41 protein-coding genes are annotated in these 47153 nt (G+C 66.0%); 18 read left to right on the forward strand and 23 right to left on the reverse strand.

Going from position 1 to position 47153, the window contains the following annotated elements:
• On the reverse strand, window positions 1-240 hold a 240-nt coding region (locus HPY83_13535; GenBank protein NPV08970.1), incomplete at its 3' end, for a hypothetical protein.
• Between the two features lie 643 nt (window positions 241-883).
• On the opposite strand from HPY83_13535, the gene HPY83_13540 reads away from it, so the two are divergent.
• The 10 genes from HPY83_13540 (at window position 884) to HPY83_13585 (ending at window position 8689) form a co-directional block, all read left to right on the forward strand.
• Window positions 884-1957 (forward strand): hypothetical protein, encoded by a 1074-nt coding sequence (locus HPY83_13540; GenBank protein ID NPV08971.1) that lies wholly within the window; start codon window positions 884-886, stop codon window positions 1955-1957.
• A gap of 356 nt (window positions 1958-2313) precedes the next feature.
• Window positions 2314-3600 (forward strand): hypothetical protein, encoded by a 1287-nt coding sequence (locus tag HPY83_13545; GenBank protein NPV08972.1) that lies wholly within the window; start codon window positions 2314-2316, stop codon window positions 3598-3600.
• 203 nt (window positions 3601-3803) lie between these two features.
• Window positions 3804-3962 carry a 50S ribosomal protein L34 gene (gene rpmH, locus HPY83_13550; protein NPV08973.1) on the forward strand — a complete coding sequence of 53 codons (159 nt, stop codon included), beginning with the start codon at window positions 3804-3806 and terminating at the stop codon, window positions 3960-3962.
• 32 nt (window positions 3963-3994) lie between these two features.
• Window positions 3995-4309, forward strand: a complete 315-nt coding sequence (rnpA, locus tag HPY83_13555) for a ribonuclease P protein component (protein NPV08974.1) — start codon at window positions 3995-3997, stop codon at window positions 4307-4309.
• A complete protein-coding gene (gene yidD / locus HPY83_13560) occupies window positions 4245-4517 on the forward strand; it encodes a membrane protein insertion efficiency factor YidD (protein NPV08975.1) in 273 nt (90 codons plus the stop codon). Before rnpA ends, yidD begins: the two co-directional genes overlap by 65 nt.
• 42 nt (window positions 4518-4559) lie before the next feature.
• Window positions 4560-5429: a YidC/Oxa1 family membrane protein insertase gene (locus HPY83_13565; protein NPV08976.1), complete on the forward strand. Its 870-nt coding sequence runs from the start codon at window positions 4560-4562 to the stop codon at window positions 5427-5429.
• On the forward strand, window positions 5404-6162 hold the full coding sequence (locus HPY83_13570) for a protein jag (protein ID NPV08977.1): 759 nt from the start codon (window positions 5404-5406) through the stop codon (window positions 6160-6162). Before HPY83_13565 ends, HPY83_13570 begins: the two co-directional genes overlap by 26 nt.
• Before the next feature lie 5 nt (window positions 6163-6167).
• The gene (locus HPY83_13575; protein ID NPV08978.1) at window positions 6168-7028 is read left to right on the forward strand and encodes a ribokinase; all 861 of its coding nucleotides are present in this window, start codon (window positions 6168-6170) and stop codon (window positions 7026-7028) included.
• A complete protein-coding gene (locus tag HPY83_13580) occupies window positions 7015-7818 on the forward strand; it encodes a ParA family protein (protein NPV08979.1) in 804 nt (267 codons plus the stop codon). Before HPY83_13575 ends, HPY83_13580 begins: the two co-directional genes overlap by 14 nt.
• Window positions 7811-8689: a ParB/RepB/Spo0J family partition protein gene (locus tag HPY83_13585; GenBank protein ID NPV08980.1), complete on the forward strand. Its 879-nt coding sequence runs from the start codon at window positions 7811-7813 to the stop codon at window positions 8687-8689. The genes HPY83_13580 and HPY83_13585 overlap by 8 nt, the downstream gene beginning before the upstream one ends.
• A gap of 186 nt (window positions 8690-8875) precedes the next feature.
• On the opposite strand, the gene selB is transcribed toward HPY83_13585, so the two are convergent.
• The 5 genes from selB to HPY83_13610 form a co-directional block, all read right to left on the reverse strand.
• On the reverse strand, window positions 8876-10801 hold the full coding sequence (gene selB / locus HPY83_13590) for a selenocysteine-specific translation elongation factor (GenBank protein ID NPV08981.1): 1926 nt from the start codon (window positions 10799-10801) through the stop codon (window positions 8876-8878).
• Window positions 10802-10808: 7 nt separating this feature from the next.
• Complete coding sequence (locus HPY83_13595; protein NPV08982.1) at window positions 10809-12008, reverse strand: hypothetical protein; 1200 nt, start codon at window positions 12006-12008, stop codon at window positions 10809-10811.
• Window positions 12005-12661 carry a phosphate signaling complex protein PhoU gene (gene phoU / locus HPY83_13600; protein ID NPV08983.1) on the reverse strand — a complete coding sequence of 219 codons (657 nt, stop codon included), beginning with the start codon at window positions 12659-12661 and terminating at the stop codon, window positions 12005-12007. Before phoU ends, HPY83_13595 begins: the two co-directional genes overlap by 4 nt.
• Window positions 12662-12843: 182 nt before the next feature.
• A complete protein-coding gene (locus HPY83_13605) occupies window positions 12844-15096 on the reverse strand; it encodes a sodium-translocating pyrophosphatase (protein ID NPV08984.1) in 2253 nt (750 codons plus the stop codon).
• Between the two features lie 489 nt (window positions 15097-15585).
• Entirely contained in the window at window positions 15586-16323 is a 738-nt protein-coding gene (locus tag HPY83_13610; protein NPV08985.1) for an isoprenylcysteine carboxylmethyltransferase family protein, read from the reverse strand.
• A 231-nt stretch (window positions 16324-16554) separates the two neighbouring features.
• Here HPY83_13610 and HPY83_13615 point away from each other — a divergent pair, with 231 nt between their 5' ends.
• The 4 genes from HPY83_13615 to srlD all read left to right on the forward strand — a co-directional run bounded on the left by HPY83_13615 (window position 16555) and on the right by srlD (window position 22487).
• Window positions 16555-17322 (forward strand): class II aldolase, encoded by a 768-nt coding sequence (locus tag HPY83_13615; protein NPV08986.1) that lies wholly within the window; start codon window positions 16555-16557, stop codon window positions 17320-17322.
• A 32-nt stretch (window positions 17323-17354) separates the two neighbouring features.
• Entirely contained in the window at window positions 17355-18344 is a 990-nt protein-coding gene (locus tag HPY83_13620) for a sugar phosphate isomerase/epimerase (GenBank protein NPV08987.1), read from the forward strand.
• Between the two features lie 21 nt (window positions 18345-18365).
• The gene (locus HPY83_13625) at window positions 18366-19868 is read left to right on the forward strand and encodes a hypothetical protein (GenBank protein NPV08988.1); all 1503 of its coding nucleotides are present in this window, start codon (window positions 18366-18368) and stop codon (window positions 19866-19868) included.
• A 75-nt stretch (window positions 19869-19943) separates the two neighbouring features.
• The gene (gene srlD / locus HPY83_13630) at window positions 19944-22487 is read left to right on the forward strand and encodes a sorbitol-6-phosphate dehydrogenase (GenBank protein ID NPV08989.1); all 2544 of its coding nucleotides are present in this window, start codon (window positions 19944-19946) and stop codon (window positions 22485-22487) included.
• A 30-nt stretch (window positions 22488-22517) separates the two neighbouring features.
• Here srlD and HPY83_13635 read toward each other — a convergent pair whose 3' ends face one another.
• From HPY83_13635 to lpdA, 12 genes are all read right to left on the reverse strand, one after another.
• Window positions 22518-23393 carry a CehA/McbA family metallohydrolase gene (locus HPY83_13635; GenBank protein NPV08990.1) on the reverse strand — a complete coding sequence of 292 codons (876 nt, stop codon included), beginning with the start codon at window positions 23391-23393 and terminating at the stop codon, window positions 22518-22520.
• A 36-nt stretch (window positions 23394-23429) separates the two neighbouring features.
• On the reverse strand, window positions 23430-24137 hold the full coding sequence (locus tag HPY83_13640; GenBank protein ID NPV08991.1) for an NERD domain-containing protein: 708 nt from the start codon (window positions 24135-24137) through the stop codon (window positions 23430-23432).
• Window positions 24134-25159, reverse strand: coding sequence for a phosphate acyltransferase PlsX (plsX, locus tag HPY83_13645; GenBank protein NPV08992.1), 1026 nt, complete (start codon window positions 25157-25159; stop codon window positions 24134-24136). The genes HPY83_13640 and plsX overlap by 4 nt, the downstream gene beginning before the upstream one ends.
• 21 nt (window positions 25160-25180) lie before the next feature.
• Window positions 25181-25963: a flavodoxin family protein gene (locus tag HPY83_13650; GenBank protein ID NPV08993.1), complete on the reverse strand. Its 783-nt coding sequence runs from the start codon at window positions 25961-25963 to the stop codon at window positions 25181-25183.
• Window positions 25964-26091: 128 nt separating this feature from the next.
• Window positions 26092-27321 carry an amidohydrolase gene (locus tag HPY83_13655; protein ID NPV08994.1) on the reverse strand — a complete coding sequence of 410 codons (1230 nt, stop codon included), beginning with the start codon at window positions 27319-27321 and terminating at the stop codon, window positions 26092-26094.
• Window positions 27318-28736: an aspartate kinase gene (locus tag HPY83_13660; protein ID NPV08995.1), complete on the reverse strand. Its 1419-nt coding sequence runs from the start codon at window positions 28734-28736 to the stop codon at window positions 27318-27320. The genes HPY83_13655 and HPY83_13660 overlap by 4 nt, the downstream gene beginning before the upstream one ends.
• Before the next feature lie 27 nt (window positions 28737-28763).
• Window positions 28764-29471, reverse strand: coding sequence for a hypothetical protein (locus HPY83_13665; GenBank protein NPV08996.1), 708 nt, complete (start codon window positions 29469-29471; stop codon window positions 28764-28766).
• A 75-nt stretch (window positions 29472-29546) separates the two neighbouring features.
• On the reverse strand, window positions 29547-29768 hold the full coding sequence (locus HPY83_13670; GenBank protein ID NPV08997.1) for a hypothetical protein: 222 nt from the start codon (window positions 29766-29768) through the stop codon (window positions 29547-29549).
• Window positions 29769-29779: 11 nt separating this feature from the next.
• Entirely contained in the window at window positions 29780-30808 is a 1029-nt protein-coding gene (locus HPY83_13675; GenBank protein ID NPV08998.1) for a hypothetical protein, read from the reverse strand.
• Window positions 30786-31601 carry a lipoate--protein ligase family protein gene (locus HPY83_13680; GenBank protein ID NPV08999.1) on the reverse strand — a complete coding sequence of 272 codons (816 nt, stop codon included), beginning with the start codon at window positions 31599-31601 and terminating at the stop codon, window positions 30786-30788. Before HPY83_13680 ends, HPY83_13675 begins: the two co-directional genes overlap by 23 nt.
• Complete coding sequence (locus HPY83_13685) at window positions 31594-32556, reverse strand: radical SAM protein (protein ID NPV09000.1); 963 nt, start codon at window positions 32554-32556, stop codon at window positions 31594-31596. Before HPY83_13685 ends, HPY83_13680 begins: the two co-directional genes overlap by 8 nt.
• Before the next feature lie 13 nt (window positions 32557-32569).
• A complete protein-coding gene (gene lpdA, locus HPY83_13690) occupies window positions 32570-33970 on the reverse strand; it encodes a dihydrolipoyl dehydrogenase (GenBank protein NPV09001.1) in 1401 nt (466 codons plus the stop codon).
• Between the two features lie 562 nt (window positions 33971-34532).
• Here lpdA and HPY83_13695 point away from each other — a divergent pair.
• The 3 genes from HPY83_13695 to HPY83_13705 all read left to right on the forward strand — a co-directional run bounded on the left by HPY83_13695 (window position 34533) and on the right by HPY83_13705 (window position 38653).
• On the forward strand, window positions 34533-35891 hold the full coding sequence (locus HPY83_13695; GenBank protein ID NPV09002.1) for a TrpB-like pyridoxal phosphate-dependent enzyme: 1359 nt from the start codon (window positions 34533-34535) through the stop codon (window positions 35889-35891).
• Between the two features lie 63 nt (window positions 35892-35954).
• The gene (locus HPY83_13700) at window positions 35955-37061 is read left to right on the forward strand and encodes an alanine--glyoxylate aminotransferase family protein (GenBank protein ID NPV09003.1); all 1107 of its coding nucleotides are present in this window, start codon (window positions 35955-35957) and stop codon (window positions 37059-37061) included.
• Entirely contained in the window at window positions 37061-38653 is a 1593-nt protein-coding gene (locus tag HPY83_13705) for a phosphoglycerate dehydrogenase (protein NPV09004.1), read from the forward strand. The genes HPY83_13700 and HPY83_13705 overlap by 1 nt, the downstream gene beginning before the upstream one ends.
• Window positions 38654-38660: 7 nt before the next feature.
• Here the strand turns inward: HPY83_13705 and HPY83_13710 are convergent, their stop codons facing one another.
• Together HPY83_13710 and HPY83_13715 are read right to left on the reverse strand one after the other, a co-directional pair.
• On the reverse strand, window positions 38661-39155 hold the full coding sequence (locus HPY83_13710) for a YbaK/EbsC family protein (protein ID NPV09005.1): 495 nt from the start codon (window positions 39153-39155) through the stop codon (window positions 38661-38663).
• Complete coding sequence (locus HPY83_13715) at window positions 39156-42629, reverse strand: DNA polymerase III subunit alpha (GenBank protein ID NPV09006.1); 3474 nt, start codon at window positions 42627-42629, stop codon at window positions 39156-39158.
• A 121-nt stretch (window positions 42630-42750) separates the two neighbouring features.
• Between HPY83_13715 and mutM the strand changes: the two genes are divergently transcribed.
• Window positions 42751-43578 carry a bifunctional DNA-formamidopyrimidine glycosylase/DNA-(apurinic or apyrimidinic site) lyase gene (gene mutM / locus HPY83_13720; protein NPV09007.1) on the forward strand — a complete coding sequence of 276 codons (828 nt, stop codon included), beginning with the start codon at window positions 42751-42753 and terminating at the stop codon, window positions 43576-43578.
• 7 nt (window positions 43579-43585) lie between these two features.
• Here the strand turns inward: mutM and HPY83_13725 are convergent, their stop codons facing one another.
• From HPY83_13725 to HPY83_13735, 3 genes are all read right to left on the reverse strand, one after another.
• Window positions 43586-44878: a hypothetical protein gene (locus HPY83_13725; GenBank protein ID NPV09008.1), complete on the reverse strand. Its 1293-nt coding sequence runs from the start codon at window positions 44876-44878 to the stop codon at window positions 43586-43588.
• 199 nt (window positions 44879-45077) lie between these two features.
• Window positions 45078-45623 carry a D-lyxose/D-mannose family sugar isomerase gene (locus HPY83_13730; GenBank protein ID NPV09009.1) on the reverse strand — a complete coding sequence of 182 codons (546 nt, stop codon included), beginning with the start codon at window positions 45621-45623 and terminating at the stop codon, window positions 45078-45080.
• Window positions 45624-45671: 48 nt separating this feature from the next.
• On the reverse strand, window positions 45672-47153 hold a 1482-nt coding region (locus HPY83_13735; GenBank protein NPV09010.1), incomplete at its 5' end, for a hybrid sensor histidine kinase/response regulator.

The following is a 47153-nucleotide window of genomic DNA, read 5'->3' on the forward strand; positions in this document are numbered from 1 at the left end:
CTCCACTGCGCTGCGGTGGTCGTCGCGGTCGTAGATAACGTGAATGGCATAGGAATCGGCCATCTCGGGGTAGATGCCATAGGCGGCGAAGCCTCCTCCCAGCCCATTGCTTCGGTCGTGCATGGCCGCCATCAGGTCGCCGATCACCTGGCCCGGCACCATCCCCCCTGATTCGTCCAGCACGCCGCCAGTGGCACAACCAGCCGGCACGTATGGGTACTGGCTCTTGCTCGCAGACACTGAAGCTCCCCTTGCAGACCGCCCCGCCCCGGAAAAGGCGGGCGACCCTGGAGGACTTCGGCGGCACACGATGCCGCGTCGCGCCTCTACAGGGTCGCTTGGAGGTGAAAAGAAGGCTATCAGCGCCCACCACGATTGTCAACCTGGGCGCGTGACGGCTCCAGATCGGGGGGGCGGATTCCGACTACCACTGCCGCCAAGGGCCTTCGCTGCGCTGACACCCTGAGAGCAAGCCTCGACTGCATGCCAGAACCACTGCTATCGAGGAGTACGGGTCTCCACGCGCGCCCTGCCTGCAAGCCACCGCCGCGTCTGGGGGTGTTGACCCCTCAGAAGGGACTTGGACGCCACCACCATGTCCTCGCAGCCAGCCAAAGAGCCTGCCCTGAGAGCCGTTGGCCAACCCTCCTGCACGGTAATACCCCCCGTAAGCTCTCATGCTCTGCATGGGTTCTGGCTCCGGCGCCCGTCCGCGGCCTCCGCCGCACGCCGCCTGCGGCGGCGCTGCGGCGCTGCCCGGGAGCCACACCACCCCGCCTGCATCCGGGTCGCCACAGCAGCCCGCTCGCGCTATGATGCAGGGAGCACCGTGGTAGCGTAACCGGTGCCATGACCGGGTCAGTAGCGACGTCGGAGGTGAGGTATGAGCACCAGGCCGCGCCAGCGGGGCACGGACATCTTCCTGCCTGTCTTCCTCATACTGATCGGAGTGGCCGCTCTCCTCGTGAACGCCAGCGGCGAGGAATGGGACCTGTGGCGAATCATCCTTCTCGCCCTACCGATCCTGGTGTTGTCCATCGGCATCAACCTGGCGGCGGAGAACCGCAGGATGGCCACTGCCGTGGTGGTCACCGTGGTCGGGGCAGCGCTGCTGGCCCGACAGACTGGGCTGGTCGCCTGGCCCGTCCTGCCAGTGATCTCACGCGCATGGCCGCTGGTCGTCGTGGCTCTCGGGCTCGATCTCGCCGTGGGGCGGACCACCTACCTGCGCCTGTTGCTCTCGGCGGCGCTCGGCGTCGCCCTGGTCGCGGCAGGTATCTGGGTATCTGCCCGAGAGGCAGAGACTGCGGTGGGGCGCCCGTCGCGGTCGGTGGCGTACGTCCTGGATGATGCCGGCGCTGCCTCAGTCTCTCTGAGCCCTGGCGCCGCCACCGTGCTCATCCAGGAGTCCACTGAGCCGGCTACTCTACTGGGCGGAGCCATCACGCCCGATCCCGGGCAGGACCTAGCAGCCACCCTCGAGATAGCCGAGAAAAGCGCTCGCCTTTCTCTTACCCGTTCCGGCGAGGTCGCGTCGCTCTGGCCCATAAGCCCGCTCCCTGAGTGGGACCTGGTCCTGACTTCGGGCGTGCCCCTGGACCTTGACCTGGACCTGGGCGCAGGGCAGTGCCGCCTGGATCTGAGCGGCCTCCAGGTTCGCTCGCTTGAGGTCTCGGTTGGTGTGGGCGAGTGCCTGGTCACCCTCCCGGCGGTCCCCACCCTGAGGGCGCGCATCACCGGCGGGATCGGTCGGACCGAGGTGGTGCTGCCTGCTGGTATCGAGGCCCGCGTGGCCGCTGACACCGGCCTCGCCACTACCAGGGTCGAGGGCGACCTGGCTCTGGTCGGCGAGGACGACGAGGACGAGTACGTGACCCCGGGCTACGCGGCAGCTTCCGTCAGGGCGGAGATCCAGACCGGCCAGGCCATCGGGGCTCTGGTGATTCGCCGGCCGTAGCAGGCCGACGGGGCAAAGCTGTCGCTGCGAAGTCGTCAGCTCGCTGGGTCTCTCTCGAGAAGCAGGCCCGAGGCCTCTGCCGGAGCCGGCCCGTTCCCGAGGGGCAGCGCGCAGAGCCTCCCAGGGCCAGCGGCACTGCCTCCACGGCCAGTCGGCATGTCGTTCGTCGTCGGCGCAGCGCAGGACCTGACTGGGATCAATGATCACACCCTGTGCCTCGGTCCGGAGGTCTCGCAAATGGGCCTGATCCTCCGTCGCAGGCTAGAATCTGGGCAGGAGAGGTAGCGCAGTAGTCGCATGAGAGTGATCGCGGTGCACAAGTGAGGCTGATTAGCTGCAGTTCCCGGCGCCGGCGGTTGGTATACAGGATATCCGGCTTCCGGGCGTTCTTGGCAGCCGCATTAGCTCTGGCGTCGCTCCTGCTGGCTTCTTGCGCTCTCGGGAGCAGCGCCGAGCCCAGCTACGCAGAGCGCGTCCGAGAGGTGGTTGGCTCGCGGGAGTTTGACCTGGTACGCTGGGAGCTGCGGGCCGTACCGGTAGAGCTGGCTGGGCGTATAACCGTGCCCACGGTGGTCGCCGAGGGGCCCAGCGCCCAGATGCTGGTGCTCCAGTACCTTGAGGTGGCACAGATCCTGGCGCGCCTGCAGCGGGAGTGCGAGCGGACAGCAGCCTTGGAGGGGGGCTCGGCAGCCGCTTCGGCGACCATAGCTTCCCTAGAGCGGCAGATTGCAGCGTTACGGGCTGCTCAGCAGGAGCGCCGGCTGCAAGTGGAGCGCATCCTGGAGACGCAGGTGTCGGCCGTAATCGCCGACGAGGGTCTAGGTTGGCTCGGCACCCCATTGCCGCCACCGGCCTTCGACTTCGTCGAGCCTCCCGCCTACTTGGTGCTATCTCCTCGGGACGAGATCCGCTTGCGCATGGGGGTCTACCTTGAGCCCGAGACAACCCTCAGCGAGCGCGAAGCGATCGAGGCTGCCCTCGAGGCAGGCCTGCCCAACACCAGCGCCCTGGTGGCGGGCACCGGAGGTTTCTCTACCTGGCCTGCCATGCTCGTAGATGCGGCTGGACTGGAGTGGATACTCTCTACAATAGCGCACGAATGGGCCCACGTATACCTGGTCGCCTTCCCCGTTGGTCGTGCCTACTACGACAGTCCCGAGATGACCGCGATCAACGAGACGCTGGCCACCATCCTCGGAGACGAGTTGGGCGCACTCGCCATGCGCCGCTTCTATCCCGAGTTGGCACGCGAGCAGATCCATGACTCCAGACAGTGGGATGGTAGCGAGCTCCCTCCAGGGGCGAAGGCAGAGTCCACGTTCGATTTCGGGCGTGAGATGCGCCTGACGCGGGAGCGGGTGGACGAGCTGTTGGCCCAGGGCCAGGTGGAGGAGGCCGAGCGGTATATGGAGGAACGCAGAGTTCTCTTCGTGGAGCACGGTCATTTCATTCGACGGCTCAATCAGGCCTACTTTGCCTTCCACGGTTCCTACCGCACTGGTCCTGCAGCCCCGGCCGACGACCCCATCCTGCCTCGGCTGCGAAAGCTCCGCGCTCAGTCTGGAAGCCTGAGGGAGTTCGTGGCCGCGGCGCGGGGCATATCCACCTTCGAGGAGCTTCTGGAGATGGTGCCTGAGCCCTGACCAGGCCATAGCCGTCCGCCTCTCTGCCGCCCCGCTGCTCGACGGGCAAGCGCACGCCCGCGCCTGGGACCACTCACGGCTCGGTGACAAGCGCCTCAGGCCCACTGCCTGCGCTCGCCCTCCACTGAGCGACCTGCTTTGCACCAACCTGCCCACCGCGCTATAATGTTTCGGTCTATACGCACTTCGGATCGAGGAATCGCATGCCAAAGCGCACCTACCAGCCCAAGACGCGTCGTCGCTTGCGGCGACACGGGTTCAGAAGCCGCATGACGACTCAAGGGGGCCGCAGGGTCCTCAAGGCCAGGAGACTCAAGGGCAGATATCGGCTCACTGTGGGGCCCTCTCGCAACTCAGTCTGAGCGTGCACCGTTCACGGCGCATAACCAGCGCAGTGGACTTCAACCGGGTGCGCCAGACGGGAAAGGCCTACAGGGATGCGCGCCTGGTTCTATTGGTGAGGCCCAACGGCCTCGAAGTCACACGATTCGGGTTCATCACCAGTAGACGACTGGGAAAGGCAGTAGTGCGAAACCGCGTGCGGCGCCTCCTTAGAGAGGCATCGAGACAGCTGTGCGCGGACATGGCGGGCGGCTTTGACGTGGTCGCTATCGCGACAAGGAAAGCGGTTGGCTCGAGCTATCATGAGATCAGACAGTCCCTGGAGGCCCTCGCACGCCAGGCCGGCATCTTGGGTGACGGGAGCTAGCCGAGCGCTTCTTCTCAATCTTATAGCGCTCTACCGGCGCTTCGTGAGCCCTGCCCTACCGCCTTCGTGCCGATTCTACCCGAGCTGCTCCCTGTACGCCGAGCAGGCCATCACCCGTTACGGCCCATGGCGAGGCACCAGCCTGGCGCTGAAGCGGCTAAGTCGCTGTCATCCGTGGAACCCGGGGGGATACGATCCGGTGCCGTAGTACTGTCCCGACCGTGCAGGTCGCTGGAGGACTCATAGCCATATGTGGCAGACGCTCGTTGTTGGGCCGCTTTCGGAGGCGCTGAGGTTTATCGCCCAGAGCCTGGCGGCTGTGGGCATCCCCTATGCCTGGGGTTTCGCTATTGTTGCTTTCACCCTCATCATCAAGCTCATCACCCTGCCTCTCGCCATCCGGCAGACGGAATCCACGAAGAAGATGCAGGAACTGCAGCCTCAGCTGCAGGCTCTGCAGAAGAAGTACGCCGGGAATAAGGAGAAACTGGCCCAGGAGCAGATGAATCTGTACCGCGAGGCGGGCGTCAACCCCATGGGGGGGTGCCTTCCCTCTCTCATCCAGTTGCCAGTCTGGATCGGCCTCTACCAAGCCCTGATCAGCCTCGCCAATGCCGGGCTGCTCACCGGTGGCTTCCTGTGGATTCCGGACCTGTCCTTCCCCAATACCCAGGTCGGCACCCAATGGTTGTGGCCCGGTGGGTCGGCCTGGGCCGGGTGGGGTCACCTGGCCGCTTACCTGGTGCTCCCGATCCTGACCGTGGTGACTCAGTTGGTGACGCAGAAGCTGATGTCCCCGCCCTCCTCCGGCCAGAGCCAGGGGGCCATGAACAGCGCCATGATGTTCATGCCCTTTATGTTCGGCTTCTTCGCCCTTACGTTCCCATCTGGACTGGCGCTGTATTGGGTCACAAACAATGTGTTTACCATGATACAGCAGTATCTGCTTGGTGGCATGGGTACACGCGCTGTGGCCGGGGTTTCGTCGGGGAAGGCAGCCGAAGATGAGCAACAGGGAGCCGTTCCCGCAGCGGGCGAGGCTGGCTCCGAATCGCCCAGAGTGCCACGCCAGACACCAAGGAAGAGAACGCGAAATGGTAGGAAGCGACGAAGGAGTTGAGGTTGTAGGTCGCACCCTAGACGAGGCAGTGCAGAAAGGACTCGAACACCTGCAGCTTCGCCGGGATCAGGTGGACATACAGATCCTCTCCGATGGCGCCCGGACGCTCCTGGGGTTCCGGCCTGGCCAAGCCCGCGTGAGGGTGACGCCCAAACGGGCACCAGCGCCACCTCGGCAGCACCCGAGACGGGCTGTCGAGCCCACTCTGGCCAGTGAAGCGGAGAAGCCGCCTGAGAACGAGGAGGAACCGGAGGAACCGGAGGAGCTTGCCCCCGATCAGGAAGCCGACGTCGCGGCGCGCCTGCTCCAAGAGATGGTGCGGCGCATGGGCATCCGCGCTCGGGTGCAGGTTGAGCTGCCTACGGAGGATCAGCCCCTCCGGCTGAACATCGTCGGCAGGAACCTGGGAATCCTGATCGGCCGCCGGGGCGAGACACTCTCTGCCCTCCAGTTCCTGACTCGCATGATGGCTAGCCATCAGCTGCACAAGTGGATCAACCTGATCGTTGACGTGGATGACTACCGGAAGAAGCGTGAGGAGTCGCTCCGGCGCTTGGCTGTGCGGATGGCGCAAATGGCCGTCGAGACTGGCAAGGTGCAGGAACTAGAACCCATGCCCCCGGCAGAGAGGCGCATCGTCCACATCGCCCTCCGCGACTTTGACGGCGTCAGGACCGAAAGCCAGGGAGAGGACGAGAACCGCCGCGTCACCATAGTCCCGGTCCGCAGCTAGCCAACTTGGCCGCGCTCACTTACCTCGTCATCGGTCACGTCACCCAGGATGTGGCCGACGGCAGCTTCGTTTTGGGGGGCACCGCGACCTACTCAGCTGTGACGGCGGCTCGACTGGGCTGCCGGGTGCGGGTCTTGACAGCCGCTGCCCCATCGGTGGCGCCAGCACTGGAGGAGCTGACTCGGCCGGGCGACCTGGTCCTGGTGGAGTCGGCTAAGTCTACTGTGTTTCACAATGTGTACACGCCCAGGGGGCGCGAGCAGCGCCTTCTCTCGGTGGCGACGCCTCTGGCGCCGGCGCACCTGCCGGCCGGCTGGCGCCACCCCGACATCGCCCACCTGGGGCCGGTGGCCCGCGAAGTGAGCGAGGAGTTCACGGGCGTCTTTCCCCGGCTCACTACTCTGGGCCTTACCCCCCAGGGGTGGCTGCGCACCTGGGATCATGAGGGCAGAGTCGGGCCAACCCGATGGATGCCAGCGCCGGCCCGCCTGGCCAGGGCGCAGGCGCTGGTACTGAGCCAAGAGGACGTGGGCAACGAGACGGACCTGATCGGGTACTACGCGCGACACTGCCCTGTGACGGTGGTCACCCGGGGCTATCGTGGCTGCACTCTCTACCTTCGGGGAGCCGCCCACCACCTCGACACTCGGGAGGCAAAGGAGGTAGACCCCACCGGCGCGGGCGATGTGTTCGCGGCCGCGTTCTTCATCAGGCTGCACGAGACCGGCGACCCATTCGCTGCCGCCGGGTTCGGCAATGCAGCCGGCTCAATGTCCGTCGAGGGTCCAGGCATCTCCGCCATCCCCTCGCGGGAACAGGTGGAGGCCTGGCTGGAGAGACAGCGTCTCCCATATGCCGGCAGGTAGAATCGTCGCCGTAGCCAACCAGAAGGGCGGTGTAGGCAAGACCACTACGGCGGTCAACCTCTCCGCAGCCATGGCTCGCCTCGGGCTCTCCGCATTGTTGCTGGACTTCGATCCGCAGGCGAACGCTACGAGCAGCGTGGGAGTGGACCCCCGTCAGGTAGAGCGGAACGTGTATCACCTTCTGTCCGGCCGAGTGACCGCTCGGGAGGTGATCCTGCCCACCGCCACGTCCGGGCTGAGCCTTCTTCCCTCGGGGCCAGACCTGGCGGGCGCAGAGGTGGAGCTGGTGAACCTGCCGGGCAGGGAGTCATGCCTTAAGGAAGCTCTCGAAGGGGTGGAGCGCGAATACGACGTCACTCTGATCGACTGCCCTCCCAGCCTCAGCCTGCTTACCGTCAATGCCCTCGTGGCGGCTTCCAGCGGCGTGCTGGTCCCCGTGCAGACGGAATACCTGCCCCTGGAGGGACTCTCGCGCCTGATGGAGACATTGGAGGCGGTGCGACTGCGCTTCAACCGAGGTATGCGTGTGGTGGGCATCCTCATGACCATGTACGATGCGCGCACCAATCTCTCGGCCGAAGTAGTGCAGGAAGTGCGGCGCTACTTTCCCGGCCTCGTGTTCCGGGAGGCGATCCCGCGTTCGGTTCGACTCAGCGAGGCTCCCAGCCGAGGGGTCAGCGTGTTCGGCCATGCCCCAAGCTCCGCCGGGGCCCTCTCGTATGCCCTGGTGGCGGAGGAACTGCTGGCGCGGCTAGGGGTGCCAGCACACAGGGAGACACAGGATGCCTGAACGAAGGAAGGCCCTGGGGCGAGGGCTCTCCGCCCTGCTGCCGCAGGCGGCCGATGCCTCTCAGGAGATACCGACTGCCGCCATCTGCCCAGGGCCGCACCAACCACGGCGAGGCTTCGATGACGAGAAGCTGGCGGAACTGGCCGACTCGATCAGGCAGCATGGCGTCCTTCAGCCTGTACTCGTGACGCCACTTCCTAGCCCGACTCCGGATGGTGCCTGCTATCGGCTGGTGGCCGGCGAGCGCCGCTGGCGCGCTGCCCTCTTGGCAGGCCTGGAACGACTGCCCGCCATCGTACGCGAACTGGACGAACGCGAGTCACTCGAGGTTGCCCTGGTCGAGAACCTCCAGCGCGAGGACCTGAACCCGGTCGAGGAGGCCCGCGCCTACCACGAACTCCTGGAGAACTTCGGCCTAACGCAGGAGCAACTGGCCGAGCGCGTAGGCAAGAGCCGTTCGGCGGTGGCCAATTCGCTGAGGCTGCTCAAGCTCCCGGAGGCAGTCCTTCAGCTCCTGCTCGAGGACCGACTCACAGAGGGACACGCCCGCGCGCTCCTTGGTCTCCCTCCCTCCACCGATGCCACCGCCGTGGCTTCCGAGGTCTGTCGTAGGGGACTCTCCGTCCGCCAGACTGAGGAACTGGTGCGGCAGCTGGCGTCCGAGTCTCCCGGGCGAAGCCCCAGTGTGCGCCGAGACGCTCATGATCCGGTTGTGGAAGCGGAGAACGAGTCTCTGGTGGCGGCTCTGCGATCCAGGCTTGGGACCAGGGTGGACTTAGTGCGTGGCCGCCGCGGAGGGCGGTTGGTCATCCACTTCTACTCGGACGAGGAACTCGACGCCATCTTCAGGACCATAGGCGCCGAGCTGTGAAGGCGAGCGTCGCGACCCCAACCGCCTGAGCGGGCACACTCCGGGGATCGGACCGGCTCCGTCTGGGATGCTAGAGACGTGTGGTCGGCATCCGCGCTTCCTGCCACTCGCGATGCCTATGGGGCTATGCCCAGCCCCAGCCGGCTACACCCGGTGGGCCCACGCCTTCAGACACGTCGCCGGAGCTCAGCCCTCCTGGTTGGGAAAGCGGCGGCCAGGCACGCGGAGGTCGCCCTGTCGGCGGGTGATGCCGGCGTCGTCAAGATCCGCCAGCAGGGCTAGGGTGGCCCGCCGGTTGCTGGAGAGCGCGTCGCGCACCTCGGCCACAGTCGCCCCTCCGGTGGCCCGAAGCAGGTCTGTGACCTTCCTCACGGCGGCGGCATACACTTCGCCGGCTATCAGCACGTCGTCCGGCAGCCTGCGCACCTCCCCCTGCGCCATCAGAGCATGCAGAAGGTCGTCCTCGGGGTCGGCGCCCAGATCGGCGAGAGTGACGCCACTGGCGCCCGCCTCGCGCAAGCGGGCGATCCACCGCCCAGCCCGAGCCCGTTCCTCCGAGGTCATCACCACCTGCCACTCAGGGAGCTTGACCCGGTCGCCCTCGGTCGCAAGCTGCCCGGTCGCCAGCCAACGGTCCAGGGCGGCGGCGAAGGGAGCTTGCCGCAGTCGGAGTCGGCGCCTTAGCTCTTCCCGCGGCATGCCGGGGCGCAGGTGGTGCTGCTCGTGATATCGGCTGACTTCCGCCAGAGCCTGCGCGGTCATGCGCTCCCAAGCCGAGACTTCCGCGACCACGCTCGACTCCGGCGACCCGCTGTCGGTAACCAAGACAGCCCGACCGTCACTCACCAGGCTGCGGGCCAACTCACCGGCCTGCGACACTGTCAGGTCCAGTGCCGCTCCCAGCGCCTCCACCGTCATCAGCCCGGCCCGGTGTAGCTTCAGTACTGCCTGGCCGGCCTTGTCCGCAGCCTGCAACGCCGCCAGCCAGCCAAGCACCTCGGGGTCTCTCCGCCGGTGACGACGGCCCGGGTGTGCATCCACGATGGTGCCGCCCCCGATGGTCTCTGAGGGCGACAGGCTGCGCAGTATGAACCGATCGCCGTGGGTAAGCGGAGCCGGTCGGCTGCACAGCACTTGTGCCCACTGCTCCTCCCCCGGCGCCAACACGTCACCCTCCAGCAGGCGCAGGCGCGCCACGCAGTCGAAAGTAGTACAGAAGAAGTGGACCTCATCGGCATGAGACACGGGCCTTGATGCCTGTGGGAGCAGCCGAACCTGGACATCCAGAGTGGTGCTCGGGTGCATCCACCCGCCCACTACTAGGGCTTCCCCACGCTCTACCTCATCCTTCTGCACACCTACTACGTTGGCTGCCGTGCGACTGCCGGGGCTGGCTCGCTCCAGCGAGCGCCCATGCGTCTGCAGTGCCCGCACTCGCACCCGGGCCCCAGACGGCTGAATGGTGGCCTGGTCGCCCACCGAAAGAGTGCCCCCGGTCAGCGTCCCGGTTACCACCGTTCCGTGACCCCGCAGGGTGAACACCCGGTCAATGGGCAAGCGCGGGCGGCCCTCGTCCGACGCCCAGGAGACCCGGGCCAGAGTACGGTCAAGCGCGGCCACCAACTCCGCGACGCCGGCTCCTGTGGTCGCGCTGACCACGTGGATGGGAGCTCCGGCTAAGGTGCTACCCATTAGCCCTTCGCGCACGTCTTCCCGGACGAGCTCCAGCCACTCCAGATCCACCAGGTCCGCCTTGGTTATGACAACCAGACCGGTCTCGACCCGCAGGAGATCGAGGATAGCCAGGTGCTCTCGGGTCTGAGGCATGATGCCTTCGTCGGCGGCCACAACAAGGAGGACGGCGTCTATGCCTCCCACTCCTGCCAGCATGTTGTGGACGAAGTCGCGGTGCCCAGGAACATCCACGATGCCGACGACCGTGCCACTCGGAAGCTCGAGCCACCCGAAGCCCAGATCTATGGTCATCTGGCGCTCCTGCTCCTCCCGGAGGCGGTCCGGATCCACTCCCGTCAGAGCCTTCACCAGCGTGGACTTGCCGTGATCCACGTGTCCGGCCGTAGCGACGACCCGATATCGCGCCTCGCTGGCCACAGGGCGCTTATCCCTCGCGCTGGCGGGTCACCAGCACAAAGCGCTCCTGGGCCGCCTCGAGGTAGGCCTCGGCCTCGACCTCCAGTGCCCGCCACAGACGTTCGATCTCGGGATGTATGGCCTCCACAGTGGCCGCCAGGTTGGCGATGCGCTCGCCAAGGTCGTCCAGCCGGTTCTGGACGTCCGCCATGGCCCGGGCGGACTCCATCTCGTGGCGGGACCAGCGCTTGTTGCCTTCCTCCTGCCACTCCTCCAGCTCACGCCGCTGGCGTTCCTCAGCTACTCGCTGGGCCTCGGCGATCTGGTGAGCATCTCGTGCCAGCCGCTCGTCCAACTGGGCTATAGTCTCCAGCGAGCGACGGGTGTCGTCGTGGGCTTCCCGGAAAGTGCGCATCTCCCTGGAGTAGCGCTCCAGGGTCTGCTCAAACTGCTGCACCCTCTCCCCCCACTCAGTGAGCTGACGAGTGATTTCAGCATGGTCGCGCAGATACCTGCCGGCGAACTCGGCATGCTTCTCGCTGATCTGCGGGATGGTCCCGCGCAGTTCTTCCAGGTCAGCCGCACCCTTGCGAATCTGCTCCTCGAGAAACTCCAGCCGGCTGGGGTACGGCTCGACCCGCTTGAACAGCTCAGACACCTCCTGCTGCAGCTGAGCGATTCGCTTCGCGTCCTGAATGCGCTGCTCCTCCAGATACGCGGCCCGCATGGGCCAGTCTCCGATGGCCTTGGACACCTCGGTAACCCTCTCGCGCAGAGCCACGATCTCCTGGGAGAGCCGCCTGTCCTCCGCCTGCCGCGTCTCCAGCCGGTCCTGCAGCTCGGGCAGAAGGTCGACCCGTTTGCGCAGTTCGGCTAAGGCCCGGCTTTGAGCCTCCACATCGGCGATACGCAACCGGGCCGCTTCCCTCTCTCCTCGGCGCCGCTCCTCCTCGAGGGCCTCGATCATCCCGGTGAACTCGCGCTTCAGGGCCTCAGCCTGGCGACCGAACTCCGGTACGCGCACTTGTTGTGCCTGAACAGCTACCAGGCGGCTTTCTAGGTCTTGGATCCTGCGTGCCTGCTCGCCGATCTCGGTGGCCTGGCTCTCCAGACGCTGCTGCAATCGGGCGATCTCAGCGCGATCGCGTCGGTGTTCCTCGTCCAACCACGAGAGTAGGTGCAGGGCCTGCGCCAGATCGCTAGGTTGGGCAGTTCGTTCAGCCGTCAAGGGTTCAACTCCTCGATCTCTCCGGTGACTAACTGGACCACGCGCTCGGCGATGTTGGTGGCTCTATCGGCAGCGCGCTCCAGGTTGTGCGACACCCACATGAGGTGTGTGGCCCGCGCAATGGTCTTGGGGTCGTCGAGCATGTAAGTGAGCAATTCCCGGTAGACCTGATCGGTCAGAGCATCCACCTCGTCGTCTCGCTCCGCCACCATCCGCGCCAGGGCAGCATCCCGCGCCACGAAGGAGCGCAGAGACGCGCCTATGAGCTCCCGAGCCACAGCAGCCATGCGGGGTATATCAATGAGGGGCTTGAGTTCCGGCTCCTCCAGTAAGCGAAGGGCGATCTTGCCGATGCCCTCGGCATAGTCGCCGATCCGCTCTAGCTCCACCACGATGTTGAGAATGGCCACAATGATCCGCAGGTCCCTGGCCATAGGCTGCTGGGTGGCCAGAAGGACGATGCACTGCTCCTCGATGTCGTGCTGGGCGCGGTTGATCTGAGCATCATCGGCAATCACCTGGCGAGCCAACTCAAGGTCCCTCTCAGCCAGAGCCTTCACGGACCGATCCAGGGCCCTGTCTACCATGCCGCCCATGCTCATCAGAGCATCCTGCAAAGCACTTAGCTGAAGATCGAAGGTGTCTCGAGGCATCGGCAGTGCTCCCTCCTGGCACGACCGGCGGCGCGATGGCGATGCGCGATTATAGCACTCGACACAGCATCCCACCAGAGGACCCAACAGCAACTGATCGAGAAGGCAGGAAAGGGCGGGGCCTGCAGGCCCCGCCCTTTCCCTCATCGTCATCGGCTTGGCAGATGGTGGAGAGTGAAGCCTCACTCTCCGCCGACAGCTGCCTCGACTGGCGCGCCCTCGGCGACGACGGGCATCTCTTCCTGCTTGCTGCGCATGATCGCCCACACCACCAGGGCCAGACAGGCCAGCGAGATCACCACGGTGATGGCGGTGAAGCGCCCGCCCTCGCGCACGATTATGGGCAGGATAAGCAGCGACACCAGGTTCACGACCTTGATCATGGGGTTCAGCGCCGGGCCGGCAGTGTCCTTCAAAGGATCCCCGACCGTGTCACCAATGACCGAGGCCTCGTGCTCAGGGGTCCCCTTGCCGCCGAACAGCCCATCCTCGATCACCTTCTTAGCGTTGTCCCACGCCCCACCGGTGTTGGCCAGGAACACAGCCATAAGCTGGCCAGACACGATGATGCCGGCGTTGAAGCCGCCCAGTGCCCACTCACCCATGATGAACCCAATCGCTACCGGGACGAAAATGGCAATGATCGCCAGGCTCAGCAGCTCACGCTGAGCGGCGGTGGTGACGATGTCCACCACCCGGCCGTACTCGGGCTTGACTTTTCCTTCCATCAGGCCCGGAATGCGGAACTGGCGCCGTACCTCGTTCACCACCAGGCCGGCCGCTCGGCCCACGGCTAGGATGGCAAGCGAGCTGAACAGGAAGGGCACCGCCCCGCCTACCAGCAGCCCCACGAAGACGCGTGGATCTGCCAGGTCAATAGCATGCACCACCTGATCCACCGCCAACTGGCCGGCAGCCACCATCTCCCGCTGAATGATGGCGGTGTCGGTGATAAAGGACCCGAACAGCGAAACTGCTGCCAACACCGCCGAAGCGATGGCAATTCCCTTGGTGATGGCCTTGGTGGTGTTGCCCACGGCGTCGAGGTCCGTCATTATCTGGCGCGCCCGCGGGTCCAGATCGGCCATCTCAGTGATACCCTGAGCGTTGTCAGAGATGGGCCCAAATACATCCATGGACACGTTGTTACCGGTGTGGGTCAGCATACCGATGCCGGCCATGGCTACGCCATAGAGAACGAACGTGGGATTGGGGTCACCACCGTAGATGACGATGGAGGCAAAGATAGTCAGGGCGATGATCATGAGGGCCCATACCGAGCTCTCCAGCCCCACAGCCATGCCACGCAGCAGCAGCGTCGCGGCGCCCGTCTCGGCCGAGTGCGCGATCCGCTGCACTGGCGTCCGATGGGGATGCGTGAAGTAGCTGGTGTACTTGTTGAAGCCCACCGCGAGAAGGATACCCGCCGCGGTGCTCCAGAAGACTCGCATGTCGCCGACGTAGAAGTGGGCCAGCAGTCCGAAGCTCACGGTGGAAATGACGGAGGAGAGGTCGTAGCTGTAGTCCATGGCCTTGAAGGCGTCCTCGCCTACCGGCCACCAGGACACAGCGTATGTCCCAATGATCGAGCTAACCACACCGATGCCCCGAACCAGCAGGGGGAACACGATCCAGCGCAAGTCCACCGGCCCGCCTACGGGAGACAGCGCCAGACCCAGGATCATCGCCGACACCATGGTGACTTCGTAGGACTCGAAGATATCTGCCGCCATGCCGGCGCAGTCGCCTACGTTGTCGCCTACCAGGTCGGCGATCACGGCGGCGTTTCGAGGGTCATCCTCGGGGATGCCATGCTCAACCTTGCCCACCAGGTCCGCCCCAACGTCAGCCGCCTTGGTGTATATTCCGCCGCCGACGCGCATGAACAGGGCCAGTAGGGTGCCTCCGAAACCGAACCCGAGCAGCACCTCGGGGGCGTTGGCACCGTAGAGAATGAAGATCAGGGTGCCCCCCAGCAGACCGAGGCCGTCGGTCAGCATGCCGGTCACGGTACCGGCACGGTACGAGATCCTGAGCGCGTCATGGAAGCTAGTGCGGGCCGCCGAAGCCACCCGGACGTTGCCCTGCACCGCCATGTTCATGCCCAGGAAGCCGACTGTGGCCGAGAACAGAGAGCCCATCAGGAAGGCAGCCGCCCGACCGATGGAGATGGAGGCTTCACGGTCGGCCAATGCGGCAGTCAGGTATAGGGCTACCGTGAGAAACACAATCAGGGACAAGATGGCCCTGAACTGCCGGCGCAGATATGCGTTTGCGCCCTCGCTGATGGCGTCCGAGATCTCCTGCATCCGAGCTGTGCCTTTGTCCCATCGAAGAACCTGGCGGGTGAGGAAAGCAGCGTATAGCATCGCTAGCAGCGCTATCCCCACTACTGCCCAGAGCCCCGTCGACTCAAAGGCAGAAGCGCCTACCACACCGTGCATGACTCCATGCCCTCCTTGAACCAATTGGGTCTATTGGCCCCAACGAGCACCAAGCCCAGATCCTTGTCGTGGATCAAGCAGCACTCGCCAGCGTCCCCACCGCACAAAAAGAGAGGGAGGCCAGGCCCCACCCCCCCTAGTCGCCACTAGCTCCGTCGCTTGGCGCGCACGCCACGCGGCCGCCAGCAAGACGCCCGCGGGCGCCCGCATTATATCACAGCGGCCCACCCTGTCAAAACGCTTTTGAGCCTTCAGGGCCCGGGGTGCATCCTTGCCAAGTGGATCCACAGTGGCGAAGGTGCGAGGGGTAGAGGCCCCCTAGGAGCGCTGCCTAGGCTATAGCTCCGCCAGTGCGGACGTGGGCTTCTCGAGGGAGGACTAGAGGCGATGCCTCGCCCTGAGTGCCTCCCTGCCCCAGGCCAAGATCCACGCCTATCGCCGCCCGCCCACTGTCGCCCGAAGCCCGCGCGGCACTGCCGGTCACCACACGCCGGGCACCAGACGGTAACGCACCTTCTCGGTGTACTGCCGGTACCCGGGCAGCTCTTCCGACAGAGTCTGGTCCTCCAGAATCGTCCGAACCACCAGAAGAGCACCGGTCAACAGGCCCGGCGCCAGCCCCCAGAGCGAGTCCAGCGCCAACGGTGTGGCCAGGTACGAGATTAGCGCAGCGGCGTAGCCGGGGTGGCGAACGTAGCTGTAGGGCCCCGTGTCCACCACCCTATGACCCCGCTCGGCCTGTATCCGCACTCCACCGGACAGGAACGGGTTCACGGCCATTGCCCAGGTACCCACCCCGTAACTGAGGACCACGACTGCCAGGGCCATGATCTGCAACCCCAGGGCAAGATCCACAGACCAGCCGAGCCGCTGGTCCAGCCCGGCCGTCGCCCAGATCACTAGCGGACCAACCAGGCCGGTCAAGGGGGAGAGCAAGCGATCCCATGGCTTGACGCCCTCTCCACCAACCCCCCGGGCTCGCTCAGCCAGCAGGTCCCGATTCACTAGGAAGGCGACCCCTCGGCTGGCCACGGACAGAACCACGACCGTGATGGAGTAAGCCCAGCCCATCCCCCACCGCCAGTCGCCCGAGGTGAGAAACAGAACCGCCGGCGCCAGCAGTACATAGACGGCGAAGAGCGCCACCGCCCCAGGGCCGAGCGAGCGGCGCGTCGGACGCTGAGCGTCTGCCACTGTGCCATTCTCAGTCAGCTGCATCTTCCCTCCTCCGGCCGTCCCGTCATGCCCTCCAATCAGTGTCTCGGGCCGCGAACCTCGAGTATGCCCGACTGACTCTAGCGAGGACATGCCGGAGTGTCGCACCGGCGAGCTAGCGGCGTCCAACGGCCACAGTCGTTGCCGTGCCCGGTGGGCCACCCAGCCGCCGTTGCCACTCCCCTTGGGCCTGCCTATACTGTCCAGCGCCGAACGTAGCCAACGGAGCCGCCTATGGGCAAGTTGACCGCAAGTCTGGAAGCACTGGTGGAAATGTCTCGTCAGCTGGGCCACCCCGAGCGTGGCTACGTCATTCTGGGCGAGGGCAACACCGCCGCTCGAGAGGACGACGGCTCGTTCTGGGTCAAGGCGAGCGGCTACTCGCTGCGCGAAATCGGGCCGGACGGATTCGTGCGGGTCGCCTTCGAGCCTCTGTTTGAGGCTCTCGGCCGTCCCCCAGACGACGAGCTGGCGGCCGAGACGTTGCAGGCCGCCAAGATGGAGACGGACGCGCCCCGACCGAGTGTGGAGACTTTCCTCCATGCCATCGCCATCCGGGAGGCGGGGGCGCGCTTCGTCGGGCACACTCACCCAGTTTCGGTCAACCGGGTGCTCTGCAGCCGAATGGCCGAGGAGGCGGTCTCGGGGCGGCTGTTCCCCGACGAGGTCGTCAGTTGCGGCCCCGCTTCCCTCTACCTGCCCTACTGCGACCCTGGTGTCACCCTGGCGCAGGAGTTCCGAGCCTCCCTGGGCCGATTCCTGAAGCAGCATGGTCAGCCACCCCGCGTGGTGCTGATCCAGAACCACGGCCTGATCGCCCTGGGCGACTCACCAGCCGAGGTGCTGGCCACTACGGCCATGGCCTGCAAAGCCTTCGACATCCTTTGGGGCACCTATGCCCTCGGTGGGCCGCGTTTCCTTCCCCATGCCGAGGTGGACCGCATAGCAGGACGGCAGGACGAGCACTACCGCCGCCGCCTGATCAACCAACGTCAAGCATGACCGCCTCGATCAGCGGTGCTCAAGGAGACATGATGGCCGACCGCGTCACCCTCGACATCGGAGTCAACGGGGCCTTCCTCACTCGTCGCTGGGAGGAGCCCGACAACTGGATGCGCCTCACGGCAGAGCTGGGCTACCCCTATCATGAGTTCTGCGCCGACGTCCTGGACCCATTCTTCTCTGGGGACCGCGCCTACCAAGTGGAGACCGCCCAAGCCGTGGCCGAAGCCGCCAGGCAGCAGGGCGTCATTGTGTGGGACCTCTACACCGGCGTGGCCACCCACCGGTTTCACGGCCTCTCCCACAGCCATCCGGCAGTGCGGGCCCGGATGGCGGAATGGATCCGGCAGAGCATGGGCCTGGCACTGGCCATGGGTGCGCGGCGGGTAGGCGGGCACTGGGACGCCATCTCGGTCGAGAACCTTCAGGACGAGGTCCGCGCCCGGTCGGTAGAGGAGCGCACCATCGCCCAGTTCCGCAGCCTGGCTGCCTCTGCTGCCGAGGCCGGCCTGGCCGCCCTGTACAACGAGCAGATGTACATCCCTTCGGAACGTCCCTGGACCATCCGGGGAGCAGAGGAGTTTCTGCGGCGGGCCAACGAGGGACGGCCCGGCGTGCCCGTCTACCTGACGGTGGACGTGGGCCACCAGGCGGGCACACACTACGGGCTCTCGGGCGCGGACGTGGACTATCGAGCCTGGCTTCGGGCGATGGCGCCCTTCTGCGAAGTCGTGCATCTGCAGCAGACGACCCCAGATGCCAGCCACCACTGGCCCTTCACCGACGAGTACAACCGGCGGGGGCACATCCGCATGGACCAGGTGCTGGAAGCCATCGCCGAGGGCTTCGACAGAGCGGGCGAAAGCCCCCTGAGCCAGGTCATCTCCCCGGTTCGGCGGCAGATACTGGTGGCGGAGATCATCCCAGGGAGCACCAAGACGGAAGCCGATCTGCTGCAGGAACTGGAGATCACTGCCCGTTACCTGAGGCAATACGTGCCCGAGGGCGGTCTGACGCTCTAGCCGGCAAAGGAGCGGGGCGCAATGAGTCTGCTGGGACTGGACATCGGGACCACCGGCTGCAAAGCCATCGTCTTCGGAGAGGATTTCCGCATCCTGGGCGCCGGCTATCGCGAGTACCCGCTTCTCCAGCCTCGGCCCGGGTGGGCCGAGCTCGACCCGGTCGCCGTCTGGGCCAACGTAGAAGAGGCGATTCGCGAGGCTGTAGTCCAGGCAGGGAGAGCGGACCCGGTGCGCGGGGTGGCCGCGTCGGTCCAGGGAGAGGCAGCCTGCCCCGTGGACGAGCACTACCGGCCCTTAGGCAACAGCATCGTCACCTTCGATCCCCGCACCATCCCCCAGGCTCGACGCCTGGGCGAGGTGGTGGGGGCGGAGGCCGTCTATCGCCTGTCCGGTCAGCCGCTTCATCCCATGGGCACGGTGAACAAGATCGCCTGGTGGAAGGAGGAGCGCCCGGAGACGTACGCCCGGACGCACAAGTTCCTCTGCTTCTCCGATTTCGCCCTGTCGCAGCTGGGCGTCGAGCCGGTCATGGATCCTTCCATGGCCGCCCGAACCATGGCCTACGACATTGCCTCTAGAACTTGGTCGCCCGACGTTCTCGGCGCCTTCGGCATAGATGAGTCCATACTGCCTCGGGTGGCCGAGAGCGGCACTGCCGTGGGCGTGGTGCCGAATGCCGTGGCCGAGAGGTTGGGGTTGCCACCGGGCGTGGTGGCCTCCACAGGCGGCCACGACCAGCCCTGCGGCGCCCTTGGTGCCGGAGCGGTCTCTCCTGGCACGGCCATGTACGCCATAGGCACGGTGGAGTGTGTCACCCCGTGTCTGGACGCGTTCGTGCCGGGCTTGGGCAGCCGAGGCTTCCCCTGCTACCCTCACGTCGCTCCTAACCTGTTCGTCACGCTGGGCTTTAACTTCGGTGGCGGCTCCATACTGCGCTGGTATCGCGACCAGTTCGGCCAGGCCGAAAACAACCTGGCCCAGCAGACCGGGGCGAGTGTCTACGACCTGCTTCTCCAGCCGGTGGACACCTCTCCTGGTAGCCTGATGCTCTTGCCTCACTTCGCCGGCACCGGCACCCCCTGGCTCGACCCCGAGTCCAAAGGGGCCCTGATTGGGCTGACGCTGGGCAGCAGCAAGGCCGACGTAGTGAAGGCTATCCTCGAAGGGACCACCTACGAGATCGCCTACAACGTGGAGGAGATGAGATCGGCAGGCGTCCCTCTGGCCGAACTCCGCGCCATCGGCGGCGGGTCTAGGTCCGCCACCTGGCTTCAAATCAAGGCAGACATACTGGGAGTGCCCCTCGCGAGACTGAGCATCTCCGAGGCCGCTTGTCTCGGGGCCGCGCTGTTGGCGGGACGGGGCGCCGGGCAGTTTGGCGATGTGGGCGCCGTCGCTTCGTCCGTGGCCGTGCCTGAGAGAGTGTTCGAGCCCGACCCCGACCGCCACGCTCGCCACTCCGAGCGGCTAGTGCTGTACCGTCGGCTGTACCCGTCTCTGCGCGACCTGCTGCATGCTCTGTGATCGGACCTGGACCCGCACCTCGACGGGCGTCGGCAGCCCGGGCAGCAGTTCCGCCTAGCTTACTAAGGAGCCGCCATGAGCGACCAACTGAACCGTTTCCGGCACGTGCGTCATCCCCTTCCCGAGGCCATGTGGACCTGGCCCCTCACGGGCGTGGGGCTAGATCACCTGGGCCATGAGCGCAAGGCCGTGACCGCGCCCATGCCCGACATAGGGCCCGACGAGCTGCTCCTGCGGGTGGACGCCGTGGGTCTCTGCTTCTCCGACACGAAGGTCATTGCCCAGGGACCAGATCACCCCAGGCTATACGGCCGGGACCTGAAATCGAACCCCGTCATTCTCGGTCACGAAGCGGCCATGACAGTGATGAGGGTGGGAAGCCGCCTGACCGGACGCTTTCACCTGGGCGAGCGCTACATCATCCAGGCTGACATCATCTACCGGGGGCAGGGGCTGGCCTTCGGCTACGCCCTGCCCGGCGCCATGAGGCAGTACGCCGTCGTCGGGCCGGAGGTGATCAACGGCGATGAGGGCTGCTATCTCCTCCCTCTCAACCCCGAGACGGGCTACGCCGAGGCCGCCCTCAGTGAGCCCTGGGCCTGTGTAGAACACTCCTACTCGCTGCAGTACCGTGCCGCCCTTCAGGACGGTGGCACGCTCCTCATCGCTGGCGGAAAGCCGGGTGTTGCCTACTCCTTCGAGTCCCTGGCCGCTGGCGGCAGGCCGAAACGGATAGTCTTGGCCGGCGTCCCCCAGTCGGTGCGTTCCAGCGTTGTCGCCGCTTTCGGAAGTGAGGCCGTCTCCGAGGAGGAGACACCCCTGGAGCCGGGGACCGTGGGGGCCCTACTGGAGGCGCACGGTGGCGGCTTCACTGATGTAGTTCTCCTGGATCCGGGCCCCGACGCAGTGGCTGCGTCCATGAAGGCACTGGCGAGGGGAGCCGCACTGGCCCTAGTGTGCACCGAGCCCCGCTCGATCATGGCCGATGTGGATGTGGGCCGGGTGCACTATGAGAACTGGGAAATCCTGGGGACGACTAGCCTTGACGTGGCCCAGGCCTACGCTGGCGGCGTACGCACCGAGCTTAAGGCCGGCGGCAAAGCCCTCTTCATCGGTGCAGGCGGCCCCATGGGCCGGATGCACGTGCAGCGGGCCATACAGTCGGCGAGCGGTCCCTCTCTTGTGGTGGCCAGCGACACGAGCGACGAGCGGCTGGAGAGCCTGAGGACCACGTTTGGGCCCGATGCCGAGCGCAGGAAGGTGAGCCTCGTGTGCGTCAACCCAGCCTCTCTGGGCCCAGAGCAATACGATGCCTTCCTCCGACGCCAGGCGCCAGACGGATACGACGATATTGTCCTGTTGGCGCCAGTCGCCAAGCTCATCACGACCAGCGTGCCTCACCTGGCCCATGGGGGCACGCTGAACATCTTTGCTGGCCTGGCGCGCGGTTCTATGGCAGAGGTTGACGCCTGCCTGTTCGCTACCAAAGGCATCCACTTCACCGGGTCCAGTGGCTCCTTCATAGCCGATCTGCAGGCAGTACTGGCCAAGGCCGAGCGGGGTGACCTGGCGCCTGAGCACTCAGTGGCGGCCATCGGCGGCATTCACGCCGGATGGGACGGGATGGAAGCCGTGATCAACGCCCGCTTCCCGGGCAAGATCGTTCTCTACCCCCAGATAGAGGACCTGCCCCTCACTTCACTCGCCGACCTGCATCAGGTCCTGCCCGACGTGGCCGCCAAGCTCGATGGGCAGGGTCGATGGACCAACGAGGCCGAGGAGGAGCTTCTCCGCCGGAGGCTGTCGCTTCCCGCCGGAATCACGGCTGAGTGGCGGCAACTCGTGGGTCAGAGTGCCGTGGTGACGGGGGCCGCGCAGGGCCTAGGAGAGGCCATTGCCCGCAGGCTGGCCCGCGAGGGAGCCAACGTGGTCCTGGGAGACCTGAACCTGCCCCGCGCTCAGGAGGTGGCTCAGGCCATAGAGAGGCAATACGGCACGCGGGCTCTCGCCATCCGCATGGACGTCACCGACGAGGACAGCGTGCGCGACGCACTGAGGCTGGCCGTAGCCGAGTTCGGCCGCCTCGACATCATGGTCTCAAACGCCGGCATTCTCCAGGCGTTCGACATCGCCGAGTTCCCCGCCGATGTCTGGCGCCGGGTCATTGAGGTGAACCTCACCGGTTACTTCATCTGCGCCCGAGAGGCGGCGCGCATCATGAAAGAGCAGGGGTCGGGCGTCATCCTGCAGATCAACAGCAAGTCGGGCAAGAAGGGATCCTTCCGTAACTCGGCCTACGCCTCCTCCAAGTTTGGGGGCATCGGCCTCACCCAGAGCATCGCCCTCGATCTGGCACCCTACAACATTCGCGTGAACTCCATCTGCCCCGGCAACCTGCTAGACTCGCCCCTGTGGGTGGACAGCCTGTACGAGCAGTACGCCCGGAAGTGGGGCATCACTCCTGCGGAGGTCCGGGAGAGATATCGGGCGCAAGTGCCACTGGGGCGCGGGTGCACCTACGAGGACGTCACCAACGTGCTGGTCTTCCTGGCCAGTCCCCAGGCGAGCTACATGACCGGCCAGGCCATCAACGTGACCGGCGGCCAGGAGATGCGCTAAGGCCCGCTCGGGCCTCAGCCGCTCCGGGGTTCAGCGGGCCAGGTAGATCGGGTTGCTCCAGGCCCGCCGGCCCTGTGGATCGTCCACTTCGAGACGCACGTACTTGGCTTCAGCGAGGCCGCCGAACTCGGCCTCGCTGACAGTCGTACCGGCTTCAGCGTGGACGCAGCCGCCGCGGTGCGCGTCACAGATGAAGGCGATGCGCCTGGCCTCTGACGTCCGGGCGTAAGCGCGGTTGCCGTCCACCACGAAGTCAAGTATCTCGGGGCCGGTGCTGGCATAGAAGCGCCCGGCCAGAAGCGCTTGGCGCAGTGCCGGGAGGCTGAGTTCGTCCGCTTGCACTGCCACCCAACCGCACCCGAAGTCGGCCCGGCTCCAATGAGCGTCGTCCACTGCCAGGCCCCACAGGCTTCTGCCCACGGCCAGGGCATCGTCCCAGTGGACGGCGGATAGCCCTTTGGCTATGTGCGCCTCGCAGGTGGCGTTATACACCTCGACCGCGAACACGCCGTCCACTCTCGCCACGGCCCACGAGGGCATACCGCACCAGTAGGGGTGGCAGAGTACGGCCAGACCCCCTGCTCTGGCTATGAATGAGACCACCGCTGCTGCATCCCGGAGCTCCTCTCGGGCAGGGCAGTCGGGTACGTCGAGCCCAACGATGTGATACAAGCCTAGGTCCGAGTCGGTGCCGTCGAACTCCACTCCGGGCACGATCAGGATTCCATCCGCCGTGAAAGGCGAAAGAGGCCTCCAGTGGTCAGTAACGGCCACGAAGTCATATCCGTGGTCTCGGTACCAGCGCACCGCGTCTTGCGGCGAGAGCTCGCCATCGGAGACAGTGGTGTGAGTGTGAAGGTTGCCCCGGAATGCCTTGGCCCCGGGGAGTAGGGTGCGCGCCTCCATGTTCCTCCATCCCGCGCGGTGCCCCGCGCCCGACTCCTACCTGGTGGTGCTCTCTGTTACGTCATCCAGCGTGCGCGCCAGAACGCGATATTGCTCAGCGCTGATGGTGCGCTTCTCGGAGCGCCTGAGAACGTCTTTCAGCGCTTTCGCGCGCACCATGGTCACGTCCGGGTTGCGGACTTCCAGATCTACCCGAGGGCTGAGGAACACCACCAGCGGCTCCACCGGCGGAGCATCGCCCTCCAGGTTCTGCGACACCCACCGCTCCAGCGCTTCCTGCTCCCACTTCGCCTCCCTGACCGGGTTCCCAAGTGACTCCGGACTAAACAGGCGAAGCAGCCGACCCAGCGAAAATCGGCGTTCCTGCTTGCAGGACCGGCCCTCACAGATGACCTTGCCGGCAACGCTCTTCAGCACCACGGCGTACAGCGCTCGCGGCGTAAGCAGGACATGGTCGGCAGGTAGGTAGAAATTGTAGAGCCGGTAGCGATCATCCAGCCCCTTGAGAGCGTCAGCCAGCTCCTGGTCCGGCCGGGGGCGGCGCGCGAACCGGAACGCTTGCACAATCCCATACTGCGAGGCTATCACGCCCACGATGAGCAAGCCCAGGGTGTAGAACGCCCACTCCGGCCGAGTCAGCGAGATGACCAAGCCCGTCCCCAGTGCCAGCAGGCCCACGAGGTTGCTTATCTGAGCCGTCTTCGTCCGCCGCCGGATCAGGGGCTCGTTACTGATCACCCTCATGGATTCTCCTCCCGTGGGCTCTCCAGGGTACGCAGGCCATCGGCGATGGCGCCCACCAGGTCCTGGCGCGCGGCGTTAGCCCCTGCCCGGACCAGGCTGGCGATGGCGTTGGCCTGCGAGCGCCCGTGCCCCACCACCACTGCCCCCGCCACGCCCAACAGAGGAGCCCCGCCGATCTCGGTATAGTCCAGCCTGGCCAGCACCTTCCGCAGTGACGGTCGCAACAGGGCGCCGCCTATCTGGCCTCGTAGAGAAGCCTTGGCCTCTCTGCGCACCAACCCCACGATGAGGCCAGCTACTCCTTCCGCTGTCTTGATCAGCACGTTCCCGGTGAAGCCATCGGTCACCACCACATCTGCAGCCCCGGCGAACAGGTCCTTGCCCTCAACATTGCCCACGAACCGCAAGTTGCTGGCCTTCAGCAGGGGGTATGCCTCTTTGACCAGATCATTGCCCTTGCCCTCTTCCTCGCCGTTGGACATGAGCCCTACCCGGGGGGAAGCCACTCCCAGCACTCGGCTGCTGTAGACGTGGCCCATGAGCCCGAACTGCAGCAGGTCGTGGGGGCGGCACTCCGTGTTGGCCCCGATGTCTAGGAGCAGCGATTGGCCGTCCTGCGCCGGGAGGCAAGTCGCGAGAGCCGGTCGTCTGATCCCGCTGATTCGGCCCAGCTCGAATAGGGCCGCAGCGAGAGCAGCTCCGGTGTTCCCCGCGGTGACGAAGGCGTCGGCCTCGCCCCGCTTCACCAGGCGCAGGCCCACCGACATGCTGTTGTCAGGGCGGCTTCGGACTGCCACCGCTGGCGCCTCGTCCATACCTACTTCCTGCGATGCGTGCCGAATGGTCAGCCGTCCGCTATCGCCTGAGATGCCCAGAGAAGCGGCGATCGTGGGTTCATCCCCTACCAGCACCACGTCCACATCGGGGAGGGCAGACACCGCCTGCACTGCTCCCGCCACTGCCGCTGGGACTCCGTTGTCCCCGCCCATAGCGTCCAGCACTACCCGTATACGACCGGCCATACCCCCGCCCAGGCCGCGGTGTTACAGCTCACCGCGAGCCAGTTCGAATGCGTGCACCGCCACCTCAGCGGCCGCACGGCGATCAGCCGCTTGCAGCCTCCTCGCTTCAGCGCACAGGCGCTTCACCTCTTCCGGTTCCCGTCCCAGTCCGGCAGCCTGCTCCGCCAACCAGATCAGCTCCTCCAGATGGTCGTGACAGGCGAACTGGAGCCCGTCGTAGTGCGCCAGCAACTCAGCCAAGTTGGCAAAGGGCACCGGCTCATCGGCCTGCCGCCCCAACTCGGCACCTGCCTCCCTCGCCGCTGCAATGGCCTGCTCCAAGTTGTAGCGCGTTGCCCCAATGGGGTCCAGGGCTCGGTAGCCCCATAGGCACAAGAAGTCCTGCAGAGATCGTATGGCGCCGCTGATGCCGGTACCCGTCCCGCCTGCCACGGCGATCGCCAGAGCGGGCCTTCCATTGGGCTGGCGCGCCAGAGAAGCCCGACCCGGGATCCGGTACCGGTCCATGAAGACGTGGGTCAGCGCGTTGGCCTGCCACACGTAGACCGGTGCCCCGAGCACGAGGCCGTCTGCCTCATTCACCAGGCTGCTCAGCTCCCCGGGATCGGGAGAACGAATGCAGATGCCATCGGTGAAACACGGGGCCCCGCAGTCCTCGCAGGGAGCCAGCTCCCAGTCGGCCAAGTACTCGATCCTCGTGCTCGCCCCACTGCGCCGAGCGCCCTCCAATGCGGCACTGACCAGACGGTGCGTCAGTCCCTGTTCCCTTCTCGGACTGCCCACAAGCCCCACTATCGCAGGCATTCTGCTCCTCCCTGACTATGCTCGCTGACCGGCTCGGCCTGCCGTCCGGACCGTCGCGCCTACGCACGGTAGAAGGCACATTCGCCCATCGGGTTGGCTCCACAGGCTAGCAGAGCCCGTCGGCGGGGTCAATCGCCTGCTCCGGTCGCCTGAGTGAGGTAGCGCAGGGCACACCCAGCCAACAGGGCCGCCCCGATCGGCAGAGCGGCCTCGTCGACCTCAAAGGTGGGGCTGTGACCCCAGGTCGGTTCCTGTCCCTCAGGGGTGACGCCCAGGCGAAAGAAGCAGCCCCGGCACTGTTGGGCCAGGAGGGAGAAGTCCTCCGCGCCCATGCTAGGCTCGATATCCCGCACTGCTCCGGCACCCAGCATCTTCTCCGCCACCTGCCGCACCAGATCCGTCAGAGCCCCATCGTTGACAGTGACCGGATATCCACGGCCTATGCCCACTTCGCAGGAGCCGCCCAAAGCCGCCGCTATTCCCGGAGCGATCTGCCGGATCTCGCTGTGGACTGCCTCGCGGGTGCGCTCGTCCAGCGTGCGGATGGTCCCCGTCATTACCACCGACTCGGGAATGATGTTCGCCCGCGTCCCGCCACTGATGGTCCCCAGGGAAACAACGGCGGGCGCTAGCGGGTCCACCGAGCGCGACACCACGCTCTGTAGGGAGCTCACGAGCTGCGAAGCGATGTAGATGGGATCGCGCGAGCGGTGCGGCTGAGCCGCATGAGCCCCACACCCTTTCACCACCAACTGCAGCGAGTCTGAAGCCGCTTGCACCGCGCCAGCCCGTACCCCGACAGTTCCCGTAGGCAACTCGGTGATGACGTGCAGGCCAAATACCGCCGAGACCCCTTCCATGGCCCCGTCCTGGATCATCCGCGCTGCGCCAGAGAAGCCTTCGGAGTCGGCAGCCTCCTCGCTGGGCTGAAAGAGCAGTCGCACAGCCCCCGGTAACCGTCGGCCGCTCAGCAGACGAGCCGCCCCTAGAAGGATGGCGACGTGGGCGTCGTGCCCACAGGCGTGCATCAAGCCTGGCCGACGAGAAGCATAGGGGAGCGCGGTCGTCTCTTGGATGGGGAGAGCGTCCATGTCCGCCCTCAAAGCCACTACCGGCTCGGCGCTTCCTAGATCCGCCACCACTCCCGTCCGGCCCACGCCCTCGCGGATACGCCACCCACCTCGTTTGCCGCCAGCACGATCCATCTGCCGCAACGACGAGACCACTAGCCGAGCCGTGCGAACCTCCTCGAAGCCCAGCTCGGGCCACTGGTGGATCTCCCGCCGCCACCGGACCAAGTCGCCAGCCATCTCCATCGCCTGCGACAGCAGGCCGTCGCTCCCCCTTGCAGCCGTCATGAGTCCTCTCCCCTGCCCAGGCAGGAACGGTCGTGAACCGCCCGCACCGCCTCCTCTATGTCGGCTTCGTCCAGGACGAAAGAGAGGTTATGCTCTGAGGATCCCTGAGCGATGCATATCACATTTATGCCTCTGCTTCCCAGAGCGTCGAACACCCGGGCGGCTATCCCCGGCGTGCCTTTCATCGCGGCGCCGACCACCGCCACCACACCTACGTTGTTCTGAGCCCAGATGTCATCGATGTCGTGGCGAGCTTTCTCCACGGCGAACTCCGCTTCCAGTGCGGCAATGGCGCGCTCTGCCGAGGAGCCCGGAACCACAAAGCAGATGTTCTGCTCCGATGAGGACTGGGTGATCACCAGAACGCTTATCCCCTCCCGGGCCACAGCCGTGAAGACCTTGGCAGCGATGCCCGGAACGCCCAGCATCCCCCGGCCTTGCACCGTCACCAGGCTCAACCCTCTCACCGAGGTGATCCCGCGTACGCCCTGGGCCGAGGGCGCCGCCCTGGCCGTGATCAGGGTGCCGGGGTGGCTGGGGTTGAACGTGTTCTTGATGCGAATGGGAATGTCGGCAGCCTGTGCCGGCAGCATGGTCTTGGGGTGCAGCACCTTGGCGCCGAAGTATGCTAGCTCCGCTGCCTCCGCGTACGAGATCTCTGGCAAACTCCGGGCCTCCGGCACGATCCGAGGGTCTGCGGTTAGCACCCCATCAACGTCTGTCCATATCCAGATCTCCTCGGACGATAGAGCCGCTCCTATGAGTGAGCCCGAGTAGTCGCTGCCGCCTCGGCCGAGTGTAGTTGTCACACCAGCGCGGGTTGCCCCAAGGAATCCCGTCACCACAGGCACTGTGCCGGCCTCCAACAGAGGGAGCAGGGTGTCTCGGGTCGCCTGCCGCGTCTCCTCCAGGAGCGGGTTGGCGGAGCCGTAACAGGCGTCGGTGATCACTAGGCGCGTCGCCTCCACCGGGACCGAGTCGAAGCCCATACCCCGCAAGCACCCCGCCACGATGCGGCAGGACATGCGTTCGCCCAGGGCAATGATGGCGTCCAGGCCTCGAGCGGTAAGCTCGCCGAGGACGGACACGCTCTCGCACAGCCGCAGCAGCAGGTCCAGCAGAGACGACACCTCCTCCCCTATGGATTCGCGCTCGCCTTCGGGCACGCAGGCACTGATCGCCTGCAGATGTCGGGTCAGCAACTGCAGCCGCGTCGCCCGAAAAACGTCGGTCTGGCCCATCTCTGCCGATGTGGCGGACCGGATCAGGGCGTCGGTGACGCCGCTCATCGCCGAGACAACGGCGACCACCGCGTGCCCCTCGTTGACGCTAGCTCCAATGAGCTCCGCCGTGCGTCGGATTGCCTCTCCATCACCGACCGAAGTCCCGCCGAACTTCATGGTCCGGATGCGCATGCACCTCTCTCCACTCAACGCCTCGGCCTAGCCAGGCGTGCCAGTTGACTGAGCGTAGTACTCCTGCAGGTACCGGGTCTTCAGTGCCGTGATCTCGCCATCATCCATGATTTCCGGCCCCAGCGTCAGGCTCTTACTGGACACAGCCGGAGGGCTGCCCCGCTCCCCCAAAACCACCTCGGTGATGCCCAGGTACTCGCCCAGCCCCCCTGCCCGGACGAGAGCCACCGCCCCTTGCCAGGCCACTTCAGATTGCGGGGCTCCGGCTCCACCTCCGACAACCAAGTCTATCCTGGGGACCTGCTGTGCCAGCTCTCGTTCGGCTGCTGGTCCCAGGTTGGAGAGCACGATGACCAAGTGCGCTTGGTCGGCAAGCGCGGGAAAATGCTGCAGAGCCGCCGCGACCGGGTCGCCCACCTCGACCGGTTCCTCCATGGCTGCCCTGGGCGGCCCGGTGAGGCCAAGGACGGCGATCGTGGCCCCTTCCCGCTCGAGCAAGACGTATGGCGGGGCGAGCAGTTGCCCCTCGACCGTAAGGTTAGCGCTCACGATGGCGAAAGCGGCCTCCGCCATCCGTTCTCTCAGCACCTCGAGGCCTAGAGTTAGGTCCTGTGGCCCTAGCGCCATGGCATCGTACCCCATCAAGTTCATGGCCTCGACTGTGATCCTGCCCTGGCTCCACTGGTTCAGGTCCTTTCGCGAGCCGGACGACAGAGTGTTGCCTGCGTCGAGCACCAGCCGGGCTACTCCGGCCTCGCTCCGTGCCCTAATCGCGCTGGCCCGCCGGGCCAGCCCCCCCTTGGGCGGGCTTCAGCCGCACGGGTCCACGTACCCCATCACGTCGTTGGTGTGGAAGATCAGCAGGCGGGTGCCTGCCGGAACCGCCCCTAGGGTGCGGGGCGTCACGGCCGCCGGCTGGTTCGCAGAAGTGACCTCCGCTGACGGTCTGCTCGACCGCATGCAGGCCGATAGCAGCGCTGTCATCAACAACGAGCCGCCCGAGCTCAGAAACGCGCGCTTGCTCCCGTCCACTAGCTGACCTCCTACCTCTGCCTAGATCTCCTCGAGGCGGCCACCGCCGCCAGACCGGCGAAGCCCGCGGCGGCCAGCAACAGCCCCAAACCACCTCCACCAGACACCGCCGCCACCTCAACTTCCGGCGTCACGTACAGAGCAGGCGGCAAGGTGGCCGCAGCGCTGGCCAGCACCCACACTTGCGGCGAGGGCCTGGGCGTGGCGGTCGGCGGCAGGGACGGCGCCGTCTGGCTTCGCCGCGGGCCCGCAGTCTGCGTCGCTGTCACGACGGCCTCAGGTGTTGCCGTCGAAGTGGTGGTGGGCGGCGACGTCTCGCTTGGCACAGGTGATCCACTCGGCGAAGGTGGCATCTCCGGTGCCTGCGTCGAGGGCGAGACGGGTTCCGACGTGGCCGTGGGCGCCAGAGCCAGAGTGGCCTGAGGCTCCATCACCGGCACCGACTCGTCCCGCACCAGGCTGACCGCGTCCAGGAAGGCCTGATCCGCTCCGTACGTCCGTGGGTTGTTCACCCGAACGAACACGGTGATCCGATCCGACTCTGCCACCGCACGCGCCCGCAACTCCGGGTTGGTGCGCTTCTTCTCCCACACTTCCGGGCTCCACACCACCGAAGGCGACTGCGGGTCCGTGCCACCCCAGGGGTCTATTCCCACGGCCCGGCCCATCTCCGGGCCCTCCGACTGGAAGACGGCCCAGCCGATGAAGGCCTCGTAGGTTGCGCCCAACTCCACCCCGCTCACCTCCTGGTAGATGCCAGCAACGAAGCCCTCCCCGTCGCTCCAGATCCTGAGCGCTGGTTGCTTGGGAGTATCCGAGGCGGCGTCGAACGCCGGGTGCCCAGCGATCACGAACGGCCACCAGCCCGTAGGCACCTCGCCGCCAGGAGCGGCGCCGAAGGTGTCGAACTGGCAGTTGAAGGTCAAGTTGGCGGGGCTCTCGCAGGGGTCCTCGGCCGCCGCACCGCACCACCAGGCGATAGCCGCCACGGCGACCACCAGGAGGACCAGCCCAGACCTAGCTACGAAGGTTCCAGGCATCGCTCTCATATTTGGTCTGGGCGAGCCCCGAAGCGCGTCTGAGCTCGTCACGGGTCAGCGGAGCCTCTTCCCAGGTGATGCCCAGGGTTAGGGCCAGACCCCGAGCCAGCGCGTCCACCACTTCGTCGAAGCCAGCGGTGCGCCCCAGGGCCTGCGCCACCGTGGCAGCACGCTGCCGCAGCAAATCCCGGGCCCGTTCCCTCTCCTCCTTGGGCAGCTTCAGGAAATCCACCACCTCCCCTACGTCGCCCGAGAGAGGAATGGATCCGTGCTGCAAGACCCCATCGCCGCGTCTCCACTGGGCGCTCCCCACCAACTTGCGGCCGGCCGCCGTGAGCTCGTACCGCGACGGGGCATCGAAGCAGGCGGCGGAGGTGCCTCCCACCGTCACGGCGTTCCGCTCGTCCGACACCGGAAGGCCCAGTAGCGATAGCCCGCACCGAAACCCGGCGCTAAGCCGCCGGTACGACTCCAGAACTCCCCCGGCCATCCGCCAGTCCGCCGCCGGTGCGGCGATGCAGTAGGTCACCTCGTCGCGGTGCAGCACGGCGCGACCGCCACTGGGGCGCCGGACGAACCCCCAGCCTCGGCGGGCCAGGGCGGCGAGATCGAACCCCTGCGCCGTCTGCGAATAGCCGATGCTCAAGCACGTAGGTCGCCACCGATAGAATCGCAACGTGGGCGGTGAGTCGCCTCGTTCTGCCGACTCCAGAACGGCTTCGTCCAGACCCATGTTCATGGCCCCAGAGAACTCCCCATCCCGGATCAGCCGCCAGCAAGCGTGGTCAGACAACGCCGGCCTCGACCAGTTCTTTCAGTTGCGCCAGCCCGCTCGTCAACATAGCTTCGCGGGTCTCCTCCTGGGTCAGAGGGCGCGGGTAGTTGTAGAGGTCGCCGCCCGGGCGCTCATTGTAGTAGGGCCGGTTGCAGCCAGGGCAGCCGGATGTCTGGAACGCCATTCCATCGAGGAGGTGGCCGGCGGCCCGCTCCGGCAGGCGAGCCAGACGCCCCTCAGCATCGAAATCGCAATCGCCTGCTCGCACCACTCCGAGCGCGATCAGGTAAGCAGCAATCTGCACCCGGCGATAGCTGGGTAGCGGGGGCTGCCCGCTTCCGGCGAGGCGAGTTCCGGGCACCGGGCAGAAGGCGAACAGCCCCACCGTTGCCCCCAAGTCAGCGTAGAGCTGGGCCGCTTCCACCAACTCCTTCTCGCTCTCCCCTAGGCCGGCAATGAGGTGAACGGCAAGCCGCCCCGGGTGGTTGTGCGCGACGTGCTCGATCAGGTCGCGATAGAGCCGCCATCCGCCGCCCTTGACGGCGCCAAAGATCGCCGCGGTGGCAGCGTCCACGCCGAACCCGATGTGATCCACGCCCGCCTCGATCAATGCGTCAGCGGCCCGCGGAGTCGGGGGCAAAACCGACACATCCACCGGCAGCGCCAGGGCCTGCTTCAGCTCGCCAACGAGGGCGACAAGCCGATCGAAGGCGCCGGCCGCGGCAGTGCATTGCAGACACACCCTCTGGAACGCGCCCTCGCGCTCTCTCAGCGCATGCAGAACGTCCCGGACGGGGAAAGGGGGCCAGGAGACGCGGGAGAGCATGTCTTCGGGGCCCGTGCTGGAGCGTGCCTGAGCGCAGAAGCCGCAATCCCGCTCACAGCGCCCGCCGACCATCAGGTACGCCGTCGTGGGCGCTACTGTCAGCGGTATCCGGCACAATTCCAGCACGCTCGCGGTGCCCGCGGACACCCCGACGCGCCGCTCAGACTCGGCGATAGTGGATCCCCTCCCCGCAGACGGCCGCCGTTGCCGCCTCCATCAGGCATTCCGATAGCGTCGGGTGCTGGTGCATAGTACTGGCCAGGTCGGATGCGCTTAGACCAGCTTTCACCGCCAGCGCCCCTTCGCCGATCAGCTCACTGGCGTGAGCCCCCATCATGTGCACGCCCAAGACCCGCCCCGTCTCGCTGTCGTACACTAGCCGGACTAGGCCCTCCTCCTCGCCCATGGTCAGTGCCCGCCCGCTAGCCGATAGCGGGAAACGAGCCACGGCCGGGCTGTAACCGGCAGCCTTGGCCTCGGCCTCTGTCAGGCCGACTCCGGCGATCTCTGGGTCAGTGAAGACGCAGTTGGGGACCGCCAGGTAGTCTATCTCCCTGTCCCCTCCCAGAGCGTTCTCGGCCGCTACCATGCCTTCGTGTGAGGCGACGTGGGCCAGCATCCAGCCTCCTACTACGTCACCAGCGGCGTATATGCCGGGCACGCTGGTGCGCAGGCGCGAGTCCACCCGGATGAAGCCACCGCCGTCCGTCTCTACGCCTACCTCCTCCAGCCCCAGGCCCTGCGTCACCGGAGTCTGGCCCGTTGCTAGGAGGATGGCGTCGGCGTCCACGTGGGCTGTCTGGCCGTGGGCGCTATAGTGCAGCCTGAGCCTCCCTTCCACGGTCTCGATGCGATCGAACTCGAGGCCAACCGTGATACTCAGTCCCCTGCGCGCGGCCAGGGAGCGATACCGGCGGGCCAACTGGGGATCTACCGACTTGAGGAAAGTGCGCCGGCCCAAAACCGTGACCTGGCTACCCAGGTGGTGGAAGATGGTGGCCATTTCCATGCCCACCACGCTAGCGCCAACCACGACCAGCCGCCGCGGCAGCTCCTGCAGCCCAAGCAGCTGACGCGAGTCGAGCACGCCGGGCAGCTCGATGCCCGGCAGCGGCGGGCGCGCAGCCACCGAGCCGGTAGCGATCAGCGCGCTGCTGAATGATAGCTCCCTCGTTGAGCTGTCCGGTAGCCGCACCGCTGCCCGATCGGGAGCCACCAGGCGAGCTTCACCTGCCACCACCTCGACGCCCCGGGCATCCAGCAGCTCGCGGACCGATCCCACGATGCGAGAGACAATGGCATCCTTGCGTGCCATCACCGCCGCGAAGTCGGCCCGGACGCTGCCTTCGACGACCAGTCCATACCGGCTCGCCTCTCGCATCTTCCGGAAGAGGGTGGCGCTCTCCACCAGGGCCTTGGTGGGGATACAGCCACGGTTCAGGCACGTCCCCCCTATGCACTCCTTCTCAATCAGCGCCACCCGACCGCCCAACTGGCTGGCCCGGATGGCGGCCACGTATCCCGCCGGCCCCGCTCCGATCACTACGAAGTCATAACGCATGCCGCTCGGCCCGTCCCTGGGGAAGTAGTAGACGATTATACGCGCCTCCTGAACCGACCGGCAAAGCTCCAGGCAGGTTACAGGTTACAGGCGACAGGTTACAGGGCCGGAGGCAGGGCAGGCACCACAGATGCCCCCGAGACATGTCGCCTATCCCCTGTCCCCTGTCCCCTGTAACCTGTAACCTGCCTTTGACAGTTCGGGCGCGGGCTCGTATACTGCCACCTACAACAGGATACTCAAGGCGTGGATCAGGAGTAGTAAGCGGGCCGGCCAGGCCACCAGAGAGCCCGGGTGAGGTGAAAGCCGGGTGCCGGGGTCGCCGCCGAATGGACCTGGGAGTCGCGGGTTGAAAGCATGCTGCAAGTAGGCCCTGCCGCCTGGCCATCGTTACAAGGCTCCGCCGCCTGGCGGCGGGTGAGAGAGGTCGCGTGGGCGACCTAAGCGGGGTGGCACCGCGGGAGGAACACTCTCGTCCCTAGTCGGACGGGGGTGTTTTTGTTTGCCTGTGTGCGACGCCGGCCCTCCGGGGGCGGTAGGTCCCATATCTCGGGAGGTTGACATGGCAGTTGACTACAAGATCGTTCTGAGCGAGTCGGAAATCCCTCACGCCTGGTACAACGTTCAGGCCGATATGCCCACTGAGCTTCCACCGCCGGTGCATCCGGCCACCCACCAGCCGGTAGGGCCGCAGGACTTGGCTCCCCTTTTCCCCATGGCGCTCATCGAGCAGGAAGTCAGCACTGAGCGCTACATCGAGATCCCATCCGAGGTCCGTGACGTACTCCGTCTGTGGCGGCCTTCGCCATTGCACCGCGCCGTGCGACTGGAGAAGGCTCTGGGAACCCCGGCGCGCATCTACTACAAGAACGAAGGTGTCAGCCCCCCTGGCAGCCATAAGCCCAACACGGCCGTCGCCCAGGCCTACTACAACAAGCGCGAAGGCGTCCGCGCCATAACCACCGAGACGGGAGCCGGACAGTGGGGCAGCGCCCTGGCCATGGCCACCCAAATGTTCGGCCTGCAGTGCAAGGTCTTCATGGTCAAGGTGAGCTACCAGCAGAAGCCCTACCGTCGGTCCATGATGCAGGTATGGGGCGCGGAGGTGGTGGCCAGCCCTAGCGAAGAGACCGAGGCCGGGCGCAAGGTGCTGGCCCAGGACCCCAGTTCGCCGGGATCTCTAGGCGTGGCCATCAGCGAGGCGGTGGAGGTGGCAGCCCAGCGCGAGGACACCAAGTACTCCCTGGGCAGCGTGCTCAACCACGTCCTCCTGCACCAGACCGTCATCGGCGAGGAATGCCTCAAGCAGATGCAGTTGGCCGGAGACTATCCCGACGTGGTGATCGGCTGCGTTGGCGGCGGGTCCAACTACGCCGGGATTGCCTTCCCCTTCGTGCGGGAACGGCTCGATCGGAACCTCGACACTCGGTTTGTCGCCGTCGAACCCACCGCTTGCCCTACTCTCACTAAGGGCGTCTACGCCTATGACTTTGGCGATGTGAACTGCACCACCCCGTTGCTCAAGATGCATACCCTGGGGCACGACTTCATCCCACCCGGGATCCACGCCGGTGGCCTTCGCTACCACGGCATGGCTCCTCTCGTGAGCGCCCTGGTGGAGGTTGGCATTATTGAGCCCCGCGCCTACGGGCAGACGAGCGTGTTCGAGGCTGCCGTCACCTTCTCCCGGGCCGAGGGCATCGTCCCCGCTCCCGAGTCGGCCCACGCCATCCGCGCCGCCATTGACGAAGCCCTTCAGGCCAAGGAGACGGGCGAGGAGCGATGCATCCTCTTCAATCTGAGCGGGCACGGGCACTTCGACATGGGCGCCTATGACGCTTACCTGGCCGGCAAACTCGAGGACTTCGAGTACCCCCGGGAAGCCATCGAGAGGTCGCTCGCCTATCTGCCCGCTGTGTGATCACTCCCGTAGCCGGGTCGAAGGTGCCCCGGCATCTGGTACAAGGTCGTAAAGGAAGCCGTTATGTCTAGAACGCTGGAAGTCCGGGTGCCCGGCCCCACCCCTCTTCCGCCTGAGGTCCGGGCCGCCCTCAGCCGGCCCATGGTGAGCCACCGGAGCAGGGAGTTCCGGGAGCTCCTTTCCTCCCTAGATCGGCGCTTGCGGCCCCTCATCGGCACCCCCGATGAGGTCGTGTTCCTGACCACCTCCGGCACCGGCGGCCTCGAGGCCGCGGTGGCTAACACGGTGGAGGCGGGCGACCGCGTGCTCTCCGTCTGTACCGGCTACTTCGGAGAGCGGTTCGCCGAGATCGCCCGCCGCTACGGAGCCAGCGTTGACTACCTGCGCTTCGAGCCAGGCCAGCCGGCCGACCCAGCTACGGTCCGAGACCGGCTGGAGGCTAATGAGTACCGGGCGGTGCTGGTGACGCACTGCGAGACCAGCACCGGTGTCCTCAACGACGTCGTTGCCTTGGCCCAGGTCGTGCGCCAGGCACCCACAAAGCCCCTGCTTCTTCTAGACGCGGTCAGTTCCCTGGGTGCGGTGCCCTTCGACATGAACGCGATAGGTGCGGACATCGTCGTGACTGCTTCACAGAAGGCGTGGATGACGCCTCCGGGGTTGGCCATGCTGGCCCTCTCCCCCCCTGCCTGGAGCCGGGTGGAGAACTGCGCCACCCCCAGGCTCTACTTTGACCTCCTTGCAGCCAGGGACAGCGCCCGCCGCGGCGAGACTCCGTGGACCCCAGCTCTCACCCTGCTCTATGGCCTGGACGTGGCCCTCGACCTGATCGCTGACGAAGGGCCTCAGGCCGTCTTCGCCCGTCACCAGGCTTTGGCCCGTCTCGTCAGGGACGGGCTGCGCCGGCTGGGATTCGTCCCGCTGGCGGCGGAGGCCTATGCCTCCCCCACGGTTACCGCCGCCTACTTGCCCGCCGGAGTCAGGTTCGCGGAGCTGTCGCAGCATCTGGAAGACGAGTTTCGGGTGCAGGTGTCTGGAGGGCAGGGACCGCTGAAGGGAAAGCTGCTGCGCATCGGCCACATGGGCTACATCGCCGAGGGCAACGTTACCTACCTGCTGGAGGCGATCGAAGCCGCCCTTCGGCGCTGCCGGTCCCCCGAGGCGACCTGATGCCACGGGTCCTGCTGACCGACCCTATAGACGATGAGGCGGTTGCCCTTCTGGCCCGCGAGGCCGAAGTGCTGCAGGTGCCGCAAGGAGGGGACGCACGCCTAACTGAGTTGGCGTCCGGTGCCGACGGGATCATCGTCCGTAGTGGCACCCGGATTGCCCGTGAGGTGATCCTCTCGGCTCCCTCCCTGCGGGTCATCGGGCGGGCCGGCGTGGGCGTGGACAACATAGACCTAGAGGCAGCTACCGAGAGGGGCGTGTGGGTAGTCAATGCCCCCGACAGCAACTCCGTGGCGGTGGCCGAGCACGTCTTTGCCCTGATGCTGTGCTTGGCACGGCGCGTCCTGTGGGCGGCGGAGAGCTTGGCGCGCGGTGAGTGGCGCAGAGCGTCCTTCCGGGGCGAGGAGCTGAACGGCAAGGTCCTCGGCATCGTTGGGCTGGGGCGCATAGGAAGACGAGTGGCGGAGCGTGGTCGCGCCTTCGGAATGATCGTGCTGGCTCACGATCCCTTCGTCGCCCCCGCCCAGGCGCAGGCGGTGGGAGCTCGCCTCGTGCCCCTAGCCCAGCTGTTGAGGGAGAGCGACTTCGTCACCCTCCACCTTCCCTCCACCACAGAGACGGACGGGCTCCTGGGAGAAGAGCAACTGGCCGCCTGCAAGCCTGGCGCCTACCTAATCAACTGCTCGCGTGGAAGCGTGGTAGACGAAGCTGCGCTCCTAAGAGCCCTGGACTCCGGCCACCTCGCGGGAGCGGGGCTGGACGTCTTCGCTTGCGAGCCGCCCAAGGACTCGCCCCTGGTTCGCCATCCTGCCGTAGTGGCCACGCCTCACATCGGCGGGATGACTCGGGAGGCCCAGAGGAACGTGGCCCTGGCCGTAGCCGAGCAGGTGCTGGCAGTGCTGCAGGGGCGACCCCCGTCACACCCGGTGAACGCCCCCGCGTTGAGTCCCGAGGAGCAGGAACGGATTGGCCCCTACCTGGACTTGGCCCGGAGGCTGGGGCGGTTCTACGCTGCCGTGGCAGAACACCCCGTGGTGTCGGTGGAGATGTGCTTCGCCGGCCAGGCTGTCGAGACCGGCACCACCCTGATCACCGCAGCCGCCCTGCAGGGGCTGCTGGAGGGCGTGTCAGACATGCCGGTCAACCTCGTCAACGCGCGGGTGGCGGCACTGAGCCGGGGCATCTCGGTGACCGAGACCACCTCGGCGAGCGCGAGTCCTTACTCGGAACTGCTCTCCCTGACTATCCGAACCGACGATGGTCCGCATCGGCTGTCAGGGACGATACTCCACGGCCAGCCCTACATCGTTCGCATCGAGGACTTCTGGATTACCTTCATACCGGCCGGTACCCTGCTGTACACCGAGCACATAGAGCAGCCCGGCATCCTCGGGCGGATGGGCACGCTCCTGGGCGAGCGCAACGTGAACATCTCCTTCGTGCAGGTGGGAAGGAGCGCCCGAGGCGGCCGGGGAGTCATGATCCTGGGCATTGACGACGTCCTGTCCCAGGATGATCTGGGCGCCGTATGCCAGCAGCCTAGCGTCATCAGGGCGCGCCTGGTGCGGCTTCCGCCCGTCCCTTCCGGGTGAAGCGCGGTCACCCGGTCGGTCCATCCTCCTCTACGATGTCCACTCTTCTGCCCCCGGTGACGCGCATCAGCTCGTCCAGCGTGATGGGGAAGACCGCCTGCGGGGCTCCTGCGGCGGCGTGGAGGAGCTGGAAGCGCCACAGACTGCTGTCCACCAGAACCGGCATTGCAGTGCGGTGCCCTACTGGTGGCACACCTCCCACGGCGTAGCCCGTCAGCTCCCGTACCTCATCCGCCGAGGCTAGCCGAACCTGCTGGGCTCCGCAGATAGCGGCGATCTTAGCTGTATCGGCCCGACAGTCACCAGCCACCAAAGCCAATACTCCCGACCCATCTGCGATGAACACGAGGGATTTCACTATGCTTCCGAGGGGCACTCCCAAAGCATCGGCGGCCAGCTGTGCCGTCCGCGTGCTCTGGTCCAGCTCGATGGGAGTTGCCTCCACTCCCAGTTCGAGCAGCGCCTGCCTCACTCGGTCTACAGACTTGGATCTCTTCGCCACTCAGGCACTACCTCCTTCGTATGCTCCTTCCACCCAGCAACGGCTGGCTCCGACCAGCCGGGCGAACTCCCCGGCGACGTCCTCGGTAGCCAGGGTGCGCGCATTGGGGAAGTCTATCCTCACACAGCGAGGCCCGTCGCGCACCACTACCGAGAGCTCGTCACTGCCGCGGTAGCTGGTGGCCGTCTGTACTACTCGCTGTAGGCACTGGCGATCTTGCTGCAGGTCACCGCTCCTCCGCACCTCCACCACCAGGCGCCTTGGGGGCGCCTCCAGCACAGCGGGTGCGGCCACTTCGGCATGGTTGATCTGGTCGGTGACGCTCTCGCACAGGAGCTTGGGCCCGTCCCCCCGATTGTCCACTCTGCCCCGGACAAGCAGGATCTTGCCTTCCTCCCACAGAGCCTCGGTCTCGCGCAGGACCCGGGGGAAGACAACCACGTCCAGCGTGCCCTGCAGGTCCTCCAGGCGGACGAAGGCCATGCTCTCCCCTCGCCTGGTCGTGGTCCTCCGGACCTCCTGCACCACGCCGGCCATCGTGACCGCCTGGCCCGCCATTTCCTCAGTCACCTCGGTGCTGAAGGCAGTCACCAGTTCCGCCAGGCGCCGGCTCCACTTGTGCAGTGGATGCTCCGACACGTACACCCCCAGAAGCTCCTTCTCCCACGCGAGCTTCTGCCTAAGAGATATCCCCTCACCATTCTGGGCGCCGCCGCAAAGGATTACCGTGTCCGCCTGCACCCCACAGCTGACCTCGAACATGGTGAGCTGCCCGGCCTGGCGCGCCTGATGGATCTGGTGGCTGACGGACATGATCGTGTCCAGAGAAGCCAGCAACGAGGCTCGGTCGCCGAAGCAATCCAGTGCACCGGCCCGTACCAGGCACTCCAGCACGCGCTTGTTCATCTGCCGCAGGTCCACTCGAGCAGCGAAGGCGTCCAGACTCTCGAATGGACCTCCCTCGCGCCGAGCCTTCAGCAGCATCTGGATGGCCCCTTCGCCCACGTTCTTGATGGCACCAAGGCCGAAGCGGATGGCATCGCCCTCGATGGTGAACTCGATGGCGCTCCGGTTCACGTCCGGCTGCAGCACCTCGATGCCCAAGCGCCGGCACTCGGCGATGAGCCCGGCCACCTTGTCCGACCGGCTGCGCTCCACCGTTAGCGAGGCAGCCATGAACTCCAACGGGTGATGGGCTTTGAGGTAGGCCGTCTGACACACGATGGCAGCGTAGTCAGCGGCGTGTGCCTTGTTGAACCCGTAGTTGGCGAAGAACTCGAAGGCATCGAAGATGCGATTGGCCGCCTCCCGGCTCAGGCCACCGTGCTTCATCGCCCCCTGGACGAAGCCGTCCCTGTGCCTGATCAGGTCCGATTGCTTCTTCTTGGAGACCGCGCGGCGCACCTGGTCCGCCTCGCCAGGATCATAGCCCGCCAGGTCGGTCAGTATGCGGATGATCTGCTCCTGATAGACGCACACCCCATAGGTGTCGCCCAGGATCGGCTCCAGCGCCGGGTGCACGAACGACGGTTCCTTCTGGCCTCGCCGGCAGGCGATGAAGTCGTCTATGAACTGCATGGGTCCGGGACGGTATAGGGCTATGACCGCGGTGATGTCCTCGATGCTCTCGGGCTTGAGATCCCGCAACACCCGACGCATTCCGGCACTCTCCACCTGGAAGAGCCCGGTCACGTCGCCGGACGAGAGCAAGGCAAAAGACTCCGGGTCGTCCAGCGGAATGGTATCAAGGTCATACCGCTTTCCGGTCCTCTCCTCGATCAGCTGGGCCGCCAACCTCATAACGGTTAGGGTGGAGAGGCCCAGGAAGTCCACCTTGAGTAGCCCCAGGTCCTCGACGACCTCCATGGGGTACTGGGTGATGGCGCCTTCACCATGAGTGGAGCGGTGCAAAGGGGTGTACTCCACCAGAGGCTTGTCGGCGATCACCACTCCGGCTGCGTGAGTGCTGGCGTGACGGGCGATGCCCTCCAGGCCCTGAGCCGTCTCGATCAGATCTCGGATGTAGTCAGTGGATTCCACCAGCTCCCTGAGCTCAGTCACGTTGGCCAGCGCGTCGGCTATGGTCACTCTGGGGCCGAAGGGCACCAACCTGGCCAACCGATCTACCTCGGGCAGCGGAAGGTCCAGAGCCCTCCCGGCGTCACGGATGGCAGCACGCGCCCCCATGGTACCGAAGGTAATTATCTGGGCCACCCTGTCCTGCCCGTAACGCGAGACCACGTAGGCGATCATCTCGTCCCGGCGGTCGTCGGGCAGGTCCAGGTCAATGTCGGGCATCGTAATACGGCCGGGGTTGAGGAACCGCTCGAACATGAGTTGGTGGCCCAGCGGGTCCAACCGGGTGATGCCCAGAGCATAGGCTACGATGCTACCGGCGCCCGAGCCGCGCACGTTCCACCAGATGCCCCTCTTTCTGGCCTGATCCACCAGGTCCCAGACGATCAGGAAGTAGTCATCGAATCCCATCTGGTGGATCACACTGAGCTCATGGTCTAGCCTGCGGCGCACTTCCTCGGAGGGCTCACCGTAGAGCCTGGCTATGCCGCGTTCGCAGAGCTCCCGGAGGTACGACTGCGGGTCAGCGCCCTCAGGGACCTCGAATCGAGGCAGATGATACTCGCGGGGGCCAAACCTAAACTGGCAGCGCTCGGCGATGATGAGGGTGTTGGCGATGGCATCCGGCATGTCAGGGAACAGCTGCTCCATCTCCTGGCGGCTCTTGAGGTAATATCCCTCATCGCTCATCCGCATTCGATCCGCTTGGCGCACTGTGGCCCCGGTCTGAATGCAGAGCAACACATCCTGGATCCTGGCGTCCTCTGGCCTGACGTAGTGGACATCGTTGGTGGCAACCACCTCGAGCCCCAGCGAGCGGGCAACCTCCACCAGGACACGGTTCACCCGAGCCAGCTCCGGTATCCCCTCGTGAGATTGCAGCTCCACGTAGAACCGGTCGCCGAAGACATCGCGGTACCAGCGCGCTACCTTCTCGACCTCGTCTCTTCGGCCCTCAGCCGCCAGCAGCGCCATCTCCCCGGTGCTGCAGCCGCTCAGGACGATGAGTCCCTCGGAGTGAGCGGCAAGGAACTCCTTATCCACTCGCGGGCGGTAGTAGAAACCCTCCAGCTGCGCGGCGGACGCAATGCGCAGCAGATTGGAGTAGCCGGTCGAGTCCTCCGCCAGCAACGTGATGTGCGAAGGCGAACGGTCGAGCTGCGGATCGCGGTCCTGCATCCGCCGAGGAGCAAGGTACATCTCACACCCTATGATAGGCTTGACCCCAGCCTCGACCGCAGCCCGGTGGAAGGGTACTGCGCCGTACATCACGCCGTGATCGGTGAGGGCCACCGCCGGCATGGCCAGCTCCGCGGCTCGCTCGACCAGGTCCGTCACGCGCGACAACCCGTCAAGTAGCGAGAACTCGCTGTGTGCGTGGAGGTGCACAAAGGACATGGACGGATTACCTGCCTTCACTTCCGCTGCTGAGATGATGTCGCCACCCTTGGCGCCACTGCTTACCTGACACTAGAATGAGGATTCCAGCTCACCCCATCCAGGAGAACGTGCGACCAACATGCCCGAGCTGCCCGAAGTGGAAACCGTGGCTCGAACTCTGAGGCCCATGCTTACCGGCGCCGCCATCGCCGCCGTCGAGGTGCTGGATCCGCTCGTGGTTCGCCCCCCCGGCCCCGCCGCCCTAGCCTCCGGTCTGGAGGGTCGGAGGATAGTCGGCATCGGGCGCCGAGGCAAGCATCTCATCTTGGCTCTCGATGATGCGTCGCACCTGGTGGTGCACCTTGGCATGACAGGCCAGCTGCTGCTCTCCCAGGGAGACGTTCCTCCCCCTCGGTTCGCTCGGGTGAAGTTCACCCTACAGGACGGGCGAGCTCTCTGGTACGCGGACATGCGCAAGTTCGGACGCCTCGGCCTGGTTCGTGACGTGACTGCCGATCTGGCCTCCCTGGGTCCCGAGCCCTTCGCCCCCGAACTCGACGCTGAGGCACTGCTGGCCCGCCTGGCGGGGAGGCGTCGCCCCATCAAATCGCTGCTCCTGGACCAGTCGTTCCTGGCCGGTCTGGGCAACATCTACGCCGACGAGGCGCTGTTCGAGGCAGGCATCCATCCCTGCACTCCTGCCAGAAACCTCACCTTGGCCGAGGCCGAACGGCTCCTGCAGAGCCTCCGCGGCGTGCTCGCTCGCGGCATCGCCAATAGAGGGACCACCATCGCCGACTACGTTGACGGGCAGGGCCGGCCAGGCACTAACCAATGGCAACTCCGCGTGTACGGCCGCGCCGGCCAGGACTGCCCCCGCTGCGGCCGCCCCATTGAACGGCTTCGGCTGGCCGGCCGCAGCACGTGCTTCTGCTCCTCCTGCCAGCCAAGCCGGCCGAAGGTCTAGTTGCGCGTTAGCGCTCGAATAGGTCGACAGGGTTGTCAACCAGCAAAGCGCGGGCAATCTCCAGTGCCTGCTCCTCTGTCATGGGCGCCATGTTGGGGTGCGTCCGGCTCCGCTCCACTCGATCGGCCAACACCCAGGCCAGCTCGTACTTGTACATCCTGAACTTGGGTAGAATGAACTCGGCGCAGTAGGCATCCGAGTAGTACCCGATCAGCTTCGATATCGGGACCACGTCCAGACGGCGCCGGGCCTCCCGGGCGATATCGACTGGGTTGTTCAGGTACCACCAGTGCCCACTGGGGTATACGTTGTGCCGTATCCACGCCGAGGCCGCCAACTCCAGCCCCATAGTGTCGGCCAGAACCGACACGGGGAACCGAACATCCCAGTACTCATTGAATAGGTAATCGTACCCCGCCAGAGAGTTCACCGAGTCGAGCAGGTCTCGACCGCCGGTCACGCCGCGCGGGTAGGCGCCCCTCCGCACCCCCACCATGAGGTGGAATGGCTTCCGCACCGCGCGGCAGTTGTCGGCGATGCGGTTCAGGGCGTATGCCGCCCAGACCATGCGGCTGCCCTGGTCCAGCACCTCGCCGGCTAGGGCCCGGTCCAGGATGGCCGCAGCATCCGCGCCGGAGACGGGCCGAGTCTGGACGCCCGGCCAGGTCGAGATGGCGGCGTAAGCCATGCCTAGATCCACGAACCGGCGGAACACCTGCTCCAGGGCGGCCTCGAAGTCGCTCGGTGAGCGCACTGTCACGCCCGACGCCCGCTCCAGACGCTCCCGCTCCTCTGCCTTGTCAATCTCGAACACGAACGAATCAGTCCGGAGACAAGGCACCAGCAGCTGGCGGTTCAGCCCCTCGAGCGGCTCGTCGCACTGGTTGGTCATGTAGATGCGTCGAATGTTGCTGCGCCGCAGCACCCGGTCACCATAGTCTGGCGCCTCGATGGCGTCCTGAGCCATGCGGTACAGCTCAGACCAAGAGCGAGACATCCACCAGCGTCGCTCGATGCCCAGGAACTCCTCCCCGATCGCCGCCAGCCACTCGAACTGGACCGTGTTAGCCAACAGGGGAAGGCGCTCCACCACCTGCCGTACCACTTCCTTCGGATCGGTCTCGTCGGCGAATCCGAGACGGTACTGGGCCGAGTTGGCCAGCTCGGTGTAGTAATGGTATCCGACGATGTCGGCTAAGCTCCGAGCGAACGGGCGGCGGGCGTCAATGTGAGTGTGAATGTCGTAGATGGGCAGGTCTTCGATCTGCTCGACCAGCCTGACGAGGAGCTCCGAATCCATTGACCCTCCGGGCAGCGCTGCTCGAGCGGGCCTCCGGGCCGGTCGGCTCGGCCCCACCCGCTCACCACGATACTAACGCGACGATCCGAGACCGTCAACGGCAAGGGCTCGAGCCGAGGTCGTCCCTGGCTCGAGCCCTGATGCCCCGAGAGTCCAGCCACTAACCTTCCCCGTGGCACGATGGCCAAGCGGGGCAGGCTCAGCTCTCTGAGATGCGTGTCTCCCGCTCGATACGCGGATCCGTGAATACGTCCAGCTCGTCGCGGCTGGTGGTGGAGAACTCGGAGAGCACCGCTCCCTCCGGGCCGGCCTGGAACCAGTGCAGAGTGTCCGGAGCCAGAGTGTACTGCTCACCTGGCCGCAGACGGACCTCGTGCCAAACGGTGAGATACTGCCGGATGTCTTCGGGCACCTGAGCAAGCGGGCTTGAGGTCGGCTCCCCGGGGACGTAGAGGTACACCTCGCCCCGTCGGCAGCGAAACGTCTCCTCCTTTCCCGGTTCACCTGCCACGGGAGGATGTCTGTGCTCCGGGCAGAGCTGCCAGGGGAAGAGGATCAGTTCCTTGGCGCACACCCGCTCAGTATTGACGTAGGTAAGGAGCTGGAGACCAACTGTATCTAGACGGCCGAGGCCAAAGTCTGCTACCTCGATTCGGTCCGCCTCCTCCGAGGTGACGGCTATCCCCGCCGCCTCGAACTGGGCAAGAGCCCGCTTGACCGCCTTGGCCCGCTCGCTAGTGGTGATCACCTGTACCTCCGGTATGAGACATCACTCGGTCCCGGCGACGGCAATCTACGAGGCCGCCCGGGCGTGGCTGTCCAAGGCAGTGCGCATCACCTGCCGCAGCTCAGCGATGCCGAACGGCTTCACCAACACCGCGTCCACTTCCCCTTCAGCGGAGGGGCGATCGCCCTCTTCCGTCCAGCCGGTGATGAGCACTACTGGCACGGCTTTTCCACTGCATTTGGCGGCTCGCGCGAGCTGCCAGCCGGGCATGTCGGGCAGCCCCAGGTCAGTGAGGACGAGATCGAACTCGTGGGCATCGAGCAGCTGCAGTCCCTCTCGCGCAGTGGCTGCGGCAGTAGCCGTGTGGCCGTCTAGCCGCAGCATGCGCATCAACACCTCTCGCACCTGCGGCTCGTCGTCGATCAGCAGCACCCTCAGCGGCCGGCCTCCCGGCGTGTCCGGTCGCCCGAGATCAACGGCGGCATCCCCTACCGCTAGCGGCAGCGAGACGGTGAACACTGAGCCCACTCCGGGCTGGCTGGATACCTCTAGCTCCCCGCTGTGCTCCTCGACAATGCGCTTGGAGATGGACAGGCCCAGGCCAGTGCCACCCTCGCCCTTAGTAGTGAAGAACGGCTCAAACAGCCGCTCCATCACCTCCCCGCTCATGCCCACGCCGGTGTCCCGGACCGAGAGGCGAACGGTCTCGCCGTCTACCCACCCCTTCAGGGTAAGGACCCCACCAGCCGGCATGGCGTCAAGGGCGTTCAGCACCAGATTGGTCAGCACCTGACGCAGCGCTCCAGCATCGCCCTCCACCGGAAGCGGCGTCGCCAGGTCCAGTACCGTCTTGATGTAAGCCCCGCGCCGCTGCGCCTCATCCCGCCAACGCGGGCGCGTTATGTCAATGGTCTCCCGAGCCACCCCTGCCAGGTCCACTCGTGCCTGAACGCGCGGCCGTCGGGCTCCTCGCGAAAACTCTTGTAGGCGGCGCACGATCCCGGCGCAGTCCTTGGATGTGCGTTCGATGGTACCGAAGTACTGGTGCATCTCCGACACGCTGTCGGCGATGAGCCCCAGTTGGGCTTGACCCAGCACCACCGCTAGGGAGTTGTTGATATCGTGCGCCGCCCCGGCGGCCATCTCTCCCAGGACTCGCAGGGCATCGTCTTCCATCGCCCGGCTCAAGCCGCCGCCTTCGCCGTTGCCTCTCTCTCCCGCGTCCGACCCGGCGTCGGGCTTGTGCTCCCGCCGACACAGGCAGCGCTCGAGCGCCAACCCGAGCACCGCAGCGAAAGGCGCCAGATCCAGCTCGATGGTGTCCCCTTCGGTGTCGGCCGCCAGCCGGGATACCAGCTCACCCTTGCGCCCCTCTGGCAAGTCGAAGCTGTGACGGGCATAGGTGGAGAAGCTGTGACGCTGCTGCTCCAACCGCCTCCACTCCTCCACCGTGGCCAGACGGACCCGCGGCACCGGGCCGGTTCGGCCTTCGCGATCAAGAGTGCCAATGTAGACGCCCTTATCTCCCAAAGGCACGGCGCACTGGAC

The organism is Anaerolineae bacterium (assembly GCA_013178015.1).
GTDB lineage: Bacteria > Chloroflexota > Anaerolineae > DRVO01 > DRVO01 > Ch71.

Excerpts from the sequence above, each read along its gene's own strand:
- HPY83_13540 (NPV08971.1), top strand. The coding sequence starts at position 884 with ATGAGCACCAGGCCGCGCCAGCGGGGCACGGACATCTTCCTGCCTGTC.
- HPY83_13695 (NPV09002.1), top strand. The coding sequence starts at position 34,533 with ATGGCAGTTGACTACAAGATCGTTCTGAGCGAGTCGGAAATCCCTCAC.
- yidD (NPV08975.1), top strand. The coding sequence starts at position 4,245 with ATGAGATCAGACAGTCCCTGGAGGCCCTCGCACGCCAGGCCGGCATCT.
- HPY83_13660 (NPV08995.1), bottom strand. The coding sequence starts at position 28,736 with ATGCGCATCCGGACCATGAAGTTCGGCGGGACTTCGGTCGGTGATGGA.
- HPY83_13635 (NPV08990.1), bottom strand. The coding sequence starts at position 23,393 with ATGGAGGCGCGCACCCTACTCCCCGGGGCCAAGGCATTCCGGGGCAAC.
- HPY83_13615 (NPV08986.1), top strand. The coding sequence starts at position 16,555 with ATGGGCAAGTTGACCGCAAGTCTGGAAGCACTGGTGGAAATGTCTCGT.
- rpmH (NPV08973.1), top strand. The coding sequence starts at position 3,804 with ATGCCAAAGCGCACCTACCAGCCCAAGACGCGTCGTCGCTTGCGGCGA.
- HPY83_13640 (NPV08991.1), bottom strand. The coding sequence starts at position 24,137 with ATGAGGGTGATCAGTAACGAGCCCCTGATCCGGCGGCGGACGAAGACG.
- HPY83_13565 (NPV08976.1), top strand. The coding sequence starts at position 4,560 with ATGTGGCAGACGCTCGTTGTTGGGCCGCTTTCGGAGGCGCTGAGGTTT.
- HPY83_13700 (NPV09003.1), top strand. The coding sequence starts at position 35,955 with ATGTCTAGAACGCTGGAAGTCCGGGTGCCCGGCCCCACCCCTCTTCCG.
- HPY83_13650 (NPV08993.1), bottom strand. The coding sequence starts at position 25,963 with ATGCCTGCGATAGTGGGGCTTGTGGGCAGTCCGAGAAGGGAACAGGGA.
- HPY83_13725 (NPV09008.1), bottom strand. The coding sequence starts at position 44,878 with ATGGATTCGGAGCTCCTCGTCAGGCTGGTCGAGCAGATCGAAGACCTG.
- HPY83_13675 (NPV08998.1), bottom strand. The coding sequence starts at position 30,808 with ATGCCTGGAACCTTCGTAGCTAGGTCTGGGCTGGTCCTCCTGGTGGTC.
- HPY83_13585 (NPV08980.1), top strand. The coding sequence starts at position 7,811 with ATGCCTGAACGAAGGAAGGCCCTGGGGCGAGGGCTCTCCGCCCTGCTG.
- HPY83_13705 (NPV09004.1), top strand. The coding sequence starts at position 37,061 with ATGCCACGGGTCCTGCTGACCGACCCTATAGACGATGAGGCGGTTGCC.
- HPY83_13620 (NPV08987.1), top strand. The coding sequence starts at position 17,355 with ATGGCCGACCGCGTCACCCTCGACATCGGAGTCAACGGGGCCTTCCTC.
- HPY83_13655 (NPV08994.1), bottom strand. The coding sequence starts at position 27,321 with ATGACGGCTGCAAGGGGGAGCGACGGCCTGCTGTCGCAGGCGATGGAG.
- HPY83_13610 (NPV08985.1), bottom strand. The coding sequence starts at position 16,323 with ATGCAGCTGACTGAGAATGGCACAGTGGCAGACGCTCAGCGTCCGACG.
- mutM (NPV09007.1), top strand. The coding sequence starts at position 42,751 with ATGCCCGAGCTGCCCGAAGTGGAAACCGTGGCTCGAACTCTGAGGCCC.
- HPY83_13580 (NPV08979.1), top strand. The coding sequence starts at position 7,015 with ATGCCGGCAGGTAGAATCGTCGCCGTAGCCAACCAGAAGGGCGGTGTA.
- srlD (NPV08989.1), top strand. The coding sequence starts at position 19,944 with ATGAGCGACCAACTGAACCGTTTCCGGCACGTGCGTCATCCCCTTCCC.
- HPY83_13715 (NPV09006.1), bottom strand. The coding sequence starts at position 42,629 with ATGTCCTTTGTGCACCTCCACGCACACAGCGAGTTCTCGCTACTTGAC.
- HPY83_13625 (NPV08988.1), top strand. The coding sequence starts at position 18,366 with ATGAGTCTGCTGGGACTGGACATCGGGACCACCGGCTGCAAAGCCATC.
- plsX (NPV08992.1), bottom strand. The coding sequence starts at position 25,159 with ATGGCCGGTCGTATACGGGTAGTGCTGGACGCTATGGGCGGGGACAAC.
- phoU (NPV08983.1), bottom strand. The coding sequence starts at position 12,661 with ATGCCTCGAGACACCTTCGATCTTCAGCTAAGTGCTTTGCAGGATGCT.
- HPY83_13570 (NPV08977.1), top strand. The coding sequence starts at position 5,404 with ATGGTAGGAAGCGACGAAGGAGTTGAGGTTGTAGGTCGCACCCTAGAC.
- lpdA (NPV09001.1), bottom strand. The coding sequence starts at position 33,970 with ATGCGTTATGACTTCGTAGTGATCGGAGCGGGGCCGGCGGGATACGTG.